Genomic DNA, 54,997 nt, shown 5'->3' on the forward strand with positions numbered 1-54,997 from the left:
TGCTTCGTCACGGGTCGGCAGCTCGCGCCGAAGCCCCTTGTCCACCAGCGTGTTCAGCAGGTCCATGGAAGCCGATCCTGTCCTACGGAGCGGCCCGCGGCCAAGGAGAGTTCGCACAACAGAGTCGCTTCGAGGTGTGGGTATTGCCACACAGTGACCTGCGGGAGGTCCCGCTAGTGTCTGTGCACTGCCTACAAATTCCCCGGAGGACCACCCATGGCGTTCGGCTGGATCGACGAGCAGGCGCGGCTGCGCCGCCGCGCCGGACTCGTACGGACCCTGCGCCCCCGTCCGGCCGCCTCGCCGCTCCTCGACCTGGCGAGCAACGACTATCTGGGCCTCGCCCGCCACCCCGAGGTCACCGAGGGCGCGGCCCGCGCCGCGACGACCTGGGGCGGCGGCTCGACGGGCTCCCGGCTCGTCACCGGCAGCACCGAACTGCACGCGGAACTGGAACGGGAACTGGCCGATTTCTGCGGTGCGGAGGCGGCCCTGGTCTTCTCCTCCGGTTACGCGGCCAACCTCGCGGCGGTCACCGCGCTGGCCCCGCACGGCTCGCTGATCGTCTCCGACGCGGGCAACCACGCCTCGCTCATCGACGGCTGCCGGCTGGCCCGCGGCACGACCCAGGTCGTGGCGCACGCCGAGCCGGAGGCCGTGCGCAAGGCGCTGGCGGGCCATGACGGCCCGGCGATCGCCGTGTCCGACACGGTCTTCTCGGTCGACGGCGACGCGGCCCCGCTCGCCGCGCTCGCCGAGGCCTGCCGGGAGCACGGCGCCGGACTGGTCGTCGACGACGCCCACGGCCTGGGCGTCCTCGGCGACGGCGGCCGCGGCGCCCCGCACGCGGCGGGACTCGCGGGCGCCGACGATGTCGTCGTGACGCTCACGCTGTCCAAGTCGCTCGGCAGCCAGGGCGGGGCCGTCCTCGGCCCGGCCCGGGTCGTCGACCACCTGGTCAACGCGGCACGGACGTTCATCTTCGACACGGGACTCGCCCCCGCCGCGGCGGGGGCGGCCCTCGCGGCCCTGCGCCTGCTGCGCCGCGAGCCGGAGCGGGCGGCGCGGGCCCGCGCGGTGGCGGGCGAGCTGTACGCGGGCCTGACCGCCGCGGGTCTGGAAGCGGTGCGTCCGGACGCCGCGGTGGTCTCGGTGCGGGCGCCCTCTCCCGAGGACGCCGTGCGCTGGGCGGCCCAGTGCCGCGCGGCGGGCCTGGCCGTGGGCTGTTTCCGTCCTCCTTCCGTGCCGGACGGCATCTCACGGCTCAGGCTGACCGCCCGCGCGGACCTGACCGGTCAGCAGATCGAACGCGCTGTACGGCTGATCGGCGAGACGCGACCATGAGTCGGCGTGACACGGCCGTGCGTCGCACGATGGCGGGCTGATCGGACGGGGTTCACCTACCGGGGTTCACATACGGTCCACCGCGGCCGTGAACTCCGCCCAGCTCCTCGGGGAGAAGAGCAGCGCGGGCCCGGCCGGGGCCTTGGAGTCGCGCACGGCGAGGAGTCCGGCCCAGGGAGGAGTGTCCGGACACGCGGTCTCGACGCAGTTGTTCGCGCCGGTGCTGTAGCTGCTGCGCAGCCACCGCACACCGTGCAGTTCGATGCTTGAGGGGACATGACGAGGCAGTGCACGCATTGGTGCCTCCTTACGCGCCGGCGGCTGTCCCGGCGATGAAATCCAACGAGTCCTCGGGCGAAAGGGCGTGGATCTGAAGGGCGTTGAAGGCCTCCGTGTAGGCCCGGAGGTCTTCTTTCCGTTCGAGATAGAGGCTACTCGTCAAGTGGTCGAGAACAACCACATCCAGATCAGAAGTGCTCGAAAATGAGAAGACAACGAAAGGGCCGGTGACACCGATGTGCGCCCCGGCGGCGAACGGCAGCACCTGGAGCCGTACTTGGGGCAGCCGCGCCGCCTCGACCAGGCGTTCCAGCTGCCGGGCCATGACCCCGGGCCCGCCCACCTCGCGACGCAGCACCGCCTCGTCCAGCACGGCGCTCAGCTCCAGCGGCGGATCCGCGCGCAGCACGTCCTGCCTGGCCAGCCGCACTTCGACGAGTGTGTCGAGCCGGTCCTCCGACAGCCCCTCCACCGCGGCCCTCGTCACCGCACGCGCGTACTCGGGCGTCTGGAGCAGGCCCGGGACGACGGTGGTCTCCAGGGTGCGCATCGCGCTGGCCTGGGACTCCAGGCTGATGAAATCCCGATAGGTCGGCGGCAGCACCCCGCGGTAGGCGTGCCACCAGTGGTGCCGGCCGTCGCTGTCCTCGGACCCCGCCAACACCATGAGCAACTCGCGAAGTTGGGAGTCTGCCACACCGTAGGCGTCGAGGAGTAACCGCACATCGGCCGGTTTCACCCCACTCGTGCCCGTCTCGATCCGGCTGACCTTCGACTGGTGCCAGCCCACCAGCCGGGCCGCCTCACCGCTGGTGAGCCCCGCCGAGGTGCGCAGCGCACGCAGTTCGGCGCCCAGTTTCCGCCGGCGCACCGCGGGACCGTGCTGCATGGCTCCTCCTTACTCCTTCCGAGCCACCCAAATACGGTCTCGCGTCGCAGAGTTCACCGCTTTGAGCGACAGATATATGCATATCTTGGTGGATCGCCGTCCTTCATGGGTGTTCTGGTGGCAGTCTGGCGACGAAGCACCAGTCCGGGACCGTACTCGAACCTTCCGCTCCGTGTCGGCCTGCGGTCCCGTGGGAAAGGGACGACGTCGCCATGGCAGACCATTTGGAAGCCTCCGTCACTCTGCCGAGCGATCCCGCCTCGGTCTCCGCAGCGCGCGCCTACGTGGTGGGCACGCTGGCGGAGTGGGGCCTGCCGGCGGACACGGAAGTGTCCGACACCATCCGGCTCATCATCTCCGAACTCGCCACCAACGCCGTCCAGCACACCTTCGGACAGTCGCCCACGTTCACGGTGGACGTCGAGCTCGACCGTGACGAGCACCTGCGCGTCGGTGTCACGGACAGCCACCCGCGCTTGCCCAGACGGCTCCCGGCCGCCGTCCAGCAGGACAACGGCCGCGGCCTGGCCATCATCCGCTGGCTGACCGCGGAGTACGGCGGCAGGCTCCGCGTCCGCCCCACCCGTGAGGGCGGCAAGACCATCTCCGTCGAACTCCCCTGGACGGTCCCGGCCCAGCCGGTGACGGCGGCGGGACAGCAGGAGCCGTAACGTCACAGCGGCGCATCCCCGGGCGTCTCGGGCACCGAAGCACCGGCCCGGCCCCCTGCGCGCCGGCCGCCACCGCCCGTGTCACCGGCGTCGCGCCGACGCCTCCCGACGCGGTGCCGTTCCCCGAAGCGGTGCCGTTCCCCGCAGCGCCGACGGCTGCCTGACGGTGTCCCGCAGCTGCGCCGGAACCCTGACGGTTCCCGACCGGGGTGAGGCCGGTTCCTCCGCCGTCCCGGCCGTCTCGTCACGCAGGCCCGCCCGCCGCACCAGCCGGGGGAGCAGCCCCCACAGGCCGACGCAGACCAGGAAGGTCGCCACGCTCGCGGCGATGCCGCCGGCCCGGCCGGTCGTCACATCGACCACCAGCAGCACGGAACCGCTGAACGCGAACACGAGCACGACCAGGCCGGTGGTGGCCAGGCGCGAGGAGACTTGCACGATGCGCGGCTTGGCGCCCTGCTGGAAGAGCGAGCGGTGCAGCGCGGCCGGCGCGGTGAACAGCGCCGCGGCCAGGACCGCCAGCAGCAGCGTGATGACGTAGGTGACGCGCTGGACCGTGTCGAGGTCCTCGAAGCGCGAGGTGAAGGCGAGCGACAGCAGGAAGGCGAAGAGGATCTGTACGCCCGTCTGGGTGACGCGGAGTTCCTGGAGCAGCTCGACGAAGTTGCGGTCGGCGCGCTGCAGCGGCGTCTCGTTGCGTGCGGTGCAGGGACGGTGCTCGGCCATGGGGGGACGGGTAACCACGTGAGCCCGTATCACGCTCCGGCGTGCGGCGGCGCGTCAGGACGCCGCCGCACGCCGGGCGGCTACTTCACGCGCCCGTACCAGACGCTCTTGGTCCAGATCTTCTGCAGCCGCACCACGTCCCCGGTCTTCGGGGCGTGCCAGAGCTTGTTCTTACCCGCGTAGATACCGACGTGGTACACGCTCTTGCCCGAGTGGAAGAACACCAGGTCCCCCGCCTTGCGGTTCTTGGCGGAGATGTGGCGGGTCTTGTTGTACTGCTGGGCGGCCGTGCGGGGCAGTTTCTTGCCGGCCTTCTTGAACGAGTACAGCGTGAGCCCGGAGCAGTCGAACCGGTGCGGCCCGGTGGCGCCGTACTTGTAGGGCGAGCCCTTCTTCGAGGCCGCGATCTGGAGTGCCTTCGTCGCAGGTGTGGCTGCCGCGGCCTCCGAGGAGAAGCCGGGGGCCACGATCGAGCCGCCCACCGCGGCGATGGTGAGGGCCGAGGCCGTTCCGGCCCGGGCCATGAGCGACGGGACACGATTGAGCGCAGTCATGCGCAACCCTTCGTCAGCCGCCTGTGAAGGATGACCTGTCGGATTCGGGCTGGCGAAGTTGCCCGGCCGCTGACGCGGCTTCACCCCAAGGGCTGCTCGGACCCGGTCATGGCGTGACCGTCCCGGCGACCCGTCGTGCTTGGGTCCTCCACTCCTGCCGATCCACTTCTGTCGACCGGTCATCCGGGCGGCGGCAGGACTCGGCGTCCGCCCGGATCGCCCCGCCGCTGTGGCGGGGGCTTGTCGTCAGACAGGGATCTTGACTCATGCTTGACCCGAAATCCCAACGGAACCGGGGATTTGTGTTGTTACTCACCACTCACCCGTTCGGGTGGACACGTCTGTGTTCGAGCCACCGTCTACTGCTCCGCGGACCTTCGGACCAGGCATGGAATGTCCCATTCCGCCCCACGGCTACGCGCGTTGCGCAACTGAGGGGGTCCAGAAAAAGGATCCCTGTCTACTCCGAACAGGGGTACGTCGTTCGGTCCGTTTCGACTCAGGCCCGGGACGCTCCGTCGGCAGAACGGGCGCCCGGGCCGTCGGATCCGCGTCAACGGCCGTCCGAGCCGCGTCAGCTGACGGACTCGGGCGGCAGCGTGAGCCTGGCCGTGCGCCGCTCACCGTCCAGCACGCGCAGGGCCCGGGCCAGCGTGCCGGCGTGCAGTTCCGTCTCGCCCCGCTGGTGCATCAGGGTCAACGCGTCACGCAGCGCGGTCGCCTTGCCGACCAGGGCCTGGGCGGCACGCAGCCCGCGGTAGGTGTCGCCGTGCAGCGCCGGATTGATCCGGCCGAGCAGGTCGACGACGTCGAGGTAACGGTCGATCAACTCCGCCTCGGCGCGCGTCAGCGCGGGCAGCGGCGGCAGTTCGGGCGGCAGCACCGGAGCCTCACCGCCCGGTCGGCGTGGCCAGGATGGCCTCGCGGTTGGGGAGGACCCGGTCCACCAGGCCGTACTCCACCGCCTCCTGGGCGGTGAGGATCTTGTCCCGCTCGATGTCCGCGCCGACCTGCTCCGGGGTGCGGCCCGTGTGCCGCGCGAGCAGCTCCTCCATGCGCGTCCGGATGCGCGTCAACTCGTCGGCCTGGATCGCCAGATCGCTGGCCTGGCCGTGGACCGGTTCGGGCAGCGACGGCTGATGGATCACCAGACGCGCGCCGGGGAGCACGGATCGCTTGCCGGGCGTGCCCGCGGACAGCAGCACCGAGGCGGCCGCGCCGGCCTGGCCGAGGCAGATCGTCTCCACGTCACAGGTGACGTAGCGCATCGTGTCGTAGATGGCCGTCATTGCGTGGAAGGAGCCGCCGGGGGAGTTGATGTAGAGCGCGATGTCGCGGTCCGGGGCCTGGTGTTCGAGGTACATGAACTGGGCCATCACGTCGTTCGCCGAGGTCTCGTCCACCGGTGTCCCGAGGAAGACGATCCGCCCCTCCAGCAGCTTGGAGTACGGATCCATCGTCCGGTGCCCGGACGACGTGCGTTCGGTGAACTCGGGCAGCACGTGACGGGCGGACGGTCGGGTCATGACGAACCCCTCCTTGCGGGCAGAGCCGTCTCCGGCGACGGCTGTCTCTGTAAAAAATGTACAGGACGTACGTGCCGTTATGATGGGTGCATGGCCTACGAGATTCCGGTGACGCAAGCCAGGGCTGAACTCGCCGACTTGATCAACCGCGTGGTGTACGCCGGCGAGCGCGTCGTCGTCACCCGGCACGGCAAGCCTCTCGTCGCCCTCGTCTCGGCCGATGACCTGCGGCGACTCGAGGAACTGGCGGAGTCGGCGGAGCCCGCCGAGGAGCAGGTGATCAGCGCCGTCTCCACGGTCCGCGAGGTCGCGTCCGCTCCTCGCGAACAGCAGCGGTTCGGCATCGCGGCGGAGCACCGGAGGGCCGGCCCGGCCTGATCAAGACGAAAAGGCCGCGCACCCCTGTCCGCTACGGCGGGGGTGCGCGGCCGTTCCGTGCGGACCGGCGGCTCAGCCGACGGTCGCGAGGCTGCGTGTGTCGCCCGTGGGGGTGCCGCTCTCCTTCCGCGTCTTGAGCGAACCGCCGAGCAGTACGGCGCACAGGCCCAGCACCGCCCACCAGGTCAGGGTCAGGGCGGGGCCGGTCGCCGCCGCGCCGTCGAAGTAGGCCACCGAGCGCAGCAGGGTCGTCCCCGCGCCGGGCGGCAGCCACTGGCCGATCGTGCCGACCGGCTCCGGCAGCATCTGCGGTGCCGACGACGCCCCGGAGAAGGGGTTGCCGAGCAGCATCACCGTGACCGCCGCGATCCCCGTGCCGGCGGTGCCGACCAGGGCGGCGAGTCCGGCGACGGCGCCGCTGACGGCCAGCGCGGACAGGCCGAGCACCGCCGCCTCGGCCCACCAGTCGCCCGTGAGCACCCCGAGCCAGCTGTCCGCGATCCCGGCGGCGACCACGCCCACCAAGGCGGACGCGCCGAGCAGTGCGGTCGCGGCCCGGACGCCGCGCAGCCCCAGCAGTGTGACCACGGCGCCGGCCGCGATGCCGGCCAGGGCGAGCGGCAGCACGGAGGCGGTCACCGCCGCGCCGCGCGGATCGCTCGCCGGGGCGGGTACGACGTCGACCGTCCTGACCTGTGTGCCCTCGGCGGAGGCATGCTTGGCGACGGCCTGCTGGAGGAACTGTGCGACGACCGGCCCCGCGGCGGACGCGGTGAGCAGCTCGGGGCCCTGGGGTGTGACCACCACCGCCCCGTACACGCTCCGGTCCTCGACGGCGTCCCGGGCGGCGGCCTCGTCGGCGTAGCGGTGGATCTCGAACGCGCCCTCGTGCTGCTCGAGTCCCTTCTCCACCTGGGCCGCCGCCGCGGGCGGTCCGGCGACGCCCAGCGGCAGGTCGCGAGGCGCGGTACGGGTGGCCGGCCAGGCGAAGGCCCACAGGGCCAGGGCCGCGAGCACGGGGACGAGCACGACGACCGCGATCACGCGGCGGGTGCTGGTGGAAGGCATGAGGGTCTCCTGTGGGCGAACGGAACCGGAGCATTAAAAAGAAGGATCGTTCGTTTTGCTCTTCCTTCACCGTGCTCCGACCGCCGCTCCTTGTCAAGAAGGAATATTCGTTTTACGTTGTGACCATGGCCCGCGTGTCCCAGGAACACCTCGACGCCCGCCGCCGTCAGATCCTCGACGGCGCCGCGCTCTGCTTCGCCCGCAACGGCTTCCACGCCACGTCCATGCAGGACGTGCTGAAGGAGGTCGGCCTCTCCGCCGGTGCCGTCTACCGCTACTTCAGCGGCAAGGAGGAACTGATCGGCGCGATCGTCGGCGAGGTGCTCGGCTCGGTCCGCGCCGCCTTCGAGGAGGCGCTGCGGCAGAGCCCGCCCCCGCCGCCGGACGAACTCGTCGCGACCGTCCTGGGCACGGTGCTCGCCTCCCGCGAGTCCCTGCGTATCGACGGCAGGCCCGCGTTCCCGAGCCTCGTCATCCAGGTGTGGCCGGAGACGCTGCGCAACGAGGAACTGGCGGCCGTCCTGCGGGAGGGCTACGGCTCCGTCCGCGCGGCCTGGGCGAAGATCGTGGAGGACTACCAGCGGGCCGGGATGATGCGGCCGGACATCGAGCCGGACCATGTGGCCCGCACGATGATCGCCGCCGTGCTCGGGTTCATCGCCCAGCAGTCCCTCTTCGGCCCCACCCCGGTCGAGGTCCTCCGGGACGGTCTGCGGGCCCTGACGAGCATGCGCGACGACCGCGGCCCGGCCGATGGATCACCGCTCGGTTAACGTGCCCGAAACGCGGTCCAACTAGCCTGCCGCTCCACGCCACCTGGCACTTTGCCCCGTGGCCGCGGCACCCGGACCCCGCACGGTCCGGAGCGAGGACTGTGAGGTGGGACGTGCAACTGACCCCGCACGAGCAAGAGCGACTGCTGATCCATGTGGCGGCGGACGTGGCCGAGAAGCGCCGGGCCCGCGGGCTCAGGCTCAACCACCCCGAGGCGGTCGCCCTCATCACGTCGCACATCCTCGAAGGCGCCCGGGACGGCCGGACCGTCGCCGAACTGATGGCCTCCGGGCGCAAGCTGCTCACCCGGGACGACGTCATGGAGGGCGTCCCCGAGATGATCCACGACGTCCAGGTCGAGGCCACCTTCCCCGATGGCACCAAGCTCGTCACCGTCCACGAGCCGATCGTCTGAGAGGGGGTCCGAGCATGATTCCCGGAGAGATCCTCTTCGCCGACGGCCCGATTGCCTACAACGAGGGCCGCGACGTCACCCGGCTCACCGTCCTCAACGCCGCCGACCGGCCCGTCCAGGTCGGCTCCCACTACCACTTCGCCGAGGCCAACCCCGGTCTGGAGTTCGACCGTGCCGCCGCGCGCGGCAAGCGGCTGAACGTCGCCGCCGGCACGGCCGTGCGCTTCGAGCCCGGGATCCCCGTCGACGTCGAACTCGTTCCGCTCAGCGGCGCCCGGATCGTGCCCGGCCTGCGCGGGGAGACCGGAGGTGCCCTCGATGCCTGAGATCTCGCGTGCCGCGTACGCCGACCTGTTCGGCCCGACCACCGGCGACCGGATCCGGCTCGCCGACACCGATCTGCTCGTCGAGATCGAGGAGGATCGTTCCGGCGGCCCCGGGCGCTCCGGCGACGAGGCCGTGTTCGGCGGCGGCAAGGTCATCCGCGAGTCCATGGGCCAGGCGCGTGCCACGCGTGCCGAGGGCACCCCGGACACCGTCATCACCGGCGCGGTGATCATCGACCACTGGGGCATCGTCAAGGCCGACGTCGGCATCCGCGACGGCCGGATCACCGGCATCGGCAAGGCCGGCAACCCCGACACCATGGACGGCGTCCACCCGGACCTGGTCATCGGCCCGGAGACCGAGATCATCGCCGGCAACGGGCGGATCCTCACAGCCGGCGCGATCGACGCGCATGTCCACTTCATCTGCCCCCAGATCGCCGACGAGGCACTGTCCTCGGGCATCACGACCCTGGTCGGCGGCGGCACCGGCCCGGCCGAGGGCTCCAAGGCCACCACGGTGACCCCCGGCCCCTGGCACCTGGCCCGGATGCTGGAGGCCATGGAGGCCTACCCGCTCAACATCGGCTTCCTCGGCAAGGGCAACACCGTCTCCCACGAGGCGATGCTGTCGCAGATCCGCGGCGGCGCGCTCGGCCTGAAGCTGCACGAGGACTGGGGCTCCACCCCGGCCGTCATCGACGCCTCGCTGACCGTCGCCGAGCAGACGGGCATCCAGGTCGCCATCCACACGGACACCCTCAACGAGGCCGGGTTCGTCGGCGACACGCTCGCCGCGATCGCCGGGCGGGGCATCCACGCGTACCACACCGAGGGCGCGGGCGGCGGACACGCGCCGGACATCATGACCGTGGTCTCCGAGTCGTACGTGCTGCCCAGCTCCACCAACCCGACCCGGCCGTTCACCGTCAACACCGCCGAGGAACACCTCGACATGCTGATGGTGTGCCACCACCTCAACCCGGCCGTGCCGGAGGACCTGGCCTTCGCCGAGTCGCGGATCCGGCCGTCCACCATCGGGGCCGAGGACATCCTCCACGACCTCGGCGCGATCTCGATCATCTCCTCCGACTCCCAGGCCATGGGGCGCGTGGGCGAGGTCGTCATGCGGACCTGGCAGACCGCGCACGTGATGAAACGGCGGCGGGGCGCGCTGCCCGGGGACGGACGGGCCGACAACCACCGGGTCCGCCGCTACGTCGCCAAGTACACGATCAACCCCGCCCTCGCCCAGGGCCTGGCCCGCGAGATCGGGTCGGTGGAGAGCGGCAAGCTGGCCGACCTGGTCCTGTGGGAGCCGGCGTTCTTCGGCGTCAAGCCGCAGCTCGTCATCAAGGGCGGGCAGATCGCGTACGCGCAGATGGGCGACGCCAACGCCTCCATCCCGACCCCGCAGCCGGTCCTGCCCCGGCCGATGTACGGGGCGATCGGCCGGGCCCCGGCCGCGAACTCCTTCAACTTCGTCGCCCCGCTCGCCATCGAGGACGGGCTGCCGGAGCGGCTGGGCCTCGGCAAGCGGTTCACGGCGATCGAGTCGACACGCGGGGTCACCAAGGCCGACATGCGCGAGAACGACGCGCGGCCCGAGGTACGGGTCGACCCCGACAGCTTCGCCGTGCACATCGACGGGGAACTGGTCGAGGCGTCACCGGCGGCCGAGCTGCCCATGGCGCAGCGGTACTTCCTCTTCTGAAGGCGGGGTTGCGATGTCGCGCGCGGCGCTTCTCGTCCTGGCCGACGGCCGCTTCCCCGCCGGCGGTCACGCGCACTCCGGCGGGGCCGAGGCGGCGGTCAAGGCCGGGCGGATCAGCGGGGCGGCGAGCCTCGCGGACTTCTGCCGGGGGCGGCTGCACACCTCGGGGCTGGTGGCCGCGGCCCTGTCGGCGGCCGCGGCGCTCGGGATCGACCCCGTCGCGCTGGACCGCGCCGCGGACGCCCGTACGCCGTCGCCCGCGCTGCGGCTCGCCGCGCGCAAGCTGGGGCGGCAGCTGATGCGGGCCGCCCGGACGACCTGGCCGTCCGCCGAGCTGGACGCCCTGGGCCGGGAGTTCCCCAAGGGCGCCCACCAGCCGGTGGTGCTCGGGCTGGCGGCCCGGGCGGCGGGCCTGGGACCGGTCGACGCGGCGTACTGCGCGGCGTACGAGAGCGTCAGCGGACCGGCCACGGCGACCGTGCGGTTGCTGAGCCTGGACCCCTTCGACGCGACGGGCGTGCTGGCCCGGCTGGCGCCGGAGGTGGACCGGGTCGCGGACCGGGCGGTGGAGGCGGCGCGCCGGGTCGTCGTCGAAGGAGTCGACGCCCTGCCGGCGGGGTCGGCGCCCCTGCTGGAGATCGGGGCGGAGGCGCACGCGGGGTGGCCGGTGCGGCTCTTCGCCTCCTAGCCGGCGGCCCGTCACCCACCGCGTCGAATCAGTCGGACAAGAACGTAGGAGCCGTACATGCACCTCGACCACAGCCACAGCCATGACGGACCGGCCGCCGTCGGTGCCGACGCGCACCGCCCCGACGGCAGCCGCCGCGCCCTGCGCATCGGCCTCGGCGGGCCCGTGGGGTCCGGGAAGACCGCGACCGTCGCCGCGCTCTGCCGGGCGCTGCGGGACGAGCTGTCCCTCGCCGTCGTCACCAACGACATCTACACCCGGGAGGACGCCGAGTTCCTGCTCCGGGAAGCCGTGCTGCCGCCCGAGCGGATCACCGCCGTGGAGACGGGAGCCTGCCCGCACACCGCGATCCGGGACGACATCTCCGCCAACCTGGAAGCCGTCGAGGACCTGGAGGACGCCGTCGGCCCGCTGGACCTGGTGCTCGTGGAGTCCGGCGGGGACAACCTGACCGCGACCTTCTCCAAGGGGCTCGTCGACGCGCAGATCTTCGTGATCGACGTGGCCGGGGGCGATGACATCCCCCGCAAGGGCGGACCGGGCGTGACCACCGCCGACCTGCTCGTCGTCAACAAGACCGACCTCGCCCCGTACGTCGGATCCGACCTCGCCCGCATGGCCGCCGACGCCAAGGCGCAGCGGGCCGAACTGCCGGTCGTCTTCCAGTCGCTGCGCAGCGAGGCCGGGGTGGCCGACGTCGCCGCGTGGGTGCGCGCGCAGCTCGCCGCCTGGGCGGCATGAGCGTGAGCGGCTCCGCCGGGGTGCGGTCCGTCGCGAGGATCCTGGCCCGGGACGACGGACGGGGCGGGACCTCCCTGCCCGTGCTGGAGAGCGACGGGCCCCTGGCGCTGCGGCGCACCCGGGCCGGCGGCAGCGAGGCGCGGGCCATGCTGGTCGGCGCGATGAGCGGACCGCTGGGCGGTGACCACTTCACCGTGGAGGCCCGGGCGGAGGAGGGCGCGCGGCTGTCCGTCGGATCGGCCGCCGCCACCATCGCGCTGCCCGGGCAGGCGAAGGGCGAGGCGCGCTACGACGTCCGGCTCGACGTCGCCGATGGAGCCGAACTGCACTGGCTGCCCGAGCAGTTGATCTCCGCGCAGGCCAGCGACCTGTACGTCACGACCCGTGCCGAAGTCGCCGCCACGGGCCGGCTGGTCCTGCGCGAGGAGCAGGTGCTCGGACGGTCCGGTGAGACGCCCGGGCGGCTGACGAGCCGGCTGACCGTGCGGGTCGCCGGCCGGGTGGTGCTCGACCAGGAACTGGCGTGCGGTCCCGGCGCGCCGGGCGGCTGGGACGGCCCCGCCGTGCTCGCGGGACACCGGGCGGTGGGACAGCTCGTCGTCGTACGGCCCGAGTTCGCCGCCGAACCGGTGCCGGCCCGGTCCCTGGGCGAGGGGGCCTGTCTCGTGCCGCTCGCCGGGCCCGCCGCGCTGGTGACCGCCGTGGCGCCGGACGCCCTGCGGCTGCGGCGGCTGCTCGACGAGGCCCTGGCCTCCCTCGCCTGACCGTCCGTAGAGCAGACGCGGTTCTCCGTTTATCGGATTGGCAAAGAAGGTCACCACCCCCTGTTCTCAGGCGCCTCCCAGCCGAGAGGATCCCCCGTACTGATCGCAACTTCGTGCGGGGAGGTCCCACTTGAGGGGTACGAGACCGAAGAGGCGGGTGGCGGCGCTCGGTTCGGCCGGCGCGCTCGTCACGGCCACGCTGATAGCCGGCGCCGTCGCGGCGCCCACGGCGAACGCGAGCGCGGGCAGCGGCCCCGGCCAGGACCGTGAGGCCCGGGGCGCCGCCATCGCCGCCGACCGGGCCGCGAAGGCCGGCATCGACTGGCAGGACTGCCCCGCCGACTGGAACCTGGCCAAGCCGATCCAGTGCGGGTACGTCACCGTGCCGCTCGACTACGCCAAGCCGTACGGCAAGCAGATCAAGCTCGCCGTCGACCGCATCGGCAACACAGGCACCAAGGACGAGCGGCAGGGCGCGCTCATCTACAACCCCGGCGGCCCCGGCGGCTCCGGACTGCGCTTCCCGACCCGGGTCACCGGCAAGAACCCCATCTGGGCCAACACGGCCAAGGCGTACGACTTCGTGGGCTTCGACCCGCGCGGCGTCGGCAAGTCCACGCCCATCTCCTGCGTCGACCCGCAGGAGTTCGTCAAGGCGCCCAAGATGGACCCGGTGCCCGACTCCGAGGCCGACAAGCTCGCCCAGCGCAAGCTGGCCCGCGAGTACGCCGACGGCTGCTACGAGCGCAGCGGCTGGATGCTGCCGCACATGACCACGCCGAACACCGCGCGCGACCTCGACGTCATCCGCGCCGCCCTCGGCGAGAAGAAGCTCAACTACCTCGGCGTCTCCTACGGCACCTACCTCGGCGCCGTCTACGGCACCCTCTTCCCCGGCCACGTGCGCCGCATGGTCGTCGACAGCGTCGTCAACCCGTCCCGGGAGAAGATCTGGTACCAGGCCAACCTGGACCAGGACGTCGCCTTCGAGGGCCGCTGGAAGGACTGGCAGGACTGGGTCGCCAAGAACGACGCGACCTACCACCTCGGCGACACCCGCGCCGAGGTCCAGCAGCAGTGGCTGAAGCTGCGCGCCACCGCGAAGAAGAACCCGATCGGCGGGGTCGTCGGCCCGGCCGAGCTGATCTCCTTCTTCCAGGGCGCCCCGTACTACGACTCCCAGTGGGCCCCGGTCGCCTCGGTCTTCAGCAAGTACGTCGCCGGGGACACCCAGGCGCTGGTCGACGCCGCCGCCCCCGACCTGTCGGACACCGCGGGCAACGCCGCCTCGGAGAACGGCAACGCCGTGTACACGGCCGTCGAGTGCGCCGACGCCAAGTGGCCCACCAGCTGGCAGCGGTGGGACCGCGACAACACGCGGCTCCACCGGGACTACCCGTTCCTGACCTGGGCCAACGCGTGGATGAACCTCCCGTGCGCCACCTGGCCGGTCAAGCAGCAGACGCCGCTGGACGTGAAGACCGGCAAGGGCCTGCCGCCGGTGCTGATCGTGCAGTCCGAGCGGGACGCGGCCACCCCGTACGAGGGTGCCGTCGAACTGCACAAGCGGTTCAAGGGCTCCCGCCTGATCACCGAGAAGGACGCGGGCTCCCACGGCGTCACCGGCCTCGTCAACCCGTGCGTCAACACCCGGGTGGACAGCTACCTGCTCACCGGCAAGCTCGACGGCGCGGACGTGACGTGCGCGCCGCACGCCACGCCGAAGCCGTAGCGGCCGACCGTACGGCGGGAAGGGGCGGCCGGAGCACCGGCCGCCCCTTCCTCATGCCTGCCGGGCCGCGAACCAGGCGTCCTCCGCCGCGTAGTCGAAGAGGTCCGGGTAGATCCGCGCGAGGGCGGGGAACGCCTCCCGCCAGTCCTGTTCGGAGAGCCGGCGGGTGAGCCAGTCGACCGTCTCCGGCAGGCTGTCGGCGTAGGACACGACCGGCCGGTAGCCCAACTCCCGCTCCGCCGCGGACATGTCGCACACCACGGGCAGGGGTGTCGACCAGGGCGAACGGCCCACGGACGGCGCCGGCTCGGGCCCGTCCAGCAGGACGGTGTCCGTCTCCACGCCCATGACCGCGTCGATCGCCGCCCCGATCTCCGACACCGTCGGCGGGTGCGGATCGCAGGCGTTGAGCGCGCGCGAGCCCGGCCGGGCCGCCGCCAGCCGGATCAGCTCGGCGATGTTGCGGGCGGCCGCCGGGTGGAACAGGCTCTCGCCCCGGTGGGCGAGCACGCGCCTGCGCCGGCCGTCGAGGTTCCTTTTCACGAAGTACAGCTCGCGGGGGAGCGGGCTGCGGGGACCGTGGACCGCGCCGGCGCGCAGCAGCGTGGTGGGCAACCGGTCGCCCGCCGCGAGGAGTTCCTGCTCCAGAGCGGCCTTGCCGGTGCTGTACGTGGCGTCCCCCGGCGGGACCGTCGGCTGGTCCTCCCCGATCGGCACGGGATACTCCGGGAAGCCGTCCGGCTCGTCCATCGTGTCGAAGCCCCGGCCCTTGCCGTCCTCGTAGACCGACACCGTGGACACGACCACGGCCGAGCCGATCCGGTCGGCCAGGCGCGTCAACTGCCGGGCGTGCCGGGCCCCGTAGGCGACGACGTCGACCACGAGAGCGCAGCCGTCGCCGATCAGCTCGGCCAGCGCCGCGTCGTCCTCGCGGTCCAGCCGCTCCGCCCGCACTCCCTCGGGCCAGTCCTCGTCCCGGCCGCCGCCGCGTGAGGCTGCCGTCACCTCCCAGCCGTCCCGCGCCAGCGCCGCCACCGCCGGCCGCCCGATCTGCCCGGTTGCCCCGATCACCACAGCACGTCTCATGCCGTGACCGTAGAGCGCGGGGGAGAGCCGGGGCCCGGGGTTCTGCCGACAGCAGACCTCAACCGAGGGGCATGCGGGGGAACTTCCGCTCCTTCGCGGCGGCGGCCTCCTCGGCCTTCACGACGGCCGCGTACTGGTCGACGTACTCCTGCTCGGACAGCGAGAGGATCGCGTACATGATCTCGTCGGTGATGGCGCGCAGGATGGCCTTCTCGTTCTCCATGCCCTCGTACCGGGAGAAGTCGAGGGGCTCGCCGAAGCGGATCACCACGGGGTGGATGTTGGGGATGACCTTGCCGGGCGGCTGCGCCTCGAAGGTGCCGATCATGGCGCAGGGCACCACCGGGACGCCGGCCTTCAGGGCCATCACCGCGACACCGACCTTGCCCTTGTAGAGCCGGCCGTCGTGCGAGCGCGTGCCCTCGGGGTAGATGCCGAGCAACTCGCCCTTGCTCAGCACGCCGAGGCCCTCGCGGATCGCGGCCTGGCCCGCGTCCTTGCCGGAGCGGTCGACCGGGATCTGCCCCGCGCTGCGGAAGAACGAGGCCGTCAGGCGGCCCTTGATGCCCGGTCCCGTGAAGTACTCGGCCTTCGCGAGGAAGGTGATGCGCCGCTTGAGAACCGCGGGCATCAGGAAGTGGTCCGAGAACGACAGGTGATTGCCGGCGATGATGGCGGCGCCCTCCGACGGCACGTGCTCCAGGCCCTCTATTCGAGGCCGGAAGACCAGTCTGAGCAGCGGGCCCAGCAGCACGTATTTCAGCAGGTAATAGAACAAAGCGGGCGCTCCTCGACTCTCGCGGTGGACTCAACCGCCGCGTTCCAGCAGGTCAACCGGCATGTCGTGGGGTGTCAGTGTAGGTGCAGGGGCAGCCGCCGGGCACCTCGTGCGCCGGTACCGCACAGATCCTTTGCCGATTGACTGACGGTCAGTCAGGCGGGTGTGTGCGGTGGTGCTCCTGCGCCTGGGAGACGTCAGAGGGGCCGGTGTGCTGCTCCGTACGGGTGACCGGCGGGCCGGGACCCCGCCGAGTACCCTGCGACCTATGCGGATCTCTGTTTCCTCGGACATGGACGAGCCCGTCGCCCGCTCCCTCGTGGCCGCGCTGCGCGACCGGGGACACGAGGTGCGCCCGCACGGCGCGCTGCGCCCCGGGGACGACCCGCAGTGGGCGGTCTGCTCCGAGGCCGCGGCCCGCGAGGTCGCCGACGGGACGGCCGACCAGGCCGTGGTGTGCTGCTGGACGGGCACGGGCGCGTCGATCGCCGCCAACAAGGTGCCCGGCGTACGGGCGGCGCTGTGCACGGACGCCTACACCGCTGACGGGGCCCGCCGCTGGAACGACGCCAACGTGCTGGCGCTCAGCCTGCGGCTGACGTCCGAACCGCTGCTGAAGGAGATCCTCGACGCGTGGTTCGGGGCCGAGCCCAGCGCGGACGCCGAGGACCGGCAGAACGTGGACCGCGTCCGGCTGCTCGACCACGGCAGGACCCGCAGGTAGGGCCGGACGACGGGCCCTGGATCTACAGCCGCACGATGATGAGCGCCGTGTCGTCGGTGGCGCCGCCGGGCGGCAGCAGCTCCAGCAGGACGGTGTCGGCGAGGGTCTCCGGGTCCTGGTCGCGGTGGTCGCGCAGGGCGTCGGCGAGCCGGGCCAGGCCCACGTCGATGTCCTCGCGGCGCCGTTCGACCAGGCCGTCGGTGTAGAGCACCAGCGTGGCGCCCGGCGTGAACGTGGTGTCCGCCTGGGGCCTGGGAATCGGGTCGGGGCGGGCGTCGAGCGGTGTGTCGGTGGCCCGGTCGAGGAACTCGGTGCGGCCGTCGGGGTGGACCAGCACCGGCGGGAGATGGCCGGCGCTGCTGTAGCTGACGGTGTTCCGGTCGAAGTCGATGAACGTCGTCACCGCGGTCGCCGACTCGGCCCCGTCGACCACGTTCGCGTACCGCCCCAGCACGTCCAGGGCCTGCGCCGGGCCCTCCGCGACCCGGGAGGCCGCGCTGAGCGCGCTGCGCAGCTGGCCCATGACCCCGGCGGCCGCCAGCCCGTGCCCGACCACGTCGCCCACGGACACGCCGATCCGGTTGCCGCCCACCAGGTCGACGAGGTCGTACCAGTCCCCGCACACGTTGAGCGCGCCCACCGCCGGCCGATAGCGGACGGCGGCCCGGTGGTGGTGGCGGACCTGGCGGCCGGCCGGCAGCATCGCCTCCTGCAGGGCCAGCGCCACCTCCCGCTCCCGGGAGTGCGCGAGGCGCAGCCGCTCGTTCAGCTCCTGGAGCTCCCGGGCGCGGGTGTACAGCTCGGCCTCCAGCACCCGCGCGCGGCTGTTCCGGCCCGCCCGGTTCCCGCCCGAGCGGCCCCGGGCCCGGATCAGCTCCGTGACCTCCTCGACGCGGTGCACGATCAGCATCACCTTCCCGTCGGGGCCCAGCAGCGGCGCGTTCACCGGGCTCCAGTAGCGCTCTTCCCACTCCCCGGGGCGCTCGGGGTCCTGGACGTCGTAGCGCTGGAGCGCCATGGTGTCGCGCTCGCCGGTGGCCAGGACGCGGTAGAGCGAGGCCTCCAGGTTGCGCACGCCCGTCGCGGCCGGGTCGTTGGGGTTGTCCGGGAAGACGTCGAACAGATAGCGGCCGACCAGCTGCTCGCGGGGGCGGCCGGAGACGCGGACGAACTCCTCGTTGACGTCCGCGTACACGAGCGCGGGTGTCAGGAGCGCCACCATGCCGGGCAGGGCCTGGAACACCGCCGCGTAGTCGATCGCCGTATCCGCCATGGCTGCCGCCTCACCGCTGCCGGGATCACACCAGTTTCCCACGGTATGTACGAAGCGGGACCCGATATCACGCCGGGAGATCCGTCAGGGACTGCTCGGCCCAGATGATCTTCCCCTCGGGGATGAACCGCGTGCCCCACCGCTGGGTGAGCTGGGAGACCAGCAGCAGTCCGCGCCCGCCCTCGTCCGTGGTGCGGGGGTGGCGCAGATGGGGCGCGGTCGCGCCGCCGTCGAAGACCTCGCAGACCAGGGCCCGCTCGCGGATCAGCCGGAGCCGGATCGGCCCGTCCGAGTACCGCATGGCGTTGGTGACCAGCTCGCTCACCACCAGTTCCGTGGTGAAGACCAGCTCCTCCAGGCCCCAGCGCGAAAGCTGCCGGGTGGCCGCGCGGCGGGCCTCGGCGACGACGGCCGGGTCGCAGGGCAGGTCCCAGGCCGCGACCTGGTCGGCGCCGAGACGTTTCGTCCGGGCCATCAGCAGCGCCACGTCGTCGTACGGGCGCGCCGGGACCAGCGCGTCGACCACGGCCCTGCAGTGCGCGTCGAGCGGCCCCGCCCGCTCCAGCGCCCTGCGCAGCCGCTCCCGGCCCGCGTCGACCGCCCAGGTCTCGCCACGGGCCAGCAGCCCGTCGGTGTGCAGCGCCAGCGTGCTGCCCTCCGCCAGGGACAGCTCGACCGCCTCGAAGGGCGGGCCGCCCACACCGAGCGGCGGCCCCTGCGGGAGATCGACGAACGAGACCGAACCGTCGGGCAGGACCACGGCCGGCGCGGGGTGGCCCGCGGCGGCCATCGCACACCGGCCGTCGACGGGGTCGTAGACGACGTACAGGCACCCGGAGCCCACGGACTGCCCGCTGCCGGTGCCCGCCGCGCCCGGCTCGACGCCCTGCTCCCGCGCCGAGCGCGCCACCAGGTCGTCGAGGTGGGCCAGCACCTCCTCGGGCGTCAGGTCCAGCGCGGCCAGCGTCCGCACGGCGGTCCGCAGCTGCCCCATGGCCGCGGCGGCGTCGATGCCGTGCCCGGGGACCTCGCCCACGACGAGCGCCACGCGCGCCCCGGACAGCGGGATGAGGTCGTACCAGTCGCCGCCCAGGCCGGTCAGCTCGTCCGCCGGCCGGTAGCACGCGGCCACCTCGACGGCGTCCTGCTCGGGCAGCCGGTGGGGGAGCAGACTGCGCTGCAGGACGAGCGCGGCGTCGCGCTCGCGCGTGTAGCGGCGGGCGTTGTCCACGCAGACGGCCGCCCGGGCGACGAGGTCCTCGGCCAGGCGCAGGTCCTCCTCGTCGAAGGGCTCCCGGCGGTCGCGCCGGAAGAAGGAGGTGACGCCCAGGGTGGTCCCACGGGAGCGGATCGGCACGGTCATCGCGCTCTGCGGCCCCGGCTCCAGGAAGGCGGCCCGCCGGTCACCCGGGACGTCCTCGGCCCACTCCCGGGCCGGCGGATCGAGCCGCTCCGCACGCCAGGACCGTCCCGTGGCCAGGGAGCGGGCCGGGGGCGACCCGGCCAGATAGGCCACGGCGTCGCCGATCCCGACGGCCGTCTCCGGCAGGCCGTCCTCCGTCGAACGGTGTCCGGCCCGGCGCAGTGCCGGCGCTTCCGTGTCCGCGAACGGCCCCGGAGCCGGCTCGGCCCCGCGCAGCACCGTCTCCAGCAGGTCCACGGTGACGAAGTCGGCCAGTCCCGGCACGGCCACGTCCGCCAGTTCCTGCGCCGTGCGCACCAGGTCCAGGCTGCGGCCGATGCTCTGCCCCGCCCGGTCGAGCAGCGCCAGCCGCTGCCGGGCGCGGTGCCGCTCGGTCATGTCGACGACCGTGTAGTACACGCCTATCGGGCGGCCCCGGTCGTCCTCGAGCCGGGTGAAGGACAGCATGTGCGCGGTCTCGCGCAGCGGCGCCGACCGGATCTGGCCCACGTGCTCGTACCCGACCACGGCCTCCCCGGTCTCCAGCACGTGCCGCATCTGCGCCTCGACCGCCTGGGCGTCCATGCCTGGCTGCACGTCCGCGAAGCGCAGGCCCAGCCGGCGCGGTGCCGGTCCGCCGCCGAACTGCTCCAGGGCGGTGTTCGACCACACGAAACGCAGGTCCGTGTCCACGATCGCGATCCCGACCGGGGCGTCGGACACCATCCGCTCCAGCACCGTGCGGCTCATGTCCCAGCCGGGCGCGTCGGCCAGCTCCGACAGCAGCACCAGCCAGCGCGAGCCGCCGTGGGCCTCGTCGGCCGAGGTGATCCGGGCCATGACCCGCACCGGCTGCCCGTCCCGGCGGCGGACCGTCAGCAGCCCCGTCCAGCCGCCGTCCCTGCGGCACCGCTCGACCAGGTCCGGCACGCGCTGCGCGTCCTCGGCGGTCAGCAGGTCGGCCAGCTTCCTGCCGACCGCCTCGGACGCCGGGTACGCCAGCAGCCGCCGGGCGGCGCCGGTCCAGCCCGTCACCACGCCCTGCGGATCGAGCAACAGGGGCGCGGCGTCGGCCACGTCGAACCGTTGCCGGCCAACGCCGTACTCCTCGTGTGCGCCCACGGCCGACCTCTCTGTCGCTGAGAGTGGTCTACCACCTCTTGCACCAATCTTCACCCTTCCCGCAGGAGCGGGCGGCTTGGACGGGGCCGGTCGGGCGGCTGCGGGAGGGGTGGCCGGGCCGGTTGCGCGGAGCGGGCGGCGGCTCCGAGGAGGTCGGTCGGTGGGCCGGTGCGGGCCGAGCGCGCGCTCGCTCGGCCCGTGGAGGTCAGTCCCGTTGCACGAGTACCTTCTCCAGGGCCCCGAGCGCCCCTTCGAGTTCCTCGCCGGTGATGGTGAGCGGCGGTGCCAGGCGGATCGTCGAGCCGTGGGTGTCCTTCGCCAGGATCCCCTCCCGCATGAGGCGCTCGCTGATCTCGCGCCCCGTGCCGAGCGCGGGGTCGACGTCGACGCCCGCCCACAGGCCGCGCGAGCGGAAGCCGACCACGCCCTTGCCGACCAGCCGCGCCAGGCCCTCGCGCAGGACCACGCCCAGTTCGGCCGCCCGGCGCTGGAACTCGCCCGTCTCCAGCAGTTCGACCACCGCCGTGCCGACCGCCGCCGCCAGCGGGTTGCCGCCGAAGGTCGAGCCGTGCTCGCCCGGGTGCAGCACCCCGAGCACCTCCCGGCGCCCCACCACCGCCGACACCGGCACGATGCCGCCGCCCAGCGCCTTGCCCAGCAGCACCACGTCCGGGACCACCGACTCGTGCTCGACCGCCAGGGTGCTGCCCGTCCGGCCGAGCCCGGACTGGATCTCGTCCGCCACGAACAGACAGCCCTTGCGGCGGGTCAGCTCGCGCACGCCGGCCAGGTAGCCGTCGTCCGGGACGATCACCCCGGCCTCGCCCTGAATCGGCTCGATCAGCACCGCCGCCGTCGTCTCGTCGACCGCCTCCTCGATGGCGGCCAGGTCGTTGTACGGCACGATCCGGAAGCCCGGGGTGAACGGCCCGAAGCCGGTCCGGGCGGTCTCGTCCGTGGAGAAGCTGACGATCGTCGTCGTCCGGCCGTGGAAGTTGTCCGCCGCCACCACGATCGTGGCCCGGTCCGCCGGGACGCCCTTGACGTCGTAGGCCCACTTGCGGGCCACCTTCACGCCGCTCTCGACCGCCTCCGCGCCGGTGTTCATGGGCAGCACCATGTCCTGCCCGGTCAGCGCGGCCAGCCGCTCGGCGAACTCCGCCAGCCGGTCGTTGTGGAAGGCCCGGGAGGTCAGGGTCAGCCGGTCGAGCTGGTGGTGGGCCGCCTCGACCAGCGCCGGGTGCCGGTGGCCGAAGTTGAGCGCCGAGTACCCGGCCAGCATGTCGAGGTAGCGACGGCCCTCCACGTCCTCCACCCAGGTGCCCTCGGCGCGGGCGACGACCACGGGCAGCGGGTGGTAGTTGTGCGCGAGGACCGGCTCCTCCGCGCGGATCAGCTCCGCGGAGCCGCGGCTCCGCTGCGCGGCGGGGGTCTGCTGCGAGCCCTGGGTGCGGACGGGTGCGGTCATGAGCGGATCTCCCGGATCTCCTGGGTGCAGCACTTGATGCCGCCACCGGCCTTGCGGAACTCGGACAGGTCGACGGGGACGGGGACGTAGCCGCGGTCGGCCAGCTGCCCGGCCAGGCCCGTCGCCCCCGGCGAGACGAACACGTGGCGCCCGTCGGAGACGGAGTTGAGCCCGAACGCCAGCGCGTCCTCGCGGGTGGCGAGCACCGCGTCCGGGTACAGCCGGGCCAGCACCTCGCGGCTGCCCGGCGAGAACGCCTCGGGGTAGTAGGCGATGTTCCCGTCGTGCCCCTCGTCGAGGACGAACAGCGCCGTGTCCAGGTGGTAGAAGTACGGATCCACCAGCGTCAGGCTGATCACCGGCCTCCCGAAGTACTCCTGCACCTCACTGTGGGCCTCCCGGGTCGTACGGAAGCCCGTCCCGGCCAGGATCCAGCGCCCGGCCGGCACCAGATCGCCCTCGCCCTCGCAGACCGACTCGGGGTGGTACACCTCGTAGCCCTCCGTCTTGAACCACGCCTCGTACGGCACGGACTCGGGACGGCGCTCGGGCGCGTGGAAGAGGGAGCCGAAGACGCGGCCGTCGACGACGACCGCCGCGTTCGCGGCGAAGACCATGTCGGGCAGGCCGGGCACGGGTTTCACAGTGTCCACGGTATGGCCGTGGGCCCGGTAGGCGTCGACCAGCGCCTGCCACTGGTCCAGGGCGCGGAGCACGTCGACGGGTTCGTCGGGGTGCATCCACGGGTTGATCGCGTACTGCACGGCGAAGTGTCTGGGTTCGCAGACGAGGTAGCGCCGCCGGCGCGGCACACGGGAGTCGGGCACAGAGGGGTCCCTCCGCTTCCTCACGGTGTGTGACTGGGGGTTGACACAACGGTAGGAACTGCCGGAGGGGGACGACAAGAAACAAAGGTTGCGCGTGCGCGCAGGAACGCTGCGTCTTACGGCCGGTCAGCGCACGTCTGCTGCGCCGCCGGGGGGCTCCTCCGGCGCGGCCTGGCTGGCCCCCGCCTCCGGGCTCTCCGGGAGCAGATGCGACAGCACCATCACGCTGATCGTCTTCCGGATGAACGGCTCCTGGCGGATCCGCTCCAGCACCTCCTCGAAGTGCTCCACGTCCCGGGCCCGCACGTGCAGCAGCGCGTCCGCGCCGCCGGTCACGGTCATCGCCGCGGTGATCTCCGGGTAGTCGCGCACGACCTCCGCCAGCCGCCGCGGCGGCGCCGCGCCCTCGCAGTACACCTCGACGTAGGCCTCCGTGCGCCAGCCCAGCGCCGACGGCTTCACCGTGGCCGTGAACCCCGTGATCACGCCCGCCTCGCGCAGCCGGTCGACCCGCCGCTTGACCGCCGTGGCCGACAGCCCGATCGCCGTGCCGATCTCCGCGAACGACGTCCTGGCGTTCGCCATCAACGCGGTGATGATCTTCCGGTCGAGTTCGTCGAACGCCGCGGACGACCTGCTGTTCATGCGGGCACTGTATCCACGTGTCCGAACAGCGGGGATCGCCCTACACTCCGGGTTCATGCTGCGCGCCCTGGCTGTCGACGACGAACGCCCCTCGCTCGAGGAACTGCTCTACCTGCTGCAGGCCGACCCCCGCATCGGCAGCGCGGAGGGCGCAGGCGACGCGACCGAGGCCCTGCGCCGCATCAACCGTGCCCTGGAATCCGGCCCCGGCGGGCCCGAGGCGATCGACGTCGTCTTCCTCGACATCCAGATGCCCGGCCTCGACGGGCTCGACCTGGCCCGGCTGCTCACCGGCTTCGCCCGGCCGCCGCTCGTCGTGTTCGTCACCGCCCACGAGGACTTCGCCGTGCAGGCCTTCGACCTCAAGGCCGTCGACTACGTCCTCAAGCCCGTCCGCAAGGAACGCCTCGCCGAGGCCGTCCGCCGGGCCGCCGAGCTGCGCGGCGCGGCCCCGCGCATACCCGTCAGCGAACCCGACCCGGACCACATACCCGTCGAGCTGGGCGGCGTGACCCGGTTCGTCGCCGTCGACGACATCACCCACGTCGAGGCCCAGGGCGACTACGCCCGCCTGCACACCGACAAGGGCAGCCACCTGGTGCGCATCCCGCTGTCCACCCTGGAGGAGCGCTGGCGCTCCCGCGGCTTCGTCCGCATCCACCGCCGCCACCTCGTCGCCCTGCGCCACATCGGCGAACTCCGCCTCGACGCCGGCACCGTCAGCGTCCTCGTCGGCTCCGAGGAACTCCAGGTCAGCCGGCGCCACACGCGCGAACTGCGCGACCTGCTCATGAGGAGGCCGTGACGGTGCCCCAGGACCACACCGAGCGCCGCGTCGTCGTCACCGGCCCGCCCCGCCAGACCCGACGGACCTCCTCGGGCTACTACCGCCCGCGCACCGAGATCGACGAACAGACCACCCTCGGCCACACCTACGTCCGCTCCCTGATGCGCACCCAGCTGCGCGCCGCCCTCACCGTCTTCGCCATCCTCGGCCTGCTCGTCGGCCCGCTCCCGCTGCTGTTCGCCGCCCTGCCCGACGCCCGCCGCCTGGAGTGGGCCGTCCTCGGCTTCGGCCTCTACCTCCCCCTGGTCCTGCTCGCCCGCTGGTACGTCCGCCGCGCCGAACGCAACGAGCGCGACTTCGTCCGCCTCGTCGAAGACCGCTGACCCCGCCCCCATGAACTCCAGCTACGCCGTCCCCGCCGTCGCCCTGGTCGTCGTCGCCACGGTCCTCGTCGGCGCCTTCGGCCTGCGCATCTCCCGCACCACCTCCGACTTCTACGTCGCCTCCCGCACCGTCGGCCCCCGCCTCAACGCCGCCGCCATCAGCGGCGAGTACCTCTCCGCCGCGTCCTTCCTCGGCATAGCGGGCCTCGTCCTGGTCCAGGGCCCCGACATGCTCTGGTACCCGGTCGGCTACACCGCCGGCTACCTCGTCCTGCTGCTCTTCGTCGCCGCCCCGCTGCGCCGCTCCGGCGCCTACACGCTCCCCGACTTCGCCGAGGCCCGCCTCGCCTCCCAGGCCGTACGGCGGCTCGCCGGAGCCTTCGTCGTCGGCGTCGGCTGGCTCTACCTGCTGCCCCAGCTCCAGGGCGCCGGGCTCACCCTGACGGTGCTGACCGGGGCGCCCGACTGGCTCGGCGGCGTGATCGTCGCCGTCGTCGTCACCGCCACCGTCGCCGCCGGCGGCATGCGCAGCATCACCTTCGTCCAGGCCTTCCAGTACTGGCTGAAGCTCACCGCGCTGCTGGTCCCGGCCCTGTTCCTGGTCCTCGCCTGGCAGAGCGACGGCGCCCCCCGGAACGCCTTCGACGAACCGGCCACCTTCCGCGAGCAGCGCGTGGTCCGCGTCGACGACAGCGTCGACCTGAAGCTGGAGCGGCCGCTGACCGTCACGGTCACCGGCACCGTCGACGGCCGCGCCCACACCGACACGCGCCTCGACCTGCCGGCCGGCACCCACCACATCGAACGCGGCACCCGGCTCACCTTCGCCGAGGGCGCGACCGTCCCCGCGGCCGAGCGAAGCGCCGGCGGCGACCTGTCCCCGTCGCAGGCCGAGAGCCGCGCGGAACGCCCGCTGTACGCCACGTACGGGCTGATCCTCGCCACGTTCCTCGGCACCATGGGCCTGCCGCACGTCGTGGTCCGCTTCTACACCAGCCCGCACGGCGTCGCCGCCCGCCGCACCACCGTCGCGGTCCTCGGCCTGATCGGCGCCTTCTACCTCCTGCCCCCCGTCTACGGCGCCCTGGGCCGCCTCTACGCCCCCGAACTGACCCTCACCGGGGACCCGGACGCCGCCGTCCTCCTGCTGCCCGACCGGATGATCGGGGGAGTGGGCGGCGACCTCCTCGGAGCCCTGGTCGCGGGCGGCGCCTTCGCCGCGTTCCTGTCCACGGCCTCCGGCCTGACCATGGCCGTCGCGGGCGTCCTCACCCAGGACGTGCTGCCGTCCCGGGGCGTCAGACACTTCCGGCTCGGGACGGTCCTCGCGATGGCCATGCCCCTCGCGGCGAGCGTCCTGGTCGGCGGGCTCCCCGTCGCCGACGCCGTCGGGCTCGCCTTCGCCGTCTCCGCGTCCTCGTTCTGCCCGCTGCTCGTCCTCGGCATCTGGTGGCGGCGGCTGACCCCGCCCGGCGCGGCGGCGGGGATGCTGGTCGGCGGCGGCTCGGCCCTGCTCGCCGTCGCCGCGACCATGGCGGGCTACCCGGGCGAGGGCGCCGCCCTGCACGCCCTGCTCGCCTGGCCCGCCCTGTGGTCGGTGCCGCTGGGCTTCCTCACCATGATCCTGGTCTCCCTGGCCACCCCCGGCCGGGTCCCGCCGGGCACGGCCGCCGTCCTGGCCCGCTTCCACCTGCCCGAGGAACTGCGCACGGAGGTGACGGCATGAGCGACTTCCTGGCCGGCCTGTGCGTCGCCGTCCTCCCGGTCCTGGCCCTCGGCGTCTGGCTGGGCCGGCGCACCGCCCGGGCCAAGAGCCTCGCCGGCCTCGGCACCCCCGTCGAGCACGCCACCTTCGAGACCCTGCACACCGCCTCCCTCGCCGCGCCCCCGCTCAGGGCGGGCCTGACCGAGGAGACCGCCCGCAAGTCCGCCCGCAAACTGCGCTCCCTGCTCGGCACCGACGCCCTCTGCCTCACCGACCGCGAACAGGTCCTGGTCTGGGACGGCGACGGCGCCCACCACCGCACCCAGATCATGGAACGCCTCGCGGGCCCCCTGGACACCGGCCGGGGCGAGGCCTTCGCCCTGACCTGCGACCGCCTGGACTGCTCGGTGCGCTGGGCGGTCGTCGCCCCGCTCACCGTCGACGACCGCGTCCACGGCGCCCTGGTCGCCTGCGCGCCCCGCGAGTCCGCCGTCCTGGTCCGGGCCGCCGGCGAGGTCGCCCGCTGGGTGTCCGTGCAACTGGAACTGGCGGACCTCGACCAGTCCCGCACCCGCCTCATCGAGGCCGAGATCAAGGCCCTGCGCGCCCAGATCTCCCCGCACTTCATCTTCAACTCGCTCGCGGTGATCGCCAGCTTCGTCCGCACCGACCCCGAGCGCGCCCGCGAGCTGCTCCTGGAGTTCGCCGACTTCACCCGCTACTCGTTCCGCCGGCACGGCGACTTCACCACCCTCGCCGACGAGCTGCACGCCATCGACCACTACCTGGCACTCGTCCGGGCACGCTTCGGCGAACGCCTCTCCGTCACCCTCCAGATCGCCCCGGAGGTACTGCCCGTCGCCCTGCCCTTCCTGTGCCTCCAGCCGCTCGTCGAGAACGCCGTCAAGCACGGCCTGGAGGGCAAGGCCGTCTCCTCGGGCAAGTGCCACATCCAGATCACCGCCCAGGACGCGGGCGCCGAGGCCCTCGTCGTCATCGAGGACGACGGCGCCGGCATGGACCCCGACCTGCTGCGCCGCATCCTCGCCCGCGAGGTCAGCCCCTCGGGCGGCATAGGGCTCTCCAACGTCGACGACCGGCTCCGCCAGGTCTACGGCGACGACCACGGCCTCGTCATCGAGACCGCCACGGGCGCGGGCATGAAGATCACCGTGCGGCTCCCCAAGTACCAGCCGGGCGTGCACTCGGCGGGCCGGCTGACCCGGGAGTGAGCCCTCAGGTGCTCTTCGTGGTGGCCACCATCCCCAGGGTGATCAGGCCCAGGACGACCCAGCCGAACCACAGCCAGCCGTTGCTGCCGAGCGCCACCGTGTAGGCCGTCACCACGACGAGGCCGCCGACGGTGAGCACTCCCATGGTCTTCGTCGAGTTTGAACCGTTCGTGGAACCGGGCATCGCAACACCCTCCTCATGGTTCGGTCCCCTCCATGGTGCCCCCGTTCTGCCTCCTGACGGTGCAGACGACGACATGAGTACCGGATTTCCAGGGACCCTCGCTGGTCCACGAACCGGCTTCGTAGACGGACGGATCGAAGCCGTAGTCGCGCGGGGGGACGTCCCGCGCGCACGCCGCGTCCGATGAGGTCCGCGCCTCGGCGAGCGTCACCTCCGCGCCCAGCCGGGTGAACCCGAGCACCTGTTCGTCGTACCGTCCGCCGCACGGCACCAGCCGCGCCTCCCGGTTCGAACGGACGTCCAGACAGTCGCGCTTCTGCATGGTCGCGGTGTCGGCAAACGGCGTACCGAACCTACGCCGCTCCCCGAGCGGCCCGTACAGCGGCCCGTGCGCGCCGAGCACCAGGCAGGCCGTCCGCCGCCCGGCCGCCTCGAACCCGGTGGCGCTCGGTACGAGGGCATGGCTGCGGACATCGGCGAGCCGCTCCCGCAGCTCCCGCGTCCGCTCCTCGCACCGGGCCGGACCCAGCTTCCGCGCCTCCGCCGCGGAGGCGGCCTCCACGAACGCCAGCACCTGCCCGTCGGGCGCCTTGTCCCGGCAGGTCGGATCCAGCGTCAGGCGGGGCGTCCCGGCGAAGCGGCTCCCGCCGGGCCAGTCGGCGAGCACACAGTCCCCGTCCGCGAGCGGCTTCCCCAGCCCGACGACGTCTCCGTACGGCGCCCCCGTCCCGCCGCCGTCCGCGCGGTCGCCCAGCGCGTACCAGACGCCGCCCAGGGCGAGGACCAGCCCGAGACCGCAGGCGGCGACGGCCCGCAGGGCGGGGGAGCGCCTGCGCCGCCGCGTACCGGACGCGGCGGCGACGGGTCCGAGGCCGCCCGGCCCGGCTCCCGCCTCCCAGGGGGACGGCGACCCGGGATCGGTCCTGGTCCGCTCGTACGCCTCGGACCGGGAGGCGACGAGCCCCGACAGCGCGGCCTCCGCCTCCGGCGCGGTCATCCGCAGGTCCGGGTCCTTGGCGAGCAGCCCGCGCAGCACGGGCTCCAGCGCACCGGCCCGCACCGGCGGGCGCGGTTCCTCCATGACCACCGCGGTGAGCGCCGCCAGGTGCGACTCCCGCTCGAAGGGGCTGCGGCCCTCGACACCGAAGTACAGCGTGCAGCCCAGCGAGAACAGGTCCGCGGCCGGCGTCGGCGTACCGCCGGAGGCGCGCTCCGGCGCCAGATACCCGGCCGTGCCGACCAGCACGGACGCCTTGGTGTACCGCGTCTCACCCGCGTCCGGCTGCACCGAGATGCCGTAGTCGGTGAGCAGGACCCGCCCGTGGGGCGCGCCCGTGCGGTCCGGCGCGAGCAGGATGTTCGCCGGCTTCACGTCCCGGTGCATCACGCCCCGCTCGTGCCCGGCGGTCAGCGCGTCCAGCACGGCGAGGCCGACCCGGGCGCACTCGGCCGGGGCGAGCGGTCCGCGCCGGGCGACCAGCTCCCGCAGGTCGACGGCGCCGGTCACGTACTCCATGACGATCCACGGCAGGCCCTCGTGCTCCAGCACGTCGTGCACCGTCACCACGTGCGGGTGGCCGCGCAGCCCGGCCGCGTGCCGGGCCTCCGCACGGGCCCGCGCGACCCGCGCCTCCCGCTCCTGACCGGCCTCGGCCGGGTCGCGGAACACGATCTCCTTCAGCGCGACCTCACAGGCCAGTCTCTGGTCGTGGGCCAGCCAGACGTGCCCCATGCCGCCGCTGCCGAGCCGCCGCAGCAGCAGATAGCGGCCGGCGACGACCCGGCCCGCTCCCGACGTCGCAGATCCTGAGGACATCCGGTGCCTCCCGGGGTCGGCGGGGGTGCTAAGGGGTGGCGCTCGATGCGGGTGTGGTGGTCGCCGGGGGCGGTGAGCTCGTGGTCTGCGGCGGTGAGCCGGAGGTCTGTGGCGGCGGGCTGGTCGCGCGCGGCGGTGAGCTGGTCGTCTGTGGCGGCGGACTGGGCGTACGTGGTGGTTCGCCGGTGGCCTTCGGCGGTGTGTCGGTGCCGGTGTCGGTCGGCGGTGAGCTGGTCGTCGCAGGCGGAGCACTGCTCCGTGGCGGGGCGGCACTCGTCGCGGGTGACCCGGACCCGGGTGACCCGGAACCGGGCGGCGCGGCACTCGACGAGGACGGTCCGGAGGACGGCGCGGTACTCGACCGGGGCCGCTGCGAGGGCGGTTCCTGACTCGTCGCACCCCCACTCGTCGGAGCGCCACTCGTAGGACCGCCACTCGTCGGCCCGGCCTCGGTCGGCCTGACCCCGGTCGGCCCGGCACTCGTCGGCGTACCGGAACCGGCCGGGGGAGCCGGGAGAGCCGGGGGAGTGGTGGCCACCCGCACCGTCACATACGCCCCGAACGGCAGCTCGGCCCCCGCCCCCGGCTCGGTCGAGACGACCCGCGCCCGGTCCGGCGGCAGCCCCTCACCCCCGTACGCGACCGCCAGTCCCGCATCGGACAGCCGCCGGCTCGCCTCCGCGAACGTCGTCCCTGCGAGCCGCGGCACGGCCCGCCGCTTCGTCGCGTCGAAGTCGGAGTCGGCCTCACCCGTCGTCCCGACGGGCCGCTGGATCCCCCGCTCCGCGTCCTCGACGTCGACGAGGGCGATCCGCTCCAGTTCCCGGGAAGCGGGCCGTACGACCACGACCTCGGAACGGTCGTAGCCCTGCCACTTCTCGTTGCCGTCCTCGAAGGTGACCGATATCCGGCTCGTGTCGCCCTCGAAAGGCCGCAGGGGATTTCCGCACGAACATTTGACCGACGGAAGTCCCTTCTCGTCGACGAGTACCGCGATTCCCGCCTGGAGCAAGGCACGGAAGGGAACGGCCTTTCCCTTCTTGTAGTCGTGGTTCAGGGCGAGCGTGTCGTGACGCAGGAGAACAGGGGTGAGCCGGTCGAGATATCCGGGGATCCGGTCCGTGCGGAGTTCGAGGGCGGCTGCCCAGGCCCGTGCCTTCCCGGCGTTCCGGGGCGCGGTGAGGAACCGCTTCAACCGCTCGACGTCACAGATCTTCGGCTGCTCGGTCCCCCCGTACAGCCCCGGGGTGTCGCCCTGCTGAAGCCCGCTCGGCACCGGCCGCGACCGTACCCGGGCGTCCCGGCCGAGCCCACTGTCCTCGGCGAAGAAAGGCGCCAGGGACGGCACCCCGGCGGCGACCGCCTTGACCTCGAACAGGGGCGTGTTCGCATCACACCCCCCGAGCGCCAGCAGAAAGACGACCAGGACAGCAAGCTTCCGCATCACCGCTCCCCCCTGCGGTTCCCCCCGACGCGTTTCATGCTACTGAAGGAAAATGCTATTCATCCGGGTTGTGGAAAAAGAGCAGGGGGAGGGAAAAGAGCGGCCTGGGGAGACGGAGGAAATCAGTTCCCGCGTGCGTGCAGCGAGCTCAAATAGGCGTTGTACGCCTCGAGTTCCTTGTCCCCGTCGCGGTCGGCGGCCCGGTCCTGGCGCTTGGCCTGCCGCTGCTCCGAGGCGTACCACTGGAACAGCAGCGCGATCAGCACCAGCACGGACGGGATCTCACTGAACGCCCAGGCGATGCCGCCCGCCGCGTTCTGGTCGGAGAGCGCCTCGATGCCGAGGGAGGCGGGCGGGTTCTTGAACGTCTCGACCATCGGCTCGGACGCCATCATCAGCGCGATCCCGAAGAACGCGTGGAACGGCATGCCCGCGAACAGCTCCAGCATCCGCATCAGATAGCCCGGCCGGTGCGGCCCCGGGTCCACGCCCATGATCGGCCAGAAGAACACCAGGCCGACGGCGAGGAAGTGCACCATCATCGCGATGTGCCCCGGCTTGGAGCCCATCAGGGTGTCGAACAGCGGCGTGAAGTACAGCCCGTACAGGCTCGCGATGAACAGCGGGATCGTGAACGCCGGGTGCGTGACGATCCGCATGTACCGGCTGTGCAGGAACATCAGCAGCAGTTCGCGCGGCCCCTTGCGGCCCCGCCCCGCCGTCGGCAGCGCGCGCAGCGCCAGCGTGATCGGCGCCCCGAGCAGGATCAGGATCGGCGACACCATGCTGATCACCATGTGCTGCACCATGTGCACGCTGAACATGACCATGCCGTAGTCGTTCAGCTGGGTGCACATCATGAGCATGATGGTCAGGACGCCGATGACGAAGGCGACGGTGCGTCCCACGGGCCACTTGTCCCCGCGCCGCACGAGCCGCACGACACCCCACCCGTACAGCCCCAGCCCTACCAGGCAGGCGACGAGAAAGAACGGGTCGGTCGACCATTCCAGCCCTCGCCCCAGCGTGAACGGCGGCAGATCCATGGTCATGCCGTGCCCGCTGTGATCCATTCCGCCGGCTCCTGTTTCGTGGGGGTGTGCAGCAATCTGTCCGCCCCCAAGAGTAGAGCCGCCCCCGGTCACACAAGTGACCGGGGGCAAGGTTCCAGGGGCGCGGGGAACTGCGCGAGCAACCACCCACGACCGGCACTCGGCGGATCAGCTCAGGCTCAGAGAACGGTCTCCGCCTCGGCATACCGCTCGTCCGGCACGGTCTTCAGCGTCTCCACCGCCTCGGCCAACGACACCATCACTATGTCGGTCCCGCGCAGCGCGGTCATCTGCCCGAACTCCCCGCGGTGCACGGCCTCCACCGCGTGCCACCCGAACCGCGTGGCCAGCACCCGGTCGTAGGCGGTCGGCGTACCGCCCCGCTGCACATGCCCGAGGATGACCGGCCGCGCTTCCTTCCCCAGCCGCCCCTCGAGCTCCACGGACAGCTGTCGCGCGATGCCCGCGAACCGCTCGTGCCCGTAGATGTCCTTGCCGCCCTCGTCGAACTCCATGGTCCCGGGGCGGGGCTTGGCCCCCTCCGCCGCCACCACGATCGCGAAGCGCTTGCCGGCCTCGAACCGCTCGCCGACCCGCCGGGTCAGCTCCTCTATGTCGAAGGGCCGCTCGGGCACGACGATGGCGTGCGCGCCGGCCGCCATGCCGGAGTGCAGCGCGATCCAGCCGGTGTGCCGGCCCATGACCTCGACCACCAGGACCCGCTGGTGGGACTCGGCGGTGGTCTTCAGCCGGTCCAGCGCCTCGGTCGCCACCCCGACGGCCGTGTCGAAGCCGAACGTGACATCCGTGACGGCGATGTCGTTGTCGATGGTCTTCGGCACACCCACCACGGGCAGGCCGCTGTCCGACATCAGCCGCGCGGCCTTGAGCGTGCCCTCGCCGCCGATGGGGATGATCGCGTCGAGGCCGAGCTCCTCGACATGGCCCTTCGCCCGCTCCACACCGTCCCGCAGATGGGAGGGCTGGACCCGGGAGGACCCGAGAATCGTGCCGCCGCGGGCGAGGATGCCGCCCACCGCGTCGAGGTCGAGCTTGAGGTAGTCGCACTCCAGGAGGCCCTTCCAGCCGTCCCGGAAGCCGATGACCTCGTCGCCGTGGTCGACGACGGCGCGGTGCACGACGGACCGGATGACGGCGTTCAGGCCGGGGCAGTCGCCGCCGGACGTGAGGACACCAATGCGCATAGCCCGAATACCTTCTCAACGTGGGCCGGGGACCGGACCGCGTTGTCCGGCTGGAAACCCCGCCACCCTAGCGGCATCGAGGGGCCGGACCGAAGCACGCGTCCGCCTGCTGGACGACCCCGCTCACCTGTGCGGATGTGCCGTCAGACGGGCTGTTGACCAGCAGGTTGACGCGTGTCCCGGGTCAGCTGCGACGACCTGCTCAGGCAGGCTGCTGAGCAGCCGCGATGCGCTCGTTGCGCAGGGCCTCGTACCAGCGGTCGTCGGTCGGCGGCAGCGCGTTGACGTCGAGCGCCAGCTTCAGCAGCAGGTCCGCGATGAGCGGGTTGCGCGCCAGCACCGGACCGTGCATGTACGTGCCGAAGACGGTGTCGTTGTACGCGCCTTCCGTGCCGTCGCCCGTGCCGTTGCCGTTGCCCAGGCGCACCTGGGCCAGGGGGCGGGCGGTGGGGCCGAGGTGGGTGACGCCCTGGTGGTTCTCGAAGCCGGTCAGCGGGGGCAGGCCGAGCCGCGGGTCGATGTCGCCCAGCACGTCACCGACGCACCGCTCGCCCTCGCCGCGCACCGACACCACGTCCAGCAGGCCGAGGCCGGGCTCGCGCTGGCCGAGGTCGTTGATGAACTCGTGGCCGAGGATCTGGTAGCCGGCGCACACGGAGAACACGATGGCGCCGTTCTCCACGGCCCGGTGCAGTCCGCCGTCCCGCCGCAGCCGCTCGGCCGCGAGCCGCTGCGGACGGTCCTCGCCGCCGCCGATCAGGTAGATGTCGCCGGACGTCGGGATCGGCTGGTCGCTGCGCACGTCCAGCCGGGCCACGTCCAGGCCGCGCTGCCGGGCCCGGCGCTCCACGACGAGGGCGTTGCCCTGGTCGCCGTAGGTGCTGAGCAGGTCGGGATAGATCCAGACGATGCGCAGTTGGTTGTCGCTCACAAAAGTCCCCTGACGTCTCGTGCTCAGTTGCCGACGCGGCGGCGCAGGTCCTGGAACGCCGTGTAGTTGGCGATGACCTCGATGCGGCCTGGCGGGCACGCGGCCACGGCCTGGTCGAGGTTCTCGTAGACCTGGAAGTGCTGGTCGGCCACCTCCAGCCGCACCGCGAGGTCCAGCCGCCGGTCGCCGACGACGCAGATCGGGTGGCCCGTCAGACGCGTGTAGTCGACGTCCCACAGCCAGGAGGTGTCGGTGCCGTCGGCGGAGCGCGCGTTCACGGAGAGGATGACCGGGGCGGGCGGCGGGTCGATCAGGGAGAACGTCTCCAGCCAGCCGGCCGGGTTCTTCGCCAGCAGCAGTCTGAGGTCGCGGCCCTGGAACTGGACGACGTCGTACCGCCCGGCCACCGCCTGCACCTGGTACATGCGCTCCAGCGCGACCTGCGGCGGCACCCCGAACACGGCGGCGACGGCGGCCGAGGAGGCGGCGTTGGCCTTGTTGGCGCGGCCGGGCAACTGGAGGTGGATCGGCCAGGCCGAGCCGTGCGGGTCGAGGACATGGTCGCCTGACAGGGCCCAGCTCGGCGTCGGGCGGCGGAAGCCGCACTCGCCGCAGTACCAGTCGTCGCCCGGGCGCTGCATGACGCCGCCGCAGGACGGGCAGGACCAGGCGTCGTCCTTCCACATCTGCCCGGCGGCGACCCAGATCACGTTGGGGGAGGACGACGCCGCCCACACCACCAGCGGGTCGTCGCAGTTGGCCACGACCACGGCCTTGGAACCCGCGAGCCCCTCCCGCCAGTTCTCGGCGAGCATGCGGGTCTCGGCGGCGCGGTCGAGCTGGTCGCGGGAGAGATTGAGCAGCGCGATGCACTTCGGTGCGGTGTCCCGGGCGACGCCTGCGAGGTACTTCTCGTCGACCTCGATGACGCCGTACCGGGCGTCCGAGCCGCCGGCGAGGGCCGAGGTGATGCCGGCCGGCATGTTGGCGCCGAGCGCGTTGGAGACGACCGGGCCCGCCGCGCGCAGGGCTTCGGCGATGAGCCGCGTGGTCGTGGTCTTGCCGTTGGTGGCGGAGACCAGGATCACGTCCAGGTTCTGGGCGAGCCGGGCGAGGAGGTCGGGGTCGAGCTTGAGCGCCACCCGGCCGCCGATCACCGAACCGCTGCCGCGTCCAGCGGCGCGGGATGCCGCTGCGACCGCCTTGCCCGCGGTCACGGCCAGCTTGGCCCGCGGCGAGAGCGGGTCCGAGTTGCCTGCCATCAGTTCTCGATCCTCCTTGCGTACGCGCCGCGCGTTGAAGCCTGACGGCCACGTGGTGTGGACCTCAGCCTATCGAGATCCCTTCGCACTCCCGAACCGCGGCACTGTGGGGAACTCGTGCGGGAGGCGCGGATCGACAGGACCTTACTCTTGCCGCCATGCGACACAGCTCCATCCCCGGCGCCCACGGCCACGTGAGACCCCTCACCCTGCACGGCGACCCGCTCCTGCACACCCCCTGCGCGGAGGTCACCGACTTCGGCCCCGAACTGGCCCGGCTCGTCGACGACTTGTTCGCGACCATGTACGCCGCCCAGGGCGTGGGCCTGGCCGCCAACCAGATCGGCGAGCCGCTGCGGGTCTTCGTCTTCGACTGCCCCGACGACGAGGACGTCCGCCACCTCGGCCACGTGGTCAACCCCCGCCTCGTCGAGGCGGACGGGGTGGTGATCCGGGGCCCGGAGGGCTGCCTGTCCCTCCCGGGCCTGGAGGCGGGCACGGAACGCTACGACCACGCGGTGGTCGAGGGCTTCACCATGACCGGCGACCCCGTCACGGTCCACGGCACGGGCTTCTTCGCCCGCTGCCTGCAACATGAGTGCGACCACCTGGAGGGCCGCATCTTCGCGGACCACCTGACGGGCTGGCGCCACCGCAGACTGATGCGGCAAGTGGCCAGATCTTCTTGGCGCCGAGCTGAGTAGTTCAGGGGCGCGGGGAACTGCGCGACCAGCCCCCACCGGCCCGCACACGGCACACGACGGTCAGAACCCCGGACCCCCCACCCGATCCCCGGCCGCCGCGAGCCGCCCCCACAACAGATCAGCCAGACTCCGCACCAACTCCGCACGAGAACAAGGCCGTTCCCCCAGCCACCAGTCCCCGGCCGCATGCATCATCCCGACGATCCCATGCCCCCACACCCGCGCCAGCTGCTGCCCACCCGGCCCGAGATCCAGCCGCTCCTCGATGACCTGGGCCAGTTCCTCGCCCATCCGCCGCAGCAACGGCGCACTGTGCTTGCCCACGTCGAACCCCTGATCCCCCGGCTGGCCCCCCTCCGCCGGGTGCATCAGGAACCGGTACACCTGGGGCCGCGCCTCGATCGCCGCGAGGTACGTGTCGAGCGTCGCCTCGACGCGCTCGCGCCGGTCCGCCGGCGCGTCCAGCGCCGCCCGCAGCGAGTCCAGCAACGCGTCCGTGTGCCGCTTGGCAAGGGCCGCGTAAAGTCCGCCCTTGTCGCCGAAGTGCCGGTAGAGAATCGGCTTGGTGATGCCGGCCTCCGCCGCGATCGCGTTCATCGAGGCCTGCGGGCCGTCGCGCAGCACCACCCGGTCGGCGGCCTCCAGCAGCTCACGCCGTCGGCGGTCGGCGGACCGTTGCTGGTCGGTCCGCTGCGTGGTGTCCATGTGCTCTCCCCACCCGTGCTGTATCGATGACGCCTGCGCAAACTAACACTGAAGCATGGCCCGGACACCGAAAGGGTGCCGACCGGTCGGTAGGAGTTGACGCGGACTACCCACCGGTAACAGACTGGTGTTACCGCAAGTAACATGCACGTGTGCCGCTGGAGGGGACCGACATGGCCGAGTTCACCATGGAGCTCAACGACGAACAGAAGGAGGTCCGCGACTGGCTCCACGGCTTCGCCGCCGATGTGATCCGCCCCGCGGCCGCCGAATGGGACGAGCGTGAGGAGACTCCCTGGCCGGTCATCCAGGAGGCCGCCAAGGTCGGCATCTACTCCCTGGACTTCTACGCCCAGCAGTACTTCGACCCCACCGGCCTCGGCATCCCCATGGCGATGGAGGAGCTGTTCTGGGGCGACGCGGGCATCGCCCTGTCCATCGTCGGCACCGGCCTCGCCGCCGTCGGCGTCCTCGCCAACGGCACCGAGGAGCAGATCGGCACCTGGATCCCGCAGATGTACGGCGACGCCAACGACGTCAAGGTCGCCGCCTTCTGCTCCTCCGAGCCCGACGCCGGCTCCGACGTGGCCTCCATGCGCACCCGGGCCGTGTACGACGAGGCCAAGGACGAGTGGGTCCTCAACGGCACCAAGACCTGGGCGACCAACGGCGGTATAGCCAACGTCCACGTCGTCGTCGCGGTCGTCGACCCCGAGCTCGGCTCCAAGGGCCACGCCTCCTTCATCGTCCCGCCGGGCACCGAGGGCCTGTCCCAGGGCCAGAAGTTCAAGAAGCACGGCATCCGCGCCTCGCACACCGCCGAGGTCATCCTCGACAACGTGCGCGTCCCCGGCTCCTGCCTGCTCGGCGGCAAGGAGAAGCTCGACGAGCGGCTGGCCCGGGCCCGCGAGAAGGCCAAGCAGGGCGGGGAGCGCGTGAAGAACGCGGCCATGGCCACGTTCGAGGCCTCGCGCCCGGCCGTCGGCGCCATGGCGGTCGGCACCGCCCGCGCCGCGTACGAGGTCGCCCTCGACTACGCCGTGACGCGTGAGCAGTTCGGCCGGCCGATCATCGACAACCAGGGTGTCGCCTTCCAGCTCGCGGACATGCGCACCTCCATCGACGCGGCCCGGCTCCTCGTCTGGCGTGCCTCCTGGATGGCCGTCAACGGCAAGCCGTTCACCGCGGCCGAGGGTTCGATGTCCAAGCTCTTCGCCAGCGAGACGGCGAAGAAGGTCACGGCCCAGGCGATCCAGATCCTGGGCGGCAACGGCTACACGCGGGAGTACCCGGTGGAGCGGATGCACCGCGACGCGGCGATCTACACCATCTTCGAGGGCACCAGCGAGATCCAGCGGCTGGTGATCGCCCGCACGCTGTCCGGCAAGCCGATCCGCTGACGCGGCGATCGGGCCCCCTCCGGTATCGGGAGGGGGCACCTGATTTTTCAAGAAGGAGTCCGCCAAGAAGGAGGCCGTACCCGAGGTCGCCAAGACCGGCGACACCCTCGCCCTGAAGGGCACGGAGAACGGCAGCAAGCTCGACGTCACCGTCGTCAAGGTCGTTCCAGCTCGTCAACACCGGAACCAAGGCCTACGCGGACAGCCCGCAGAACGGCGCCCAGGTCGCCGACGACCAGGGCCAGCAGTTCCAGACCACCTTCGCCGAGGTCACCGCCGGGCCGTCCATGTCGTCCGCCGTCCGGCTCAAGCCCGGCGCCAAGGCACTGGGGTGGATCGTGTTCGACGTGCCGAAGAACTCGAAGGTGGCCACGGTCCAGTTCGCGATGGACTCCGGCTTCGCCGAGCAGACCGGCGAGTGGCAGCTCGCCTGACGTCCGCCGGCCGTTCGGCGGCGCCTGCCGGTTCTCACCGGTGCTTGAGGGGCGTCAGCTGTTCGATGTCGTAGCGGGCCCGCAGTTCCTGGATCGCCGCGTGGTCCGGCGGGCCCCCGCTCGCCAGGATCTCCAGCAGTTCCTCGAAGTACCGCTCGTGATCCGGCGGCGGGGACGCCTGGAAGAACATCTTGGCCGGGGTGTCCGTCGGGTTGGCGAACGCGTGCGGGCACCCGGGGGGTACGACGATCACCGTTCCCGGCGTCGCCCGCACCACCCGGTTGCCCGAAGCGGACTCCCACCTCTGCCAGTTGTCGGGGGTGCGCACCCGGGGCTCGAAGGCGAGGACGTCCAGCTCGCCTTCGAGCACGTAGAACAACTCCTCGCTGCGGGTGTGCACATGGGCGCCGACGTCGAAGCCCGGCGGCACGAGCACCTCGAAGGTGGAGGCCATGCGCGAGTGCGTGCCGGTCACCTTGAAGGTCACGTGCTGGGCGGGGGCCTGCACGACCCGGCCGTGACCCGGGGGGACGAGCAGGCCTTCCGTCGCCGTCATCGCCGGCTCACCACGTCACGGGCAGGGCCTCGGGCCCGCGGATCAGCGCGCCCTTCTTGAAGGGCACGTCCTCGGCCGGCACGGCGAGCCGCAGCCCGGGCACGCCGTCGAGGAGCGCGTCGACCAGGAGTTCCGACTCCAGCCGGGCCAGCATGCCGCCCGGGCAGTAGTGCGGACCGAAGCCGAACGAGACGTGCGGGTTCGGGCTGCGGGAGAAGTCGATGGTCTCCGGGTCGGGGAAGACGTCCGGGTCGCGGTTGGCCGCCAGGTACGACACGTAGATCGCGTCGCCCTCGCGGATCCGCACGCCCTGGATCTCCACGTCCTCCAGGGCGATCCGGGACAGGCCGACCGCGTTGCGGTGGGGGATCCAGCGCAGGAGTTCGTCGATGGCCCGGGGGCGGATCTCCGGCTCCGCGCGCAACCGCTCGGCGAGGTCGGGGCGGGTCAGCAGCACGTAGAACATCTGGCCGCTGTTGTTGGTGACCGCCTCACCGCCGATCTGGAGGAGGACCGCGAGGCCCACCGCCTCCTCCAGGGTGACCTCGCTCCGGCCCACGGCGGCGCCGAGCAGGGAGGTGACGTCCTCGCCGGTGCTGCCCTCGCGCAGGCCGATCAGGTCGGCGAAGTAGGCGCCCATCTCCTTCTTGGCCTTCTCGCTGACCTCGGCGCCGTGCGCGGAGGACAGGATCAGCTGGGTCCAGTGGTGCATGGCCTGCCGGTCGGCGGCCGGGACGCCCATCAGCTCGCAGATCACCGCGATGGGGAACGGGCCGAGCACGGCCTCGGTCAGATCGGCGGGCGGGCCGTCCTGGAGCATCTCGTCGACCAGCTCCGCCAGCATGCGGCGGGACCGCTCGCGCACCCGCTCCACGCCGCGCGCCGTGAACGCGGCGGCGACGCTGCGGCGCAGCCGGGTGTGGTCCGGCGGGTCCAGGAACCCGACCGCGCCCCGGGCCGGGATGAAGTGCGGAGCCAGCCGGGTGACCTGCCGGTCCATCACGGCCTCGCGGCCGAAGCGCGGGTCGTTGGTCACCATGCGCACGTCGTCGTAGCGGGTGACCAGCCAGGCCCAGCCCTCGCCGTTGGGCAGCTTGATGCGGGTGACCGGGCCCTCGTCCATCAGCTCGCGCAGGACCGGGTCGAAGTCCGCGCCGGACAGGTCGAGCGCCGGCCAGTCCCGGACCGGGGGCAGGGTGTCGGTGATCGTCTCTTCGCTCATCTCACTTCGTCCCGTCCGCGCGGTGCCAGCGGCCCAGGGCCATCTCGGCGGTGATACCGGGTCCGAACCCGGCGAGCAGCCCGCGCGCCCGGTGCTCGGGGCCGCCCTCGTCGAACAGCCGGCGCAGCGCGTCCAGGACGACGGCGCTGGCGATGTTGCCGTACTCGGTGAGCGTGGCCCGGCTGAAGCGGAAGGCGTGCGGGTCGACGTGCAGGAAGGTGCTGAGGTCGTCGAGGATGCGGGGCCCACCCGCGTGAACTATGTAGAAGTCCAGGTCGGACGCGTCCCAGCCGTGGTCACCGGCCAGGTCCTTCAGCGCCGGGGCGAGCGGCTCCATGGTGGCCGGGACCCGCTTGTCCAGCAGGAAGTGGAAGCCGGTGGCTTTCACGTCGTACATGATCCACTCCTCGGTCTTGGGGATCAGGTACGAGCCGTTGCGCTCCAGGCTGACGCCCTCGCCGCCCCGGCCGCGGACCGCGGCGGCGGCGATGCCGTCGCCGAACAGGCCGTTGGACAACAGCGAGCCGACACCGATGTCGGTGGGCTGGTAGCACAGCGAGCAGAACTCGCAGGCCACGATCAGCGCGTTGGCCTCGGGGTAGGCCGTGCAGAAGTCGTGGGCCCGGTTGATCGCCGCACCGCCGGCCGCACAGCCCAGCTGGGCTATCGGCAGCTGCCGGGTGGTCGGGTCGAAGCCCATCTCGTTGATCAGCCAGGCCGTGAGCGAGGGCATCATGAAGCCCGTGCACGACACGTAGATGATCAGATCCACGTCGGTGGTCAGCAGCTCCGCGTCGTCCAGCGCCCGCTGGATGACGGCGGGCACCCGCGCCTTGGCCTCGGCCTCGTAGAGCTTGTTGCGCTCCTCGAAGCCGGGGTGCTTCAGGGTTTCCGCGATGGGCTGCACGATGCGCCGCGTGCGCACACCGGTGTTCTCGATGAGCCGGAGGGCCAGCGGCAGTTGGGGGTGGTCGGCGTGGCGCTCACGCGCCAGCTCCAGCGTCTCCTCCATCGTGATCACGTGCTCTGGAACGGACACCGAGGGTCTGCACAAAGTCGCCATGAACCGTGCCTGCTTTCGCCTCCCGGAAGGCCCTTCGCCCCCCGGTCAGAAGGTGGTTCACCTCAAGGGGTGGTCCACCCACGATCACCCGGTGGGACGCCGATCTCGCGCCGGACTACTCCGTCTCGGGGACGCCGTGCCAGGCTCGTACCGACACTTCGACGACGGAGGACGCGATGACGCGGACGGCCCGGGACCTGCTGACGACGACCACCGCGGCCCTCGCCCCGGACCCGGATGCCAACCCTCTGGTCCCCCGGATCGCCGCCGGCGCGGCGCCCCGCGCCACCCTCGCCGCGCTGGCCCTCGAACAGACCTGGGTGATCCCCGCGGACCGCCGCGCGTTCGAGCACCTGGCGGCCCGCGCCGAGGCGGCCGACCCGGAGGTCGCGGCCTTCTTCACGACCCTCGCGGAGGGCGAGGCACTGGCGGGCGAGCGCCTGGTCGCCTTCGCACAGGCGTGCGGTGCGCAGGAGGCGTCCTACGAACCGCTGCCCGGCTGTCAGGCGTACCCCGCGTACGTGGCCTGGCTGGCCCTCAACGCCGCACCGGCGGACGTGGTCCTGGCCCTGACGGCCAACTTCTCGGCGTGGGGCGGCTATTGCGCGACGATCGCCACGGCCCTGCGCGAGCGCTACGGCTTCACGGACGAGGCCTGCGCGTTCTTCGACTTCTTCGCGGAGCCGTCACCGGAGCTGGACGGCCTGGCGGAGAGGGCGGTGGAGGCGGGTCTGGACGCCGGGCGCCTCGACGAGAAGCGAGCACACACATACGGCCGCCTCCTCCAGACATACGAGGCGATGTTCTGGTCCACGCTCGGGGAGACGTCCCTTTAGGGGCGCGGGGCTGTGTCGAATTGCGGCTCCGCCGCGCGGGCGCGACCAGCCACACACAACCCGCACTCGCAAGACGCTAGGTCGCACTCCCACTGCTGTGCGCGATACAGGCCACATCAATCCGATCGGCCAGCTTCGCCAGCTCAATGGCCAACTCGGCAACCGTGTCCTCGTCGAGCCCCGACTCCCCGCCCTCCACCAGCCGCACCCACCGACCCCCCACGGTCCGCAGCAGCTTGCTGACATCCGCCGCAGCCACCTGCAAGGTCCCGCGGTCGTCGACGATCAGAGGCAGAGTCACTTCGCGGTTCACAGACGGGATCGTAGCCTCGCAACACTCACGCACCGTGCCAAACAGTGGTGATGTTGCAGAACTCGCGGATTCCGTGCCCGGACAGCTCACGCCCGTACCCGGACCGCTTCACCCCGCCGAACGGGAACGCCGGATGCGAGGCCGTCATCCCGTTGAAGAACACGCCTCCCGCCTCCAGATCCCGGACGAACCGGTCCACCTCGTCCTCGTCCCGCGTCCACACGTTCGAACTCAGTCCGAAGGGCGAGTCGTTCGCGATCAGCACGGCCTCGTCCAGGTCGGCCGCCCGGTACAGCGTGGCGACGGGCCCGAACGCCTCCTCCCGGTGGATCCGCATCTCCCGGGTGATGCCGGCGAGAACCGTCGGCGCGTAGTACCAGCCGGGCCCCTCCGGCCGTTCGCCACCGCACAGCACCCGCGCTCCGCCGCGCACCGCGTCGTCGACCAGCTCCTCCAGGTCGCGCAGCCCCTGCTCGCTGGAGAGCGGCCCGACCTCGGTGTCCTCGGCCAGGGGGTCGCCGACCTTCAGCGCCTTCATGCCCTCGGCGAAGCGCTCGGAGAAGGCGTCGTAGACGTCCGCGTGCACGATGAACCGCTTCGCGGCGATGCAGGACTGCCCGGTGTTCTGCACCCGCGCGGTCACCGCGACCTTCGCGGCCCGGTCCAGGTCGGCCGAGGGCATGACGACGAAGGGGTCGCTGCCGCCCAGCTCCAGCACCGTCTTCTTGATCATCCCCCCGGCGGTGGAGGCGACCGCGCGGCCCGCGGGCTCGCTGCCGGTGAGCGTGGCGGCCTTGACGCGTTCGTCGCGCAGGATGTCGTCGACCGCGGCGGAGCCGATCAGCAGGGTCTGGAAGCAGCCCTCCGTGAAGCCCGCCCGGTGGAAGAGATCCTCCAGGTAGAGGGCGGTCTGCGGGACGTTCGAGGCGTGCTTGAGCAGGCCCACGTTCCCCGCCATCAGCGCGGGCGCGGCGAAGCGGACCACCTGCCACAGCGGGAAGTTCCACGGCATGACCGCCAGCACCGGCCCCATCGGCCGGTAGCGCACCCGCACCCGCGAGGCGCCGGAGTCCTTCACGTCGGCGTCGGCGGGCTCCTCGTCGGCGAGCAGTTCCTCGGCGTGGTCGGCGTACCAGCGCATCGCCTTGGCGCACTTCGCCGCCTCGGCCCGGGCCTGCTGGATCGGCTTGCCCATCTCGGTGGTCAGCACGCGAGCGATGTCCTGCTGGTCCTCGTCCAGGAGGTCGGCGGCCCGGTGCAGCAGCCGGGCCCGCTCGGCGAAGGCCGTCGTCCGGTACGTGCGGAACGTGGCCTCCGCGAGCTGGAGCCGGCGCTCGATCTCCTCCTCGCCCATGGCCTCGTACGTCTTGAGCGTCTCGCCGTTCGCCGGGTTCACCGTTGCGATGGGCATGGCTGACCTCCCTCGGTGCGGGCTGTGTCTCGACCTTCCCGCGCGGCGGAGGGGACCGCAACGCGGGAGCGTCTCCTCAGGGCGAGTGCTCCGCCAGGCGGTCGAGAAACGCCGCCTGGGCCTTGACGATCACCGCGCGGGCCCGGTCGAGGCCGAACCACGCCACCCGGTCCAATTCGGGGAACTCCTGGAGCCGCCCGGAGCGCGGCGGCCACTCCATCCGGAAGGTGCCGGGCGCGATCGTCGCCGGGTCGAGGTCCGCCTCGACCGCCCAGGCCGTGACGATCTTGCCGCCCGTCTGCCGGACCTCGCCCAGGGCGATGGCCTCGCCGTCCGGCGGGGGCAGCCCCAGTTCCTCCTCGAACTCGCGGCGGGCGGCCGCCCAGGCGGACTCGTCGGGCTCGTACTCGCCCTTGGGGAGGGTCCACGCTCCGGCGTCGCGGCGGGCGAAGAACGGGCCGCCCATGTGGCCGAGCAGCACTTCGAGGCCGTCGTCGGTGTGGTGGAAGAGCAGCAGGCCGGCACTGCGCCTCACGGGCTCACCTCCGGGTGCGCGGCCAGCAGCGTCTCGACCGAGTCGGCGTCCTCGGGGCGCTTGTCCTCGCGGTAGCGGACCACGCGGGCGAAGCGCAGGGTGACGCCGGCCGGGTAGCGGGTGGAGCGCTGCAGCCCGTCGTAGGCGATCTCGACGACGAGTTCCGGGCGGACGGTCACGACGTACCCGTTGTCCTCGACGGCGAGCTGCCGGAGCCGTTCGGTCTGCCAGGTGAGCATCGCGTCGGTCATGCCCTTGAAGGTCTTGCCGAGCATGGCGAGGCCGCCGTCGGCGGTGCGGGCGCCGAGGTGCAGGTTGGAGAGCTTGCCGGTGCGGCGGCCGTGGCCCCACTCGGCGGCCAGGACGACCAGGTCGAGGGTGTGCACCGGCTTGACCTTCAGCCAGGACGCGCCGCGCCGGCCCGCGCTGTAGGGGGCGTCGAGCGCCTTGGCGACGACGCCCTCGTGGCCGCGCTTCAGGGTCTCGGCGAGGAACTCCTCCGCCGTGGGCGTGTCGTCCGGGCCGGACACCAGGGCGCGCCGCACCCGCATCGGCTCGGGGACCAGGCGGGCCAGCTCGGCGTGCCGCTCGGTGAACGGCAGGTCGAGCAGGTCGCGGCCGTCGACGGAGAGCGCGTCGAAGAAGACGGGGGAGACCGGGACCGCGCGGGCGGCCGTCGCCACGTCCGTGCGGGAGCCGACGCGCCCGGCGGTCTCCTGGAACGAGCGCGGGCGTCCGCTCTCGTCGAAGGAGATCACCTCGCCGTCCAGGATGAACCGCTCGCCCCGCAACTCCCGGGCGGCGGTCGTCACTTCGGGCAGCCGGTCGGTGATGTCGTCGAGGGTGCGGGTGTAGAGGCGCACGGTGTCGCCGTCGCGGTGCACCTGGACGCGGATGCCGTCCAGCTTCTCCTCGACCGCGCAGGCGCCGAGCTTGTCGACCGCCTCGGCGACCGAGGAGGCGCTGTGCGCCAGCATCGGCAGGACCGGGCGGCCGACGGTGAGGCGGAACCGGTCGAGGGCGGCCGGGCCGTCCGCGAGCAGGGCCTCGGCGACCGCCTGGAGGGAACCGGCGAGCATCACGGCCCGCCGTACGTCCGCGGCGGGCGCCCCGGTCGCCTGGGCCAGGCCCTCGACCGCGACGGCGTCCAGCGCGCCCTGCCGTACCTCACCGGTGAGCAGCCCGAGCAGGAACCGCTGCTCGTCCTGGGTGGCGGCGCCCATCAACTCCCCGACCAGGCGGGTGCGTTCCGCCTGGGAACCGGGGCCGGACACCTTGGCGAGCTCCGACAGCCGGGCGTCCACGTCCCGCACGGTCAGGCCCGGCTCGGCGGCCGGCTCGACCGGGCGGCTCAGCACCTTCCAGCCGACGCCGATCCGGCCCTGCGGCAGCCGTCCGGCCAGGTAGGGGATGACGATCGGCACGTCGTCCGCCTCGGCGTCCCGGAAGAGCTCCGCGAGCAGGGCCGTCTTCCGGGACCGCGCCGAGGTGGCGGCGACCTCCTGGGACACTCGGGCCAGCCGGTGCAGCAGCATGCAGCCATGGTGCACCGGAGGCGATGCCTCTACACCTGGGCGGGCGGGTGCGCCGGTCTTGGAGAGGAGCCCTCAGACCGCGTCCAGGTCCGTCATCAGCAGGTCCCCGACGATGGCCGACGCCGCCCGGTAGCCGCCGCTCGCCGCGTGCACGACCTGCTCGGCGAAGCCGATCGCGTTGCCCGCGGCCCACACGCCCGGCACGCTCGTCAGGCCGTTCCCGTCGACCACCGGGTACGCGCCGAACGGCGTCTCGTGCAGCTCGGCGCCCAGCCGCTCCAGCAGGCCGGTCTGGGGCACGGGCCGCGGGGCGGTGAACAGCACCGAGCGGGCGTGCGTCGTACCGTCCGCGAGCCGGACCCCGGTGAGCCGGTCGTCCTCGACCACCAGCCCGGCGACCTCCCCGGGCACCACGTCGACCCCGGCCGCGGCGAGCCGGCGCAGGTCCTGGTCGGACAGCTCCTCCTCGGCGACCGTGTGCAGGAAGAACCGCACGTCCTTCGACCACTGCGACACGATCAGCGCCTGGTGGACGCTCGCCGGGCTGGTCGCGAGCACCCCGAACGGCTGGTCGCGCACCTCCCAGCCATGGCAGAACGGGCAGTGCAGCACGTCCTTGCCGAACCGCTCGGCGACGCCGGGGACGGCGGGCAGCTCGTCCTTCAGCCCGGTCGCGACCACCAGCCGCCGCGCCCGCACGGTCCGGCCGCCGGCCAGCACCACGGAGAAGTCCTCGCCCTTCTCCACGTCCACCACCCGGTCCCGCACCAGTTCCACGCCGTACCGTGCGATCTCCTCCCGGCCGATGGCGAGGAACTCGGCGGGCGGCATGCCGTCCCGCGACAGGTAGCCCTGCATGTGGGCGGCGGGCGCGTTGCGCGGCTCGCCCGCGTCGACGACCAGCGTGCGGTGCCGGGCCCGCCCCAGCACCAGCCCCGCGCTCAGGCCCGCGGCACCCCCGCCGACGACGACCACTGCGTACTTCTCGGTCATGGTGACCACCTCCGCCGCCGAGAATCGCCCCGGCGATACGGGATTGACAAACGCGTTTGCCGAATCTGCAATACGAGCATGACGACGGACGAGGTACTCGCGGGCGTGGGCCCCCGGCTGCGGCAGATGCGCAAGGACCGGGAGGTGACCCTGGCGGCCCTCTCGGAGGCCACCGGCATCTCCGTCAGCACCCTTTCGCGGCTGGAGTCGGGCCTGCGCAAACCCAGTCTGGAGCTGCTGCTGCCGATCGCGCGCGCTCACCAGGTGGCGCTGGACGAGCTGGTCGGGGCACCGCCGGCCGGTGATCCCCGGGTGCGGTCGAAGCCGATCGTGATGGGCGGCCGCACCCTCTGGCCGCTCACCCGGCAGCCCGGCGGCCTCCAGGCCTACAAGGTGCTCGAACCCCAGCGCAGGGAGGAGCCGGACCCGCGCACCCACGAGGGCTACGAGTGGATGTACGTGCTGTCCGGGAAGCTGCGCCTGGTGCTCGGCGAGCACGACGTGGTGCTCACGGCGGGGGAGGCCGCCGAGTTCGACACCCGGGTGCCGCACTGGTTCGGGTCGACGGGGGAGGGGCCGGTGGAGTTCCTCAGCCTGTTCGGGCCGCAGGGGGAGCGAATGCACGTGCGGGCGCGGCCGAAGCGGTCGTGACACACGAGATGTCGGCCGGCCGGACTCTTCACCCGGAGACTGTTCCCTGATCGGCAAGCGACCGCTTAGTATGCGAACCGACCCCGGTCAGACGAAGCAGTCCCGTGGAGGCACCGCATGCAGGCATGGCAAGTGCACGAGAACGGCGAGCCGAGCGCGGTGATGCGCCTGGCGGACGTGGCGCCGCCCGCGCCCGGCGACGGCCAGGTCCTGCTGAAGGTGCGCGCCGCGAACATCAACTTCCCCGACGCCCTGCTGTGCCGCGGCCAGTACCAGGTCAGGCCGCCGCTGCCGTTCACCCCGGGCGTCGAGATCTGCGGCGAGACCGAGGACGGCCGCCGCGTCATCGCCAACCCGGCGCTGCCCCACGGCGGCTTCGCCGAGTACGCCGTCGCGGACTTTGCCGCTCTCCTGCCCGCCCCGGACGCCCTGGACGACGCCGAGGCCGCCGCCCTGCACATCGGTTACCAGACGGGCTGGTTCGGACTGCACCGCCGGGCGGGTCTGGAAGCCGGCGAGACCCTGCTCGTCCACGCTGCCGCAGGAGGGGTCGGCAGCGCGGCCGTGCAGCTCGGGAAGGCCGCCGGCGCCACCGTCATCGGTGTCGTCGGGGGCCCCGAGAAGGCGGCCGTCGCCAAGGACCTGGGCTGTGACGTGGTCATCGACCGGCGCGGCGAGGACGTCGTCGCCGCCGTGAAGGAGGCCACCGGCGGCCGGGGCGCCGACGTGATCTACGACCCCGTCGGCGGCGATGCCTACGCCCAGTCCGCCAAGGTCGTCGCCTTCGAGGGGCGGATCGTCGTCGTCGGCTTCGCCAGCGGCTCGATCCCCAGTCCGGGCCTGAACCACGCCCTGGTGAAGAACTACTCGATCCTGGGCCTGCACTGGGGCCTGTACAACACCAAGGACCCGAAGCTGGTCCGGCACTGCCACGAGCAGCTCACCGAGCTGGCCGCCCGGGGCGCCATCAAGCCGCTGGTGAGCGAGCGGGTGCCGCTCGGCGGTGCCGCCGACGCCGTGCAGAAGGTCGCGGACGGCCGCACCACCGGCCGCGTCGCCGTCGTCCTGGAGGGAGCAGCATGACCGACGCCGAGGAACTGCGCCGCCGTACGCGGGAGTTGCTGGCCGCGCACCCGCCGGCCTCGACCGACCGCCTGGACTTCCTCCGGGCCCGCTTCGACGCCGGACTGGCGTGGGTGCACTACCCCGAGGGGCTCGGCGGACTCGGCGCGCCCCGCTCCCTCCAGGCCGTCGTGGACGCCGAGCTGGAGGCGGCCGGGGCTCCCGACAACGATCCGCGGCGCATCGGCATCGGCCTCGGCATGGCCGCGCCGACCATCCTGGGCTACGGCACCGAGGAGCAGAAGCGGCGGTTCCTCAGGCCGCTGTGGACGGGGGAGGAGGTCTGGTGCCAGCTGTTCAGCGAACCCGGCGCCGGATCCGACCTCGCCGCGCTCGGCACCCGGGCCGTCCGGGAAGGTGGGGGCCCCTCCCGCTCGAGCGAAGCCGAGAGTGGGGGAGACTGGGTGGTGAACGGGCAGAAGGTCTGGACGTCCAGCGCCCATGTCGCCCGCTGGGCGATCCTCATCGCCCGCACCGACCCGGACGTGCCCAAGCACCGCGGCATCACGTACTTCGTGTGCGACATGACCGACCCGGGTGTCGAGGTGCGGCCGCTGCGGCAGATCACCGGCGAGGCCGAGTTCAACGAGGTGTTCCTCACCGACGTCCGCATCCCGGACGCGCACCGTCTCGGCGCGGTCGGTGAGGGCTGGAAGGTCGCCCAGACCACGCTGAACAACGAGCGCGTGGCCATCGGCGGCATGCGGCTGCCCCGCGAGGGCGGCATGATCGGCCCGGTCTCGAAGACCTGGCGCGAGCGCCCCGAGCTGCGCACCCACGACCTGCACCAGCGGCTGCTGAAGCTCTGGGTGGAGGCCGAGGTCTCCCGCCTCACCGCCGAGCGGCTGCGCCAGCAGCTCGTCGCCGGACAGCCCGGCCCCGAAGGCGCCGGCATGAAGCTGGCCTTCGCCCGCCTCAACCAGGAGATCAGCGGCCTGGAGGTGGAACTCCTCGGCGAGGAGGGCCTGTTGTACGACGACTGGACCATGCGCCGCCCGGAACTGGTCGACTTCACCGGCCGCGAGGCCGGCTACCGCTACCTGCGCTCCAAGGGCAACAGCATCGAGGGCGGGACCAGCGAGGTCCTGCTCAACATCGTCGCCGAGCGGGTCCTCGGCCTGCCCGCCGAGCCGCGCACCGACAAGGACGTCGCCTGGAAGGACCTCGCCCGATGAGCGACCTGTTGTACTCGGAAGAGGAAGAGGCGCTGCGCGCCGCCGTCCGCGACCTGCTCGCCGACCACTGCGACGCGCCCGGCGTCATCGCCCGCACCGAGTCGGACGCCCCGCACCACCTGGAGCTGTGGAAGACGCTCACCGATGGCATGGGCCTCGCGGGCCTGCTGGTGCCCGAGGAACTGGGCGGCCAGGGCGCCACCCACCGGGAAGCCGCCGTGGTGCTGGAGGAACTGGGCCGTGCGGTCGCGCCCGTGCCGTACCTGACCAGCGCGGTCGTCGCCACCGAGGCGCTGCTCGCCTGCGGCACCGACGACCTGCTCCGCGAGCTGGCGTCCGGGACGTCGATCGGCGTACTCGCGGTCGCCCTCAACGTCGCACCGGGCACCGCCTACAAGGCCGTCCGGCACGACGACGGCGTCCTGCGCGGCGAGCTGACCGCCATCGCGGACGCGGCCGCCGCGGACGTGCTGCTCGTGCCCGCCGACGACGGCGGCCTGTACGCGGTCGACGCCACCGCCGCGACCGTCACGCCCCAGATCTCCCTGGACCTGACCCGGCCGCTCGCGACCGTCACCCTCGACGGAGTCCCGGGCCGCCTCCTCGGCGACGCCGAGCCCGCCGTCCGCCGGGCCCTGCGCGCCGGAGCCGGACTGCTCGCCTCCGAGCAGTTCGGCCTGGCCGACCGGTCGCTGACGGAGACCGTCCGCTACCTGAAGGAACGCAAGCAGTTCAACCGGCCCGTCGGCGGCTTCCAGGCGCTCAAGCACCGGCTGGCCCAGCTGTGGCTGGAGTCCGTCAACCTCCGCGCGGCCGCCCGCAACGCCGCCGACGCCCTGGCCACCGGCGAGGACGTCGACGTGGCCGTCACCGTCGCCCAGGCCTACGCGGCGCCGGTCGCCGTCCACGCCGCCGAGGAGGCCCTGCAACTGCACGGCGGCCTCGGCATGACCTGGGAGCACCCGGCGCACCTGTACCTCAAGCGCGCCAAGGCCGACTCCCTCGCCTACGGCACCGCCGGAGCCCACCGGGAGGCCCTGGCCGCACTGGTCGACCTCCAGGCCCCCTGACGTACACCACGCCGACACCCGGCAACAGCCCGCGGAAGACCCGGAGAAGCCCGCCCCACCTGGGGCGGGCCTTTCCGTGCGCCCAGGCCGGGTGAAGTGAACCACCGGTGGCAGTTCGGCCAACTCCACGCCCGGGCCTGCTTCTTGTGCCTGCCGGCACCCCATACTCGCAGGGTTCCGCACGGCACTCCCAGGGAGGCAGAGCATGGCCCTCACCACCCGTCGCAGAGCCCTCACCACCCTCGGCGCGGCCTTCGCCGGCGCGGTCGCCCTGCCCGCCACCGACGCGTCGGCCGGTGAACGGCGGCACGGGCGCCGCCCGTTGTGGCGCGCCCACGCCCACAACGACTACGAGCACCCGCGCCCGCTGTTCGACGCCCTCGACCACCGCTTCGGCAGCGTCGAGGCCGACATCTACCTCGTCGGCGACCAACTGCTCGTCGCCCACGACCCGGAGGACCTCGACCCCGCCCGCACTCTCGAGTCCCTCTACCTCGACCCGCTCGCCGCCCGCGTCCGGGCCAACCGGGGGTGTGTGTACCGGGGGTACCGGGGCTCGCTGCAACTGCTCATCGACATCAAGACCGAGGGCGCCTCGACGTACCTCGAACTCGACCGCCATCTGCGCCGCTACCGGCACCTGTTCACCACCTACGCCCATGGCCGCGTCCACCGCGGCCCGGTCACCGCCGTCGTCTCCGGCGACCGGGCGGCCCGCGCCCCCATGGAGGCCCAGCCCGTCCGGCACGCCTTCTACGACGGCCGCCTCACCGATCTCGGCAGCCAGGCCCCGGCCTCCTTCATCCCGCTGATCAGCGACAACTGGACGCTCAACTTCACCTGGCGGGGTGTGGGCGCCTTCCCCGACGCCGAGCGGCAGAAGCTGCGGGGCATCGTCGCGGCCGCCCACCGGCGGGGCCAGAGGGTGCGGTTCTGGGCGACCCCGGACCTGGCCGGACCCGCCCGGGACGCCCTGTGGTCCGAACTGCTCGCCGCGGACGTCGACCACCTCAACACCGACGACCTCGCCGGCCTGGAGGCGTTCCTCGACGCCCGCCGGGCGGCATAGCGTCCCGGCGAGGACACCACACGTTCGGCGGACAGCTCAGCCGCACGGACGAACCCTCCGCTACGCCACACTTACGGCCGAACGCCGTGAACCGGACAAGGCGGCGTGGCGGAGGAGTCGACGATGGCCATTTCCATCTCTGTGGTGCTGCTGCTCGTGATCCTGGCGGTGATCTTCCTGCGCAACGGCGGGCTGAAGGTCTCCCACGCCCTGGTCTGCCTGCTGCTCGGCTTCTACCTGGCCAGCACCAGCATCGCCCCCACCATCCACAGCGGCCTCACGGCGACGGCGGACATCGTGAGCAGTCTGCGGCCCTGAGGTTCAGGCTCCCGAGAACACGCCGATGCCGTTCGGGACGGCCCGTTCGGCACCGCCGCTCGGATGGTTGCGCACGGAGACCGTGCTCGCCCCGGGCTTCCGGGCGACCAGCGTCGACGACCCGCCGCCGTCCAGGCTGAAGGCGTCCTCCGAGCCCAGCTTCCGCATGGTGGCGGCCACTTCGGCGATCGTCAGGCCGGTGCGGTAGGCGGCGGCGCCGTCCAGCGCGAGGAGCAGCATGCGCTGCCCGCCGTCGGCGATCCCCACGGCCGTACGGACGGCCGAGGCCGTGTCGTCGAGCCCCGGCAGCGGCCGGCCGCCCGTGAGGACCGGGTAGCCGCCGAGGGCGAGACGGTAGGGGGTGCCGCTGGTGGCCGCCACGAGAGCGTGCTCGACCTCGACCGCCTCACCGGGGGAGAACTTCCGCAGCTGCTGGGCGCCCGCCTCGCGCCCGACCAGCACGGTGGTCCCCGCGGCGATCGGACCGCTGCCCGGGGTGTCGGCGGCCGACACGACCTTGCCGTCGCGGACCGTCACCTCGTAGGTGTCCGTGCTGCACGGCGCCGCGCGGTCCGTGTCCGTGCCGCACGTGGCGCGCACCCGGGAGGCGCTGCCCCAGTCGGAGGTGAACGCGCCGACGGAACCCACTGGCAGCGCGTACTGGTTGAGCCCGCCGAGCGGCAGCTGCGCCTCGGACGTGCGGACCGAGCCCCGCAGAGCCAGCCGGTCCAGCCGGGCCCGCCCGTCGGTGCCGACGCCGAACACATCCTCGGTGGACGTGCCGGGTGGCAGCGCCGGCCCGAAACGCTGGCCGTTCGGCACGGCCGCCTTGAGCGTCCGCCCGGCCGCGATCGCCGGGCCGACACTCGCGCCGGTCGCCTCCACGCCCGGGTGCTGTGTCTCGGAGATGTTGAAGAAGTCGCCGTTGACCCCGGCGACCGCCCCCTGCGCGTCGGCCATCCGCGAGACCTGCGCGCGCGAGGCCACCGCGCCGGGGTACAACAGCTCGACCCGGACGTGCGGGTTGCCCAGGTCGACGCTCAGCACATGCGCGTGCGTCACCCCCTTGGCCGCCTTGATGTCGAACTCCTGGTACGTGACGCCCGGTGCGACCCGCACGCCCTTCTGGACGGCGCCGGCCGGTGCCGCCCCCGCCAGGGCCGCACCGGCCAGTGCTCCGAACGCCGTGAGGAAGGCCAGCACCGCTCTGCCGGCTCCTCGCCGTGTGTGACGATCTGTCACCGTGCCCCCTGATGTCTCGTCAACTGTCCCGACACTCACGGGGCAGTGCACCAGACCACGGGGGCCAGCAGGGCGGCTCGGCGCCGACTACGCGGGAACGGCTGAAAAAACGCACCCCTCCGGGTGTCTCAGCCGTCGTCCGTTCCGGTGGCGTACGGCGTGAAGTGCGCCGGCGCGTGGTCGATCGGCAGCCCGGGCCGCCAGGCGGTGAGGGCCTGCGCGCTGCACACGAACAGCTGGTCCGGCAGCCGGTCCAGGGCGAACCAGCGCCAGCGGCCCACGCTCTCCCCGGGCTGGTCCGACGGCTCGCCCCGCCAGGCGGTGACCAGGGCCGCCACGGTCACCCGGACGACACCGCCCACGTCGTCCAGGAGCGTCCCCAGCAGCCGGACGTCCTGCGGCCGCGTCACGATCCCGGTCTCCTCGGCGAGCTCGCGCACGACCGTCTCCCGCAGCGACTCCCCGGGCTCCACCGTCCCGCCGGGCAGCTCCCACGTCCCACGCCGGTGCCGGCCGAGCAGCAGTCCGCGCGGCCCGTACAGGACGGCACCCACCCCGAGCGCCGCGTGCGCCGGCGGCGGCTTCCCGACGCGCGGCCGGGAGGAGAGGCGGACGGGCCGCGTCACCTGGAACAGCCGGTAGGACGCCTGGTTGCCGTCCTGCGGCGTGCCGAGGACGTCGACGCGCTCCACCCGCAGCCCGTACTCGGTGAGCAGCTCCGCCCACAG

At 72.5% G+C, this 54,997-nt stretch carries 57 protein-coding genes, 2 pseudogenes and 1 riboswitch (2 of these 60 cut by a window edge); of the genes and pseudogenes, 26 read left to right on the forward strand and 33 right to left on the reverse strand.

Translation table 11 applies throughout. The annotated features are described in order from the left end of the window. A protein-coding gene (gene bioB / locus ABZ386_RS05985; protein WP_356500640.1) for a biotin synthase BioB crosses the window boundary here: on the reverse strand, positions 1–66 show its 5' portion. Its footprint begins 1,128 nt before the window's first position; the window shows 66 of its 1,194 coding nt (coding positions 1–66); its start codon is at positions 64–66; its stop codon lies off the left edge, out of view. Positions 67–216: 150 nt separating this feature from the next. On the opposite strand from bioB, the gene ABZ386_RS05990 reads away from it, so the two are divergent. Next, positions 217–1,344 carry an 8-amino-7-oxononanoate synthase gene (locus ABZ386_RS05990; protein WP_351344647.1) on the forward strand — a complete coding sequence of 376 codons (1,128 nt, stop codon included), beginning with the start codon at positions 217–219 and terminating at the stop codon, positions 1,342–1,344. Between the two features lie 66 nt (positions 1,345–1,410). Here the strand turns inward: ABZ386_RS05990 and ABZ386_RS05995 are convergent, their stop codons facing one another. Both ABZ386_RS05995 and ABZ386_RS06000 read right to left on the reverse strand, forming a co-directional pair. Beyond that, positions 1,411–1,641 (reverse strand): DUF397 domain-containing protein, encoded by a 231-nt coding sequence (locus ABZ386_RS05995; RefSeq protein WP_351344644.1) that lies wholly within the window; start codon positions 1,639–1,641, stop codon positions 1,411–1,413. A 10-nt stretch (positions 1,642–1,651) separates the two neighbouring features. After that, positions 1,652–2,512, reverse strand: a complete 861-nt coding sequence (locus ABZ386_RS06000; RefSeq protein ID WP_114250703.1) for a helix-turn-helix transcriptional regulator — start codon at positions 2,510–2,512, stop codon at positions 1,652–1,654. A 212-nt stretch (positions 2,513–2,724) separates the two neighbouring features. On the opposite strand from ABZ386_RS06000, the gene ABZ386_RS06005 reads away from it, so the two are divergent. Next, positions 2,725–3,183: an ATP-binding protein gene (locus ABZ386_RS06005; protein WP_351344638.1), complete on the forward strand. Its 459-nt coding sequence runs from the start codon at positions 2,725–2,727 to the stop codon at positions 3,181–3,183. A gap of 81 nt (positions 3,184–3,264) precedes the next feature. Here ABZ386_RS06005 and ABZ386_RS06010 read toward each other — a convergent pair whose 3' ends face one another. The 4 genes from ABZ386_RS06010 to ABZ386_RS06025 form a co-directional block, all read right to left on the reverse strand. Next, a complete protein-coding gene (locus ABZ386_RS06010; RefSeq protein WP_355722668.1) occupies positions 3,265–3,909 on the reverse strand; it encodes a DUF6328 family protein in 645 nt (214 codons plus the stop codon). Positions 3,910–3,989: 80 nt separating this feature from the next. Further along, positions 3,990–4,463, reverse strand: coding sequence for a C40 family peptidase (locus tag ABZ386_RS06015; RefSeq protein WP_114250700.1), 474 nt, complete (start codon positions 4,461–4,463; stop codon positions 3,990–3,992). Between the two features lie 3 nt (positions 4,464–4,466). Beyond that, positions 4,467–4,679: riboswitch (cyclic di-AMP (ydaO/yuaA leader) on the reverse strand. A gap of 358 nt (positions 4,680–5,037) precedes the next feature. Then, on the reverse strand, positions 5,038–5,346 hold the full coding sequence (locus ABZ386_RS06020; protein ID WP_031114994.1) for a hypothetical protein: 309 nt from the start codon (positions 5,344–5,346) through the stop codon (positions 5,038–5,040). Positions 5,347–5,353: 7 nt separating this feature from the next. Beyond that, positions 5,354–5,989: an ATP-dependent Clp protease proteolytic subunit gene (locus ABZ386_RS06025; RefSeq protein WP_351344631.1), complete on the reverse strand. Its 636-nt coding sequence runs from the start codon at positions 5,987–5,989 to the stop codon at positions 5,354–5,356. A 90-nt stretch (positions 5,990–6,079) separates the two neighbouring features. Here ABZ386_RS06025 and ABZ386_RS06030 point away from each other — a divergent pair, with 90 nt between their 5' ends. Next, complete coding sequence (locus ABZ386_RS06030; RefSeq protein ID WP_114250698.1) at positions 6,080–6,367, forward strand: type II toxin-antitoxin system Phd/YefM family antitoxin; 288 nt, start codon at positions 6,080–6,082, stop codon at positions 6,365–6,367. Positions 6,368–6,439: 72 nt separating this feature from the next. Here ABZ386_RS06030 and ABZ386_RS06035 read toward each other — a convergent pair whose 3' ends face one another. Then, complete coding sequence (locus ABZ386_RS06035; RefSeq protein WP_356671694.1) at positions 6,440–7,435, reverse strand: ABC transporter permease; 996 nt, start codon at positions 7,433–7,435, stop codon at positions 6,440–6,442. Positions 7,436–7,560: 125 nt separating this feature from the next. Between ABZ386_RS06035 and ABZ386_RS06040 the strand changes: the two genes are divergently transcribed. The 8 genes from ABZ386_RS06040 to ABZ386_RS06075 all read left to right on the forward strand — a co-directional run bounded on the left by ABZ386_RS06040 (position 7,561) and on the right by ABZ386_RS06075 (position 14,589). Next, positions 7,561–8,208 carry a TetR/AcrR family transcriptional regulator gene (locus tag ABZ386_RS06040; RefSeq protein ID WP_351344624.1) on the forward strand — a complete coding sequence of 216 codons (648 nt, stop codon included), beginning with the start codon at positions 7,561–7,563 and terminating at the stop codon, positions 8,206–8,208. A gap of 113 nt (positions 8,209–8,321) precedes the next feature. After that, complete coding sequence (locus ABZ386_RS06045; RefSeq protein WP_031114989.1) at positions 8,322–8,624, forward strand: urease subunit gamma; 303 nt, start codon at positions 8,322–8,324, stop codon at positions 8,622–8,624. Between the two features lie 14 nt (positions 8,625–8,638). Beyond that, positions 8,639–8,950: an urease subunit beta gene (locus ABZ386_RS06050; RefSeq protein ID WP_351344619.1), complete on the forward strand. Its 312-nt coding sequence runs from the start codon at positions 8,639–8,641 to the stop codon at positions 8,948–8,950. Then, complete coding sequence (locus ABZ386_RS06055) at positions 8,943–10,664, forward strand: urease subunit alpha (RefSeq protein WP_355722680.1); 1,722 nt, start codon at positions 8,943–8,945, stop codon at positions 10,662–10,664. The genes ABZ386_RS06050 and ABZ386_RS06055 overlap by 8 nt, the downstream gene beginning before the upstream one ends. 13 nt (positions 10,665–10,677) lie before the next feature. Beyond that, positions 10,678–11,352, forward strand: coding sequence for an urease accessory UreF family protein (locus ABZ386_RS06060; RefSeq protein WP_358963831.1), 675 nt, complete (start codon positions 10,678–10,680; stop codon positions 11,350–11,352). A 57-nt stretch (positions 11,353–11,409) separates the two neighbouring features. Beyond that, positions 11,410–12,093, forward strand: a complete 684-nt coding sequence (gene ureG, locus ABZ386_RS06065; protein WP_351344610.1) for an urease accessory protein UreG — start codon at positions 11,410–11,412, stop codon at positions 12,091–12,093. Further along, positions 12,090–12,857: an urease accessory protein UreD gene (locus ABZ386_RS06070; protein WP_358963834.1), complete on the forward strand. Its 768-nt coding sequence runs from the start codon at positions 12,090–12,092 to the stop codon at positions 12,855–12,857. Before ureG ends, ABZ386_RS06070 begins: the two co-directional genes overlap by 4 nt. A 130-nt stretch (positions 12,858–12,987) precedes the next feature. Next, positions 12,988–14,589, forward strand: a complete 1,602-nt coding sequence (locus ABZ386_RS06075; protein WP_351344605.1) for an alpha/beta hydrolase — start codon at positions 12,988–12,990, stop codon at positions 14,587–14,589. Between the two features lie 51 nt (positions 14,590–14,640). Here ABZ386_RS06075 and ABZ386_RS06080 read toward each other — a convergent pair whose 3' ends face one another. Further along, positions 14,641–15,675, reverse strand: a complete 1,035-nt coding sequence (locus ABZ386_RS06080; RefSeq protein WP_355727312.1) for an NAD-dependent epimerase/dehydratase family protein — start codon at positions 15,673–15,675, stop codon at positions 14,641–14,643. 58 nt (positions 15,676–15,733) lie between these two features. After that, complete coding sequence (locus ABZ386_RS06085; protein WP_355727310.1) at positions 15,734–16,453, reverse strand: lysophospholipid acyltransferase family protein; 720 nt, start codon at positions 16,451–16,453, stop codon at positions 15,734–15,736. Positions 16,454–16,721: 268 nt separating this feature from the next. On the opposite strand from ABZ386_RS06085, the gene ABZ386_RS06090 reads away from it, so the two are divergent. After that, positions 16,722–17,177, forward strand: a complete 456-nt coding sequence (locus tag ABZ386_RS06090; RefSeq protein ID WP_351344596.1) for an RpiB/LacA/LacB family sugar-phosphate isomerase — start codon at positions 16,722–16,724, stop codon at positions 17,175–17,177. Positions 17,178–17,199: 22 nt separating this feature from the next. Here the strand turns inward: ABZ386_RS06090 and ABZ386_RS06095 are convergent, their stop codons facing one another. From ABZ386_RS06095 to ABZ386_RS06115, 5 genes are all read right to left on the reverse strand, one after another. Continuing rightward, positions 17,200–18,450, reverse strand: a complete 1,251-nt coding sequence (locus ABZ386_RS06095; protein WP_355728010.1) for a SpoIIE family protein phosphatase — start codon at positions 18,448–18,450, stop codon at positions 17,200–17,202. A 67-nt stretch (positions 18,451–18,517) separates the two neighbouring features. Continuing rightward, complete coding sequence (locus ABZ386_RS06100) at positions 18,518–20,974, reverse strand: SpoIIE family protein phosphatase (protein ID WP_351344590.1); 2,457 nt, start codon at positions 20,972–20,974, stop codon at positions 18,518–18,520. Positions 20,975–21,179: 205 nt separating this feature from the next. Beyond that, entirely contained in the window at positions 21,180–22,442 is a 1,263-nt protein-coding gene (rocD, locus tag ABZ386_RS06105) for an ornithine--oxo-acid transaminase (RefSeq protein ID WP_358963837.1), read from the reverse strand. After that, complete coding sequence (gene ddaH, locus ABZ386_RS06110; protein ID WP_355725048.1) at positions 22,439–23,269, reverse strand: dimethylargininase; 831 nt, start codon at positions 23,267–23,269, stop codon at positions 22,439–22,441. The genes rocD and ddaH overlap by 4 nt, the downstream gene beginning before the upstream one ends. A 126-nt stretch (positions 23,270–23,395) precedes the next feature. Then, positions 23,396–23,914 (reverse strand): Lrp/AsnC family transcriptional regulator, encoded by a 519-nt coding sequence (locus tag ABZ386_RS06115; protein WP_358963840.1) that lies wholly within the window; start codon positions 23,912–23,914, stop codon positions 23,396–23,398. Between the two features lie 55 nt (positions 23,915–23,969). Here ABZ386_RS06115 and ABZ386_RS06120 point away from each other — a divergent pair, with 55 nt between their 5' ends. From ABZ386_RS06120 to ABZ386_RS06135, 4 genes are read left to right on the forward strand one after another with little or no spacing between them, the layout of a single operon-like run. Then, positions 23,970–24,719, forward strand: coding sequence for a LytTR family DNA-binding domain-containing protein (locus ABZ386_RS06120; RefSeq protein WP_114250682.1), 750 nt, complete (start codon positions 23,970–23,972; stop codon positions 24,717–24,719). Positions 24,720–24,721: 2 nt separating this feature from the next. Then, positions 24,722–25,084 carry a hypothetical protein gene (locus tag ABZ386_RS06125; RefSeq protein WP_114257298.1) on the forward strand — a complete coding sequence of 121 codons (363 nt, stop codon included), beginning with the start codon at positions 24,722–24,724 and terminating at the stop codon, positions 25,082–25,084. A gap of 10 nt (positions 25,085–25,094) precedes the next feature. Next, positions 25,095–26,810, forward strand: a complete 1,716-nt coding sequence (locus ABZ386_RS06130) for a cation acetate symporter (protein ID WP_351344577.1) — start codon at positions 25,095–25,097, stop codon at positions 26,808–26,810. Then, a complete protein-coding gene (locus ABZ386_RS06135) occupies positions 26,807–28,021 on the forward strand; it encodes a histidine kinase (protein WP_355728338.1) in 1,215 nt (404 codons plus the stop codon). The genes ABZ386_RS06130 and ABZ386_RS06135 overlap by 4 nt, the downstream gene beginning before the upstream one ends. 4 nt (positions 28,022–28,025) lie before the next feature. Here the strand turns inward: ABZ386_RS06135 and ABZ386_RS06140 are convergent, their stop codons facing one another. From ABZ386_RS06140 to ABZ386_RS06170, 7 genes are all read right to left on the reverse strand, one after another. Continuing rightward, complete coding sequence (locus ABZ386_RS06140) at positions 28,026–28,205, reverse strand: hypothetical protein (protein WP_114250679.1); 180 nt, start codon at positions 28,203–28,205, stop codon at positions 28,026–28,028. Between the two features lie 13 nt (positions 28,206–28,218). Continuing rightward, entirely contained in the window at positions 28,219–30,021 is a 1,803-nt protein-coding gene (locus ABZ386_RS06145; protein ID WP_358963842.1) for a protein kinase, read from the reverse strand. A 28-nt stretch (positions 30,022–30,049) separates the two neighbouring features. Beyond that, positions 30,050–31,465, reverse strand: coding sequence for a DUF6777 domain-containing protein (locus ABZ386_RS06150; RefSeq protein WP_358963844.1), 1,416 nt, complete (start codon positions 31,463–31,465; stop codon positions 30,050–30,052). Positions 31,466–31,587: 122 nt separating this feature from the next. Next, positions 31,588–32,538, reverse strand: coding sequence for a cytochrome c oxidase assembly protein (locus ABZ386_RS06155; RefSeq protein WP_351344564.1), 951 nt, complete (start codon positions 32,536–32,538; stop codon positions 31,588–31,590). 158 nt (positions 32,539–32,696) lie between these two features. Further along, complete coding sequence (locus ABZ386_RS06160; protein WP_114250675.1) at positions 32,697–33,722, reverse strand: 6-phosphofructokinase; 1,026 nt, start codon at positions 33,720–33,722, stop codon at positions 32,697–32,699. 202 nt (positions 33,723–33,924) lie between these two features. Continuing rightward, positions 33,925–34,653 carry a glutamine amidotransferase gene (locus tag ABZ386_RS06165; RefSeq protein ID WP_351344561.1) on the reverse strand — a complete coding sequence of 243 codons (729 nt, stop codon included), beginning with the start codon at positions 34,651–34,653 and terminating at the stop codon, positions 33,925–33,927. Positions 34,654–34,676: 23 nt separating this feature from the next. Next, on the reverse strand, positions 34,677–35,915 hold the full coding sequence (locus ABZ386_RS06170) for a MurT ligase domain-containing protein (RefSeq protein ID WP_037765659.1): 1,239 nt from the start codon (positions 35,913–35,915) through the stop codon (positions 34,677–34,679). Positions 35,916–36,073: 158 nt separating this feature from the next. Between ABZ386_RS06170 and def the strand changes: the two genes are divergently transcribed. Further along, entirely contained in the window at positions 36,074–36,619 is a 546-nt protein-coding gene (def, locus tag ABZ386_RS06175) for a peptide deformylase (protein WP_355719367.1), read from the forward strand. Between the two features lie 60 nt (positions 36,620–36,679). On the opposite strand, the gene ABZ386_RS06180 is transcribed toward def, so the two are convergent. Continuing rightward, entirely contained in the window at positions 36,680–37,324 is a 645-nt protein-coding gene (locus ABZ386_RS06180; RefSeq protein ID WP_114250672.1) for a TetR family transcriptional regulator, read from the reverse strand. 173 nt (positions 37,325–37,497) lie between these two features. Here ABZ386_RS06180 and ABZ386_RS06185 point away from each other — a divergent pair, with 173 nt between their 5' ends. Together ABZ386_RS06185 and ABZ386_RS06190 are read left to right on the forward strand one after the other, a co-directional pair. Continuing rightward, positions 37,498–38,724, forward strand: a complete 1,227-nt coding sequence (locus tag ABZ386_RS06185) for an acyl-CoA dehydrogenase family protein (protein WP_351345079.1) — start codon at positions 37,498–37,500, stop codon at positions 38,722–38,724. Positions 38,725–38,954: 230 nt separating this feature from the next. Continuing rightward, a pseudogene (locus ABZ386_RS06190) lies at positions 38,955–39,158 on the forward strand (hypothetical protein); the annotation flags it as partial. Between the two features lie 34 nt (positions 39,159–39,192). On the opposite strand, the gene ABZ386_RS06195 reads toward ABZ386_RS06190, so the two are convergent. From ABZ386_RS06195 to ABZ386_RS06205, 3 genes and pseudogenes are all read right to left on the reverse strand, one after another. Then, entirely contained in the window at positions 39,193–39,714 is a 522-nt protein-coding gene (locus ABZ386_RS06195; RefSeq protein ID WP_351344549.1) for a cupin domain-containing protein, read from the reverse strand. 7 nt (positions 39,715–39,721) lie between these two features. After that, positions 39,722–40,936, reverse strand: a complete 1,215-nt coding sequence (locus ABZ386_RS06200; RefSeq protein WP_351344546.1) for a cytochrome P450 — start codon at positions 40,934–40,936, stop codon at positions 39,722–39,724. Between the two features lies 1 nt (position 40,937). Next, a pseudogene (locus ABZ386_RS06205) lies at positions 40,938–42,005 on the reverse strand (type III polyketide synthase); the annotation flags it as partial. 170 nt (positions 42,006–42,175) lie between these two features. Here ABZ386_RS06205 and ABZ386_RS06210 point away from each other — a divergent pair. Beyond that, the gene (locus ABZ386_RS06210; RefSeq protein WP_358963846.1) at positions 42,176–42,835 is read left to right on the forward strand and encodes a transcriptional regulator; all 660 of its coding nucleotides are present in this window, start codon (positions 42,176–42,178) and stop codon (positions 42,833–42,835) included. A gap of 76 nt (positions 42,836–42,911) precedes the next feature. On the opposite strand, the gene ABZ386_RS06215 is transcribed toward ABZ386_RS06210, so the two are convergent. The 5 genes from ABZ386_RS06215 to ABZ386_RS06235 all read right to left on the reverse strand — a co-directional run bounded on the left by ABZ386_RS06215 (position 42,912) and on the right by ABZ386_RS06235 (position 47,622). Beyond that, positions 42,912–43,148, reverse strand: coding sequence for a DUF6213 family protein (locus tag ABZ386_RS06215; RefSeq protein ID WP_283970907.1), 237 nt, complete (start codon positions 43,146–43,148; stop codon positions 42,912–42,914). Between the two features lie 25 nt (positions 43,149–43,173). Next, complete coding sequence (locus ABZ386_RS06220; RefSeq protein ID WP_358963848.1) at positions 43,174–44,559, reverse strand: NADP-dependent succinic semialdehyde dehydrogenase; 1,386 nt, start codon at positions 44,557–44,559, stop codon at positions 43,174–43,176. A 76-nt stretch (positions 44,560–44,635) separates the two neighbouring features. Beyond that, a complete protein-coding gene (locus ABZ386_RS06225) occupies positions 44,636–45,094 on the reverse strand; it encodes an NUDIX domain-containing protein (protein ID WP_351344536.1) in 459 nt (152 codons plus the stop codon). Then, positions 45,091–46,629 (reverse strand): ATP-dependent DNA ligase, encoded by a 1,539-nt coding sequence (locus ABZ386_RS06230; protein WP_358963850.1) that lies wholly within the window; start codon positions 46,627–46,629, stop codon positions 45,091–45,093. The genes ABZ386_RS06225 and ABZ386_RS06230 overlap by 4 nt, the downstream gene beginning before the upstream one ends. A gap of 72 nt (positions 46,630–46,701) precedes the next feature. Then, positions 46,702–47,622, reverse strand: coding sequence for an NAD(P)/FAD-dependent oxidoreductase (locus ABZ386_RS06235; RefSeq protein ID WP_355721509.1), 921 nt, complete (start codon positions 47,620–47,622; stop codon positions 46,702–46,704). Between the two features lie 78 nt (positions 47,623–47,700). Here ABZ386_RS06235 and ABZ386_RS06240 point away from each other — a divergent pair, with 78 nt between their 5' ends. From ABZ386_RS06240 to ABZ386_RS06265, 6 genes are all read left to right on the forward strand, one after another. Beyond that, the gene (locus ABZ386_RS06240; RefSeq protein ID WP_114250662.1) at positions 47,701–48,273 is read left to right on the forward strand and encodes an XRE family transcriptional regulator; all 573 of its coding nucleotides are present in this window, start codon (positions 47,701–47,703) and stop codon (positions 48,271–48,273) included. Positions 48,274–48,390: 117 nt separating this feature from the next. Beyond that, the gene (locus tag ABZ386_RS06245) at positions 48,391–49,356 is read left to right on the forward strand and encodes an NADPH:quinone oxidoreductase family protein (protein ID WP_351344526.1); all 966 of its coding nucleotides are present in this window, start codon (positions 48,391–48,393) and stop codon (positions 49,354–49,356) included. After that, complete coding sequence (locus tag ABZ386_RS06250; RefSeq protein WP_351344523.1) at positions 49,353–50,570, forward strand: acyl-CoA dehydrogenase family protein; 1,218 nt, start codon at positions 49,353–49,355, stop codon at positions 50,568–50,570. Before ABZ386_RS06245 ends, ABZ386_RS06250 begins: the two co-directional genes overlap by 4 nt. Then, positions 50,567–51,640 (forward strand): acyl-CoA dehydrogenase family protein, encoded by a 1,074-nt coding sequence (locus ABZ386_RS06255; RefSeq protein WP_356671887.1) that lies wholly within the window; start codon positions 50,567–50,569, stop codon positions 51,638–51,640. The genes ABZ386_RS06250 and ABZ386_RS06255 overlap by 4 nt, the downstream gene beginning before the upstream one ends. A gap of 205 nt (positions 51,641–51,845) precedes the next feature. Continuing rightward, a complete protein-coding gene (locus ABZ386_RS06260) occupies positions 51,846–52,709 on the forward strand; it encodes a phosphatidylinositol-specific phospholipase C/glycerophosphodiester phosphodiesterase family protein (RefSeq protein ID WP_356671889.1) in 864 nt (287 codons plus the stop codon). A gap of 123 nt (positions 52,710–52,832) precedes the next feature. After that, positions 52,833–53,027, forward strand: a complete 195-nt coding sequence (locus tag ABZ386_RS06265) for a hypothetical protein (protein WP_031114944.1) — start codon at positions 52,833–52,835, stop codon at positions 53,025–53,027. 3 nt (positions 53,028–53,030) lie between these two features. Here ABZ386_RS06265 and ABZ386_RS06270 read toward each other — a convergent pair whose 3' ends face one another. Together ABZ386_RS06270 and ABZ386_RS06275 are read right to left on the reverse strand one after the other, a co-directional pair. Next, entirely contained in the window at positions 53,031–54,230 is a 1,200-nt protein-coding gene (locus tag ABZ386_RS06270) for a phosphodiester glycosidase family protein (RefSeq protein ID WP_358963854.1), read from the reverse strand. A gap of 167 nt (positions 54,231–54,397) precedes the next feature. Further along, positions 54,398–54,997, reverse strand: the 3' portion of a protein-coding gene (locus tag ABZ386_RS06275; RefSeq protein ID WP_358963857.1) for a bifunctional class I SAM-dependent methyltransferase/NUDIX hydrolase. Its footprint extends 573 nt past the window's final position; 600 of the gene's 1,173 nt are visible here — the last part of the coding sequence; its start codon lies beyond the right edge, outside the window — the gene reads right to left on this strand; it ends in the stop codon at positions 54,398–54,400.

The organism is Streptomyces sp. NPDC006140 (assembly GCF_040628815.1).
In the GTDB taxonomy this organism is placed as follows: Bacteria; Actinomycetota; Actinomycetes; order Streptomycetales; family Streptomycetaceae; genus Streptomyces.

Coding starts and splice junctions, on each gene's coding strand:
- ABZ386_RS06080 (WP_355727312.1), bottom strand. CDS start 15,675: ATGAGACGTGCTGTGGTGATCGGGGCAACCGGGCAGATCGGGCGGCCG.
- ABZ386_RS06245 (WP_351344526.1), top strand. CDS start 48,391: ATGCAGGCATGGCAAGTGCACGAGAACGGCGAGCCGAGCGCGGTGATG.
- ABZ386_RS06145 (WP_358963842.1), bottom strand. CDS start 30,021: ATGTCCTCAGGATCTGCGACGTCGGGAGCGGGCCGGGTCGTCGCCGGC.
- ABZ386_RS06010 (WP_355722668.1), bottom strand. CDS start 3,909: ATGGCCGAGCACCGTCCCTGCACCGCACGCAACGAGACGCCGCTGCAG.
- ABZ386_RS06260 (WP_356671889.1), top strand. CDS start 51,846: ATGGCCCTCACCACCCGTCGCAGAGCCCTCACCACCCTCGGCGCGGCC.
- ABZ386_RS06135 (WP_355728338.1), top strand. CDS start 26,807: ATGAGCGACTTCCTGGCCGGCCTGTGCGTCGCCGTCCTCCCGGTCCTG.
- ABZ386_RS06030 (WP_114250698.1), top strand. CDS start 6,080: ATGGCCTACGAGATTCCGGTGACGCAAGCCAGGGCTGAACTCGCCGAC.
- ABZ386_RS06005 (WP_351344638.1), top strand. CDS start 2,725: ATGGCAGACCATTTGGAAGCCTCCGTCACTCTGCCGAGCGATCCCGCC.
- ABZ386_RS06195 (WP_351344549.1), bottom strand. CDS start 39,714: ATGACGGCGACGGAAGGCCTGCTCGTCCCCCCGGGTCACGGCCGGGTC.
- ABZ386_RS06055 (WP_355722680.1), top strand. CDS start 8,943: ATGCCTGAGATCTCGCGTGCCGCGTACGCCGACCTGTTCGGCCCGACC.
- ABZ386_RS06015 (WP_114250700.1), bottom strand. CDS start 4,463: ATGACTGCGCTCAATCGTGTCCCGTCGCTCATGGCCCGGGCCGGAACG.
- ABZ386_RS06040 (WP_351344624.1), top strand. CDS start 7,561: ATGGCCCGCGTGTCCCAGGAACACCTCGACGCCCGCCGCCGTCAGATC.
- ABZ386_RS06200 (WP_351344546.1), bottom strand. CDS start 40,936: ATGAGCGAAGAGACGATCACCGACACCCTGCCCCCGGTCCGGGACTGG.
- ABZ386_RS06185 (WP_351345079.1), top strand. CDS start 37,498: ATGGCCGAGTTCACCATGGAGCTCAACGACGAACAGAAGGAGGTCCGC.
- ABZ386_RS06140 (WP_114250679.1), bottom strand. CDS start 28,205: ATGCCCGGTTCCACGAACGGTTCAAACTCGACGAAGACCATGGGAGTG.
- ABZ386_RS06000 (WP_114250703.1), bottom strand. CDS start 2,512: ATGCAGCACGGTCCCGCGGTGCGCCGGCGGAAACTGGGCGCCGAACTG.
- ABZ386_RS06230 (WP_358963850.1), bottom strand. CDS start 46,629: ATGCTGCTGCACCGGCTGGCCCGAGTGTCCCAGGAGGTCGCCGCCACC.
- ABZ386_RS06120 (WP_114250682.1), top strand. CDS start 23,970: ATGCTGCGCGCCCTGGCTGTCGACGACGAACGCCCCTCGCTCGAGGAA.
- ABZ386_RS06090 (WP_351344596.1), top strand. CDS start 16,722: ATGCGGATCTCTGTTTCCTCGGACATGGACGAGCCCGTCGCCCGCTCC.
- ureG (WP_351344610.1), top strand. CDS start 11,410: ATGCACCTCGACCACAGCCACAGCCATGACGGACCGGCCGCCGTCGGT.
- ABZ386_RS06235 (WP_355721509.1), bottom strand. CDS start 47,622: ATGACCGAGAAGTACGCAGTGGTCGTCGTCGGCGGGGGTGCCGCGGGC.
- ABZ386_RS06255 (WP_356671887.1), top strand. CDS start 50,567: ATGAGCGACCTGTTGTACTCGGAAGAGGAAGAGGCGCTGCGCGCCGCC.
- def (WP_355719367.1), top strand. CDS start 36,074: ATGCGACACAGCTCCATCCCCGGCGCCCACGGCCACGTGAGACCCCTC.
- ABZ386_RS05995 (WP_351344644.1), bottom strand. CDS start 1,641: ATGCGTGCACTGCCTCGTCATGTCCCCTCAAGCATCGAACTGCACGGT.
- ABZ386_RS06220 (WP_358963848.1), bottom strand. CDS start 44,559: ATGCCCATCGCAACGGTGAACCCGGCGAACGGCGAGACGCTCAAGACG.
- ABZ386_RS06155 (WP_351344564.1), bottom strand. CDS start 32,538: ATGGATCACAGCGGGCACGGCATGACCATGGATCTGCCGCCGTTCACG.
- ABZ386_RS06035 (WP_356671694.1), bottom strand. CDS start 7,435: ATGCCTTCCACCAGCACCCGCCGCGTGATCGCGGTCGTCGTGCTCGTC.
- ABZ386_RS06180 (WP_114250672.1), bottom strand. CDS start 37,324: ATGGACACCACGCAGCGGACCGACCAGCAACGGTCCGCCGACCGCCGA.
- ABZ386_RS05990 (WP_351344647.1), top strand. CDS start 217: ATGGCGTTCGGCTGGATCGACGAGCAGGCGCGGCTGCGCCGCCGCGCC.
- ABZ386_RS06060 (WP_358963831.1), top strand. CDS start 10,678: ATGTCGCGCGCGGCGCTTCTCGTCCTGGCCGACGGCCGCTTCCCCGCC.
- ABZ386_RS06025 (WP_351344631.1), bottom strand. CDS start 5,989: ATGACCCGACCGTCCGCCCGTCACGTGCTGCCCGAGTTCACCGAACGC.
- ABZ386_RS06250 (WP_351344523.1), top strand. CDS start 49,353: ATGACCGACGCCGAGGAACTGCGCCGCCGTACGCGGGAGTTGCTGGCC.
- ABZ386_RS06150 (WP_358963844.1), bottom strand. CDS start 31,465: ATGCGGAAGCTTGCTGTCCTGGTCGTCTTTCTGCTGGCGCTCGGGGGG.
- ABZ386_RS06170 (WP_037765659.1), bottom strand. CDS start 35,915: ATGGCAGGCAACTCGGACCCGCTCTCGCCGCGGGCCAAGCTGGCCGTG.
- ABZ386_RS06095 (WP_355728010.1), bottom strand. CDS start 18,450: ATGGCGGATACGGCGATCGACTACGCGGCGGTGTTCCAGGCCCTGCCC.
- ABZ386_RS06240 (WP_114250662.1), top strand. CDS start 47,701: ATGACGACGGACGAGGTACTCGCGGGCGTGGGCCCCCGGCTGCGGCAG.
- ABZ386_RS06210 (WP_358963846.1), top strand. CDS start 42,176: ATGACGCGGACGGCCCGGGACCTGCTGACGACGACCACCGCGGCCCTC.
- ABZ386_RS06050 (WP_351344619.1), top strand. CDS start 8,639: ATGATTCCCGGAGAGATCCTCTTCGCCGACGGCCCGATTGCCTACAAC.
- ABZ386_RS06115 (WP_358963840.1), bottom strand. CDS start 23,914: ATGAACAGCAGGTCGTCCGCGGCGTTCGACGAACTCGACCGGAAGATC.
- rocD (WP_358963837.1), bottom strand. CDS start 22,442: ATGACCGCACCCGTCCGCACCCAGGGCTCGCAGCAGACCCCCGCCGCG.
- ABZ386_RS06070 (WP_358963834.1), top strand. CDS start 12,090: ATGAGCGTGAGCGGCTCCGCCGGGGTGCGGTCCGTCGCGAGGATCCTG.
- ABZ386_RS06265 (WP_031114944.1), top strand. CDS start 52,833: ATGGCCATTTCCATCTCTGTGGTGCTGCTGCTCGTGATCCTGGCGGTG.
- ABZ386_RS06130 (WP_351344577.1), top strand. CDS start 25,095: ATGAACTCCAGCTACGCCGTCCCCGCCGTCGCCCTGGTCGTCGTCGCC.
- ABZ386_RS06160 (WP_114250675.1), bottom strand. CDS start 33,722: ATGCGCATTGGTGTCCTCACGTCCGGCGGCGACTGCCCCGGCCTGAAC.